The sequence below is a fragment of the Agrobacterium sp. CFBP2214 genome (assembly GCF_030209895.1).
In the GTDB taxonomy this organism is placed as follows: domain Bacteria; phylum Pseudomonadota; class Alphaproteobacteria; order Rhizobiales; family Rhizobiaceae; genus Agrobacterium; species Agrobacterium radiobacter.
Genome location: NZ_JARVRC010000004.1, coordinates 1 through 57,100 on the forward strand (window position 1 = coordinate 1; position 57,100 = coordinate 57,100).

Consider the following 57,100-nt stretch of genomic DNA (forward strand, 5'->3'; position numbering starts at 1 on the left):
CGTCAGGCTCATAACCTGAAGGCCGCAGGTTCAAATCCTGCCCCCGCAACCAAATTAGCCCGCTTCATGCGGGCTCTTTTGTTGTCAACGGAAGATTTACGCCACGCTATCCAACAATAGCCGAGGACTATCATCCGGCGCGCCGCAATAACACATTGGCGGTGGCTCCTCCGACTCGGAGGACTTCAGGCTTCGACAGGTTCGCTGACATCATCCAGGAGAAAGTGCACGATCACATAGCGCGTCGTGTATTTCTGACCGCTATCGGAGACGCTCTCGACGCTGCCGCCGTCGGAGGGATGCCATTTCTGATAGTGGGGGTTGTTGGTAATCAGCGTGATCGCCTTGCCCGAGAAGCTGCCATTCAGCCGATAGCGGGCCTCTGCCAGGCTCCAGATCTTCTCAAAATCCTCCTGGCTGATCCGGACTTTCAAGGCTTTTCTGGAGGTGGCTTTTCCAGGCGAGCCATCGTCGCTTGCCGCCGGTGGAACATGCAGGTCAACCTCTTCCGCACCATCAAGCAGAAAGGCAAATTCGTCTGGCCACATCCGTCTCACGTATCGCTCCTCCCAAAGCTTACCGCCCCACAGCACAATCATGATAGCGCGTCCGCCGCGAGAGGCAATGGCGGAAATGTACCTGCGTTTCGAATGCCCGGAACTTGAAATTGGCCGGGAGATCGTGCTTGTTCACGATCAGCAGGGCGTGTTTGCGTCCACCGTCAGTTGAGAACTGCATCGAGGAGTAAGGCATGAAGAAGCTCATCAACGATCCAGCCACCGTTGTGCGGGACATGCTTGAAGGGGTGGTGGCGCTTAGCCCTGCGACGGTCCTGCTAGCAGATGAGAATGTTGTGATCCGGTCTGGTCTTCCGGAAACGGAAAAGCGGAAGGTGGCGGTCCTGTCGGGTGGAGGCAGTGGACACGAGCCAGCCCATGCCGGCTATGTCGGTGCGGGCATGCTGACCGTGGCGGTGGCAGGCGATGTCTTCACTTCGCCCAGCACCGATGCGGTTCTTGCCGGTATCAAGGCTGCAGCCGGCCCCGCCGGCGCTCTGGTTATCGTCAAGAATTATACGGGCGACCGGCTGAATTTCGGATTGGCGGCCGAGCTGGCAAGGGCTGAAGGAATTCCGGTCGAGATCGTGGTCGTTGCCGATGACGTCGCGTTGAAGGACACGGTTCCGGCCGATCGCCGCCGGGGTATTGCAGGTACGGTACTGGTTCACAAGGTCGCAGGCGCTGCCGCGGAGCAGGGACTTCCCCTTCAGGCGGTGGCCCGGATCGCGCGGGAAGCCGCCGAAAAATTGTCCTCCATGGGAGTATCGCTGGGTTCCTGCACCCTCCCTGCTGTCGGCAGGCCGGGCTTCGTCCTTGGCGAAGCTGAAATCGAGGTCGGGCTCGGAATCCATGGCGAGCAGGGCGTGCGGCGGATGCCTGTCGCATCGGCGGACGAACTGGTGAAGCTGGTCCTCGAAACGATCGAAGCCGATGGCAGGCTGAAGAGCGGAGACCGGGTGACGCTTCTGGTCAACGGACTGGGATCAACGCCGCCGATGGAGCTTGCGATCGTGGCGCGATCAGCGGTCGCACGCCTGGAGGCGAAGGGCGTCGTGGTCGAGCGGGCCTGGGCAGGCACCTTCCTCTCCGCTCTCGACATGCCGGGCTTTTCCCTGTCCGTCATGCATGTGGACGATGCAACGCTGAGCCTCATGGATGCGCCAACCGATGCCGGTGCATGGCTGCGCGGCGGTGCGGTGAACCGCACGCGGGTCCTGCCTTCGGCAGGCGTCGAGAAGAGCGCGACTGCGGAAAACACGATAACGGCAGCCGGTGAGCGATTGCGTGCCGCCGCAGAATTGGTTGCCGGAGCCCTGATCGCCGCGGAGCCCAAGTTGACGCAGCTGGACAGTGTTACGGGCGACGGTGACCTCGGAACAAGCATGGTGCGGGGCGCCGAAGCAATCCTGGCGCTGCCCATGGAGAGCTTCGCAGATGTCTCCGGAGGATTGATGGCGATGGCAAACGCGATGCGCAAGGCAATCGGCGGAAGCTCTGGCCCCTTTTACGCCACGGGCCTGATGCGCGCCTCGCGCCATCTTGCCGGCATCGAAAAGCCGACGGCCCAGCAGATGGCGGAAGCATTCGTTGCAGCCGTTGCCGCGGTGTCTGAACTCGGTGGTGCGAGGCCGGGGGACCGCACGATGATAGATGCGCTTCATCCGGCGGCAGAAACCTTCCGGGATAAACTCGCAGGTGGAGCTTCGGCCGCGGAAGCCTGGCGATCCGCGGTGGCGGCAGGCGTTGCCGGCGCCGAGGCGACGGCCTCCATGAAGCCGAGGCTCGGGCGCGCGAGCTATCTTGGCGAGCGGGCTGTCGGACATCTCGATGCGGGAGCGGTCGCCGTCAGTATCTGGCTTGAAGCAATCAGGAACAATGAGCGCTGACGAGAGTGGGCCGGAACAGCCATGCCGTCGGCCGGACGCCCGTGAATATCTTGCGCCGGCTCCGCCGGCCTTGAAGCTCAGATACGCCGCGCCTTGATCGTGTTCATGACGAAGCTGGTCTCGATGGTGTCGACGCATTTCAGCTTTGCAATCTTGTCCTTGATGAAGCGCTCGTAATCCTCCAGCCCACCGCACATGACCTTGAGCATGTAATCCCTCGGACCCGTGACGAGATGACATTCGAGAACCTCGTCCCAGTCAAGAACGGCCGCCTCGAACATGCGGATTTCGTCATCGTGCTGACGGCTGAGGCGGATGGAGGCAAGGGCAGTCATCGTCCACCCCTCGATTGCCGGATCGATGATGGCGGAATATCCTTTGATCGCGCCTATCTCTTCCAGGCGTCGAAGCCGTCGCAGGCACGCCGATGCCGAAAGTCCGACTCGCTCGGCAAGTTCGTTGTTCGTGATCCGCGCATCGGCAGACAGTTCCTTGAGTATCCTGCTGTCGATCGGGTCTGCAATTTTCTGCGACATAAATGACCATTCTCCGCAATATATTGCTTAATGAGATAGTCCGACGCTTCAGAATGCAAGATATTTTGGTTTCACTGCGTGTAATCTGCAGGTAATTCAACGCCAGCTGAGGGATCATCGGAAATGACCGCGCCGCATCCATCCAAAACCCATATCGGCAACCACGCTCTCCATCCTGAAACCCAGATGCTCAATTATGGGTATGATCCAGAATTGTCGGAGGGCGCCGTAAAGCCTCCCGTGTTCCTGACATCGACCTTCGTCTTCAAATCGGCAGAAGACGGGCGCGACTTCTTCGACTACGTCTCCGGGCGCAAGGAGCCGCCGGAGGGCAGGGGCGCAGGCCTCGTCTATTCGCGTTTCAACCATCCGAACAGCGAGATTGTCGAGGATCGTCTTGCCGTTTACGAACGGACGGAGAGCTGCGCTCTCTTCTCCTCGGGCATGTCCGCCATTTCGACGACGCTTTTCGCCTTCGTCCGGCCGGGTGACACCGTGCTCCACTCCCAGCCCCTGTATGGCGGCACGGAGACGCTGCTGGCGAAGACCTTCCATAATTTCGGCGTCTCGGCAGTGGGTTTCGCCGACGGTGTCAGCGAGACCTCGGTGATATCAGCTGCAGAGGAGGCGATGGCGAAAGGCAGGGTGTCTGTCATCCTCATCGAGACCCCGGCCAATCCGACAAACAGCATTGTCGACGTCGCGATGATAGGCCGGGTTGCCGATGTTATCGGCGAAAAGCAGGGGCACAGGCCGATCATCGCCTGCGACAATACGCTTCTTGGGCCCGTATTCCAGCGACCCATCGAGCATGGCGCCGATATCTCGCTCTATTCACTAACGAAGTACGTTGGCGGGCATTCCGACCTCATAGCCGGGGCGGCGCTCGGCCGGAAGGATGTCATGAAGCAGGTGAAGGCGTTGCGTGGGGCAATCGGCACGCAGCTCGATCCGCATTCATGCTGGATGCTCGGACGCTCCCTTGAGACGCTGCAAATCCGGATGGAGCGGGCGAACAGCAACGCCAAGGTCGTGGCGGAATTCCTGAACGCGCATCCCAAGGTCGAAAAAATCCATTACCTGCCGTTCAGCGATCCGGCATCCGCGGTTGGCAAGGTGTTTGCCGCACAATGCTCCGGTGCGGGATCGACCTTCTCGTTCGACATCGTCGGCGGGCAGGCTGCCTCTTTCAAATTCCTGAATGCGCTCAACATATTCAAACTCGCGGTAAGTCTCGGCGGTACGGAGTCTCTTGCTTCTCACCCCGCGACGATGACGCATTCGGGAGTTCCTGCCGATGTCCGCCAGCGCATCGGTGTGCTGGATTCCACGATCCGGCTGTCAATCGGCATCGAACATCCCGATGATCTTGTCGCCGACCTGACCCTTGCCCTGGATCAGGCCTGACGACAGGTAGCCGACAATCTGTAACCGAGCGCGCCAGCGGCTATAAAGGTTGTCCTGTGCAGGTGGATCGATGTATCTGGGGGGAACTTCACTTGAACCTGCAGGCACATGGAAACGTCGCTTTATCTGCCCATCAAGGGCTTTCTCGAAAAGGCGGGCTACGCCGTCAAGGGCGAGGTTGGCGGTTGCGACCTCGTCGGCTTGAGCGATGACGATCCGCCTGTTGTCGTGATTTGCGAGCTGAAACTGAGCTTCAATCTGGAACTCATCTTGCAGGCTGTCGATCGCGCAGCCATTGCGGACGAGGTCTGGATCGCGGCTCGGGTTTCAGCCAGGGGCAAAGGCCGCGAGGCCGACAGACGTTACCGCGATCTTTGCCGCAGGCTCGGTATCGGTATGCTCGGCATTTCCGATACCGGTGAGGTCAGCGTGATCGTTGGTTCCATATCACCGATGCCGCGAACCAATCCGAAACGGCGGTCGCGGCTGATGCGCGAACACCAGAGGCGACGCGGCGATCCGACGGCAGGTGGCAGCACGCGCGCGCCGATCATGACCGCGTACCGCCAGCAGGCGCTCGGCTGTGCCCTGGCGCTGGCATCAGGGCCGATGCGGGTGCGTGAAGTCAGATCCAGCGTACCGGATGCCGGAAAGATCCTGCTTTCGAATGTTTACGGCTGGTTCGAACGGCAGGACCGAGGAGTCTATGGTTTGACCCAGCCCGGCCGTGAAGCACTACAGCGATGGCCGCAGCAGGATACGCCGGCAACTGACACTGTTACCGGCTGATTTTTTTCAGCAATGGAGGCTCGCGCCGCCACAAGATGCGGCCGGCCACACGGCCGGCTCCACATCACTGCTTTGCTGCGATTGCTTCCTTTACCGCCAGCTCCGCCATGGCCAGTGCAGCATCGCGGGTTCTGGCCGCTGCGACAAACCGGCCGTTATGGCAAAAGGTCGCGCCTTCGACGCCGCAAACCGCTTCGAGATCTTTGTCGGTCAGGCCGGCCCAAGCTGCCGGCAGGTCGGCACGCAGCTCAAAGCCCTCATCCGCGCGGCGGATACCGGTCAGACACCAGTCGTTGTTGCGCGGGTGAACGACAAAGAGCAGATGGTCGGCGCCTGCCTTCATGATGGCGGGTCGAAACGGCATTCCCACCGGCAGTTCCAGAATATGTCCCTCACCGGCATCCACGATAGCCCTGTTCACAAGCGCTTCGGCCCGCAATTTTGCAGCGCTGTTGGCAATCTTTGCCTCCACGAAGCTGTGGGCAACGGCCAGCGCCGCGTGGAAACTGCGATTATCCGCTTCGGGATCGGTCTCGTCGAAAACAGGTTTCAGAGTTTCCAGCAGGACGGGCAAAGTCAGCCCAGCGAGCTGCCCGGCGATAGAAGGGCTCAGTGCGCCATTGTCGACCAGATCGACCGGCAGCACGAAGCTGGTATCGAAAGAGGTGTGAATGGCTTCGATATGGTCTTCAGGAACGCCGGAGGCGGCAAGATAGTCGCGGCCGAAATGCTTCCAGATCAGGCCGAACGAGCTATAGGGTTGACCGTCGTCCCGTAGTGGTGCGCCGCGCTGGTGGTGATCAAATATTCCCGCCGTTGGGTCATAAGCACCTCCGACGTCGTAGATGATGCGGTTCGCGCCGGGCGTAATCCATTCGGACGCCCTGCTGCGGATGAGGCGGGCCTGCGGGAAAAGCCGGGTGAGCACGACGCTGGATAGGAGTTCGTCGGCGTGGAAGCCACCGGAATGGGTGACGAGGAAGTCCGGGATCATGTCAGGATGCGCCTTGTTGCTTGCGGAATATCCGCCTGAGATTGAGGCACCTGATATCCTTTGCCGGACGCTATCTCAACCCGCCATTCGTCACAGGGATCAAAAGCAATGCCATGCCGGACGACGTCGGTGGATCGAACCAGCCGACGTTGTCAGCGCTGTCAGTCTCTGTGAGGATATCCCGGGCGCATCGTCCAATTATTCTGCGGCGATTGTTACTCTTTCAAACCGTGCTTTAACAAGCAAAGCAGCTTCTGCGATTGCCTGATTTACCCGCGCGCTTATGGCAGGCGAAAGCTCGCCTTCTATGAAGTCCCGGCCGGAGGTGTAGATTGCGGTGGGTGCCACGAAGGCTTCGAAAAATGCAAATAGCGGTCTGAGCTGATGCTCCACCACAAGTGAATGCCGGTCTCCGCCGCCTGTCGCCGTCAGGATGATCGGCTTGCCTCTGAGGTCGGCGGGGTCGAGAAGATCGATGACGTGTTTAAAGAGGCCGGTATAGCTGCCCTTGTAGGTCGGTGAGCCGATCACCAGAGCTTCGGCATCGATGATCGTTTGAACAATCCGCCGCACATCACCATCGAGATCCGCCACGGATCGTGCCGAGCTCAATGATGCCCCGAGATCCTCGATGTCGAAAACCTGATGCTGCAGGCCCAGTTGTCCGGCCAGCGCTTCGCTGACATTTTCGACAAAGCGCTTCGTGCTGGATGGGCGCGATGTGTTGCCGGAGAAACCGACGATCAGATTGTTGCTCATTGACGTTCTTTCGAGTGATCTTGGGGAAGGGCGGTTTGCGCCAACGCGTCTTAAGCCGTCTTCAGGATTGAAAGGCCGGCCGGATGTGTCGATCGGTCATTCTCGCCTGTTTTCCAGCGCTCAAAGGCGGCACGTCCGAGAATGGCGACGGACGTATCTTCCTGGGGTGCATGGACGAGAACCGACTGGATATCGCGGAAATGCCGCTCCAGACCAAGATCGGCGTTGAGGCCGGGATTGCCGATGCCACGAACAGCCAGTTGCACAGCTTCGCGGATCTGCCTGCCGGCGAGGAGCCGGGCCCTTATCAGGTGTTCGGCATCGCCAATATGGCCTGTGAGCGCGCCGAAGATGATCTGCCGGGCGCCGGAGACCAGAAGGTCGATCTCACCCGAAAGCGTGACAAAACGTTCTGTCCGCGCAATGGGATGGCCCAGATTGGCGGGCACACGTTCGTGCGCGAAGCGGATGAAGGCTTCCTGAGCCGCTTCGGCTGCGCCGAGATAGATTGCGGTCAGCGCAAGCGTCATTGCCGCATGGCTGCGATTATCCTGCTGGGCAACGGAGGGATCAACGAGTTCCAGCACATTTTCTGCCGGGATTTCAACCTCGGTATATTCGACATCGTGCGAACCTGTCGCCCGCATTCCGAGGCTCTTCCAGTTCTCGATAATCCTGATGCCGGGCAGGCCGTTAGGCACGACAAACGTGCCGACCCGCGCCTGAGCCTCGTCGGTGTGCGCCCAGACGAGAAAATGGGTGAGGCCGTGCGCGCCCGTCACGAAGCGCTTGCGGCCCGTGATCGACCAGCCATTTGCCGTCCGGCGCGCACGCGTGGCCGGCAATCCGCCGCGCGCCGGCGAGCCCAGTTCCGGCTCCACACGGGCGGCGTTCAGCAGCAGTGGCCGATCTTTGGCTTTGGAAAGAAGGTCCCTGTAAAGACCGTCGGGCCAATGATCCTTCGTCGCCTGTCCCAGGTGGGTGAAGATCGTCATTGCGCTGATGAGCGCCACCGAGGGATCGCCGCGTCCAAGGGCCGCCAGAATATGGGCCGCGGTGCTCAAGGTTCCTCCCGGGCCGCCGTAACGCGTGGCCACGGTGCTCTCCAGAAGTCCGGCTTGATGAACGGCGCGAATGCCGGTCCAGGGAAACTGACCGGTCTGATCCGCCTCCGGTGCGGCTTCGGAAAGGGCGTACACAGCGGCGTCAAGTGCGGTGGGATCGTAAGACATGCGGATAACGGCTTTCTGGAAGGTCGAGAGGCGGGATCATCCGTTGCGGGCATGGATGATCCCGGTCTTGGAGGAAGAGGTGGGCAGGTCCGACGGCCTGGCCGGACTGCCGTGATCAGGCGGCTGCCTTCTTCTTTGCCTCTTCACGTTCGCGAATGCCCTCGCGGACGAGAGGCAGGATGTATCGTCCGTAGTCGACGGCATCATTGTAATTGTCATATCCACGGATCGAAATCAGATCGGCGCCGAGATCAATATAGTCGAGAATGGAGTCGGCGATTGTGCGCGGCGATCCGACCAGAGCGGTTGTTGCGCCGCTTGCATTGGTCGCGGTGACGGTCGGATACCAGAGCGCGCGGTCATGGACATCGCCGCGTTTGGCGATATCGAGCAGGCGCTGGGAGCCGATATTGGCGGGGGGTGTTGCGTTGACCGGCGCGCGCGAAAGGCCCCTCTGACGGTTCTCGTTCAGACGGTCGAGAACCCTGTGCGCCTTATCCCAGGCCAGTTCGTCTGTTTCAGCCACGATTGGCCGGAAGGTAACCCAGATGCGCGGGCGATCGGTTCGGCCTGCTTTTGCGGCTTCGGCATAGATGCGGTCAATCTGCTGCTTGGTTTCAGCCAGCGGCTCGCCCCAGAGCCCGAAAATGTCGCACAGCGAGCCACCGATACGATAGGCGGCATCCGACGAACCGCCGAGCGAAATCGGGATAAGACCGTTGGTGGGACGCACGGCGCTGCGAAACTGCTTGAACTGGTAATATTTGCCGTCGAAATCGAAGGGCTCGGTTGAACTCCAGGCAAGGCGGAGAATGCGGATATATTCTTCCTGGCGTTCGTAACGCTCTTCCTTGTTGAGGAAATCTCCTTCGCGCGCCTGCTCCTCGTCGCTTCCGCCTGCGATGAAGTGGACGACGACGCGACCGCCGCTCAATTGGTCGAGCGTGGCGAGGGACTTGGCCGCAACCGTCGGATAAACGGTGTTGGGCCGGAGCGCGACGATGATCTTGATGTTCTTCGTATGCGCAAGCACGGTGGCGCCCAGCGTGAAGGGATCGAACGAAGAGGAGGAATAGGGAATGAGCGTGTAGTTGAACCCGTAGTCGTCCAGTGCACGCGCATAACGTTCCAGGAACAGCGGATCAACCGGAGCATCAGGGATGGGGTTCAGATCATTGGACTCGTTGGGAAAGCTGACGCTGATGAATTCCGCAGCCATGGGAGCTCCTTGGTGTTTCTGAGTGTCGGGTAAAAGCTAAAGCCGGTGTGGCATATGAGGAAGACAGGTCTTTCTATTTCTATGGAATATGTAGAAAATATTGCCTGACTATCCTGATGGTCTAGAACCTTAGATTGCCGCCCGTTCCGGCCCTTCGTGATCGGGAGCAGGTTTCCACCCCAGAGATGGAGCAACCGTCGTCGCAAGATCGGTGAGCAGTCGTATGTTTTCGGACAGTCCGAAAGCGGGAGGCAGAAAAAGAACGAGCTCATCTGCGGCCGCCAGTCCTGGATCACCCAACACCGCCTCTATGACTTCTTCCGGTGTACCTTGAAAGACCGGGGAAATCTGCGCGCCAACAGGCGGGCCGGCAGGGGCCAGCGCACCCTTCGGGCGTGAGGCGGCAATTCCCACCGTGCGACGCTCAAGGTCGTAAGCCGCGTATTTCTCACGCAGCTCCGGGGTGGTGCCAACGAGAATGGAAGCGGCAACAGCGACCGGGGGTGGCGTCGTCTTCCAGATGCGGAGCCAGTGGGTGCGATAGGCATCAATGATCCGCGCCTGATATTGACCGAAAGTCTCGCCTTCTGCCTGATCGTGAAGGACGGTCCCGGAAATCAGGCCAATCCCAAGTTCGGCGGCCTGTATTGCTGAATCGAGGCTGGCGGAGCCTTGTCGGATACGGCTGCGCAAGGTTGGGCTATGAGGGGTCACCCGCAACTCGGCTCCCGGAGGTGCACCAATGTCCCGCTCGGTAACAGTGTGCAAAACATCACCGGCAATGGCGGCGAGGAAACGCGACTGGCGTCGCTTTGCCTCTGTGCGGGCATCGGTATCGACGGTTCCGAAAACGGCATCGAACGCGCCGTTGGTCCCGGTCGAAATGGCAAGTTCAAGCCGACCGTCGATCAAGAGGTCGGTTGTTCCCGCCGCCTCAGCCAGGAGGATGGGGTCCTGATAACGCATCGGGATGACGGCGGAGCCAAGCGTGATGTGCCGCGTATGCTGGCCGACTGCCGCAAAGAAGGGTAACGGGGAAGAAAGATAGTGGTCGAAGTGACGCTGATAGGCCCAGCCTGACTGATAACCCAGCCTTTCCGCCTGCCTGAACAGCTCTATGCCCTGTCGCAGCCCCTGTGCCGGACCGTCATCGTCGTTGAACGACACGCGCGTATTGAAACCCAGCCGCTGTTTCGGTCGAAACAACGCGGGAAGGTCGCGGGAAGCTGCTGCAATATTCATGCGAGTTGCTCCTTCCGCAGAGCGCGCTGGACAGCGGGAGCGCGAACCGTTCCGGCAATGCCCGACGGGATGGAGTTCAGCAGCGACGCGGTATATTCGTGTCTCGGATTGGCGAATATCTCGGTGACGGCTCCATGTTCGACAATGCGTCCCCGCTGCATCACCGAAACGCTGTGCGCAAGTTGCCGGACGAGGGCGAGGTCGTGCGAAACGAAAACATAGGTCAGGCCGAGCTTCGCCTGTAGCGACAGCAGAACCTCGACGATATCCGCCTGAACGCTGACATCGAGTGCGGATGTGGGTTCGTCCAGCACGATCACATCAGGCTTGAGGACCAGCGAACGGGCGATTGCCACACGCTGACGCTGCCCGCCGGACAGGGCCGACGGTTTACGCTCCAGGAGGTGCTCGCTCAAGCCGACATTCGCGAGAGCTTCCTGTACGCGTTCGGATCGCTCTTTCGGCGTCCCGATCTCGAAGCGGTCGAGTGGTTCACGAACAAGCTGCCCCACCTTCCACGTCGGGTCGAGGGACGTAAACGGGTTCTGGTAAACCAGTTGAAGATGCCGCCATACGGACCGCAGCGAAGCGCGGTTTTTGTTCGTGACGGTCTCGTCGGCAACCGTAATCGTGCCGCTTTCCGGCTCTTCGAGCCCCAGCAGCAGGCGGATCGTCGTCGTCTTGCCGGAGCCGGATTCGCCGACGAGGGCATGAGTCGTGCCCGCCGGAACCGTAAACGAAATATCGTCCACCGCAGTCAGGGTTTTGCCATCGACAATGAAGCGTTTGGTGACGCCGCTGACGGCGATCTTTGGCGACTTGTCGCCATCAAGGAGGCTGAACCCCGGATCGCGGAATTTGGCATAGCGCTCCGGGTTGAGCGCGGGGACGTCGCCATGGAGTTTTTTGGCATAGGGTGAGGAAGGGGAGGAAAAAACCGCGGACGTCCTGCCTTTCTCCTGCATGACGCCGTTCTTCAGCACGACGAGATTATCCGCCCTTTCGGCCGCTATTGCGAGATCGTGGGTAATAAGAAGGAGGCTGATGTTCAGCTCATCCCGAAGACGGGAGAGGAGATCGAGGATGCGCTTCTGGATCGTTACGTCGAGTGCCGAGGTCGGTTCGTCCGCCACCAGGAGTGCAGGGCGTGGCAATATTGCCAGAGCGATCAGCACGCGCTGCAGCATCCCTCCGGACAACTGGTGCGGATAGGAATCGTAAACCCGTTGCGGATTGTCGAGACCCACCTTGGCGAAGGTTTCGAGAATAAGTGTCCTGCGGATCGCTGGATTGGTCTGTTCCATCAGCGCTGCCGCTTCCAGCGCCTGGGAGCCGATTGTTCTCACAGGATTGAGAGAGTTGCCGGGATCCTGCGGCACGAAGCCGATTTCACGGCCGCGAAACGGCCTGAAGCGGCGTTCTGGCAATGCGAGAATGTTCTGCCTGTCGAAAATAACCTGCCCTGTGGCGTTTGCGCCGGTGGGGAGAAGCCTCAGCACGGCTTTCGCGATGGTCGATTTTCCAGAACCGGATTCTCCGATGAGGGCGAGGCTTTCGCCACGTCCGATTTCGAAGCCGACATTATGGACGACCTCCTGCCGTCCGTAGGACACGGCAAGATTTTCGACCTTGAGAAGGGGTATCGCGTGTTGTGGAGACGCAGCCACGAACTCGGGAAGGATTGGCGCTGTTTTCAGTGCGATTTGCGAAGCCATCGGCTGATCCTGTTGACAGAGAGGACGGTCACGATCGTAACGAACGCGGGCGCATAAACGAGCCAGGGCCATTTGAGGTAGTCCTTGCCGATTGAAATCAGCAGGCCCCAGTCGGAAGAAGGTGGAGGGTCGCCGTAGCCGAGGAAGGCGAGGCTGGCGATCACCAGAATGGACTCGCCGAATTGCAGCACGGCAAGCGGCAGCATTGAGCGGGACGCATTTGGAAGGACGTGTCTGAGAACGATGTAGCCGCGCGAACCACCCGAGAGAAAAGATGCTTCCACAAAGGTCGCCTGACGTGTCTTGATGACCTCAGAGCGCGCCACGCGGGCGAAGAAGGCAATGGCTGATATGCCTGTCGCAATCGCCGCATTGATCGTTTCGAAGCCGATGGCCGTGACGATGATGACCGCGAGCAGGAACTTCGGGATGGAGAGCAGCACGTCGACAAAACGCGCAAAGACGATATCCACCCAGCCGCCGAAAAATCCGGCGAGCAAACCGATCACACCACCGATGAAGACACCGATGACGACAGCGACCAAAGCGCTCGATACGGATGAGGCTGTGCCATAAACGACCCTTGTATAGAGATCACGCCCGAGATGATCGGTGCCGAACCAGTGCGCAAAACTGGGCGCAAGAAGCTTGTCGGCCGGGACACCGTTGATCGGGCTCTGGCTGGTGAACAGTTGCGGCGCAATCGACCAGGCGACGACGATTGCGATGACGAGGAGGGAAAGGGCAACCGTTGGAGTAAGGTTGAGAGCTCTCAGCTTCTCGAACGGATTGCTGCCGGAAACCGGGCTGGAGACAAGGCTCATGGTTTGGCCCCCGTTTCAAGGCCAAGTGACGTGTCGTCGATGGTCGCCAGGCGGCGTTTTCGGCCAACGATAATTTTCACCCGTGGATCGAGCAGCGGATAGAGAAGATCGGCGATGAGGTTGACGACGACGAACACCACGGCTCCAAGCGAGACGATGGCCTGCAGGACGGGCAGGTCCTGCGTGCTGACGGAGCGCTGGACGAGACTGCCGATACCGGTACGGCCGAACACGGTTTCCGTGATCAGCGAGTTGCCCAGAAGCTCGCCCACGGTAAGGGCGATAACGGTCACCACCGGTAGCGAAGCGGGCTTGAGCAGATGTGTAGTGAAAAGCCGTTTCGGCCCGATGCCGCGGCTGCGGGCAACCGCCGCGTAATCCTGTTCCGCTTCATGATCGAGATTGGCGATCAGCACTTCCGCGATCTGCGCGGAAAACGGTATGCCGATGGTGATCGCCGCAAACAGCGTCGCCCAGAAGCTGTCGGGCTCGATGACCCGGAACAGCCGGAGCTGAAACCCGAAAAGGTGGATCAGAAACAGGCCGATGACGAAATTGGGCGTCGACAGGAACAGCGAAGGGAATGCCCGCAGCAGCCCCTGCCCATATCGTTTCGGCACGACCTGTGTGCCATAGGCAACGGCGAAGGCGAGGATCAACGCAACCGTGAGCCCGGCGGAGGCCAGTACCAGCGTCGATGGCAGCACCTCGGCGATCAGGGTCGAGACGGGTCGATTGGAGCGCATGGAGATGCCGAGATCGCCCGTCAGGAATGCCGACAGGGAGTGCCAGAGCTGCACGATGATCGGCCTGTCCAGCCCCTGTGCAGCAATGATTTCGGCGATTTCCTGCTCGGTGAAACCGTTCTGCGGGTTGCGCAGAACGCTGGTGATCGGGTCGCCAGGCAGGACGCTGACGACCACGAACGTGAAGACATAGGCCAGAAGGATGACGACGATCGCCTGGCCGAGCCGCTTTGCGGCGTAGGTTAGGTAGGCATTGCTCATGCCGTCACCTCCTTGACGTTACTTGGTGGGCGCTGGCCTCATTCGGCAATGAACGCTGTGTAGTAGCTGGCGTAAGCGACGCCGTTATAGACTTCGCCCTTCAGCTTCGGCGATTGCACGTAAATGCGCTGGACGATTTGGGTGCGTGGTATGAAATAGCCCTGTTCCAGCACGTATTTTTGCAGGCCGTCCAGAAGAGGCTTTCGTTCCTCGACGGAACCCGCGCCGGCGATTTTGTCACGCAGGTCGTTGAGCTTTGCATCACGCTCATCCAGCGCAAACCAGTTCTCGCCATTGTTGGCGTTGGTCAGGATGCTGGCGACCGTGCCGGCATCGATGAAGCTGCGCGTGACTTCATATGCGGGAACTGCGGCGCCACCGAATTTGACCTTCTCGCCATAGGTCACGACATCATAAGCCCTGATGTTGACCTTCCATCCGAGCCTGCCAAGCTGCTGGGCAATCAGTTCATCGACGGATTTCGAAGTTGCCAGATAGGGATTGGAATGGATCGTCAATTCCAGCGGCTTGCCGTCTTTCACACGAACGCCGTCCGCGCCCTTGGCCCATCCGGCTTCGTCCAGAAGCTTCTCCGCCCTGTCCGGATTGTAGGCGAGGAGATCGCTATGATCGGTCGCGCCGGGGACGTTGCTCTGGATGAACGACGTCGCAAGCTTCCAGTCCTGCGTATAGACGGTGTCGATGATTTCCTGGCGATTGATGCCTGCCTGGAGTGCCTGACGCACCTTCGCATCATCATAGGGTTGAAGCTTGGTGTTGACCGCCCAGCCGTTGACGAAGCCGAGATAACGCGGCGTCGCGACGGTAAAGCCTTCTTCCTTTAGCGATTTCAGTTCCTGGGGCGAGGCGTTATAGGCGACGTCCGCCTGACCGGACTGAACCGAAGCGACGCGAAGGGATGGTTCCGACACCAGCTTGTAGGTGATGGTATCGAGATAGGCGGGTCCGGTATGGCCGACTGCGGCGGGCCCCCAATTATAGTCCTTGCGCTTGACGAGAGTGACATGGTCGCCCTCTTTCCAGGACTCCACCACATAAGGTCCGCTACCGGCGGTCTTGCTGAGGTCTGCCTGCTGGCTTGCAGGCTGGGCGATGCTTTTGGGAGAGATCAGGATGGAACCGTGATAGCCAAGGGTCGGAATGAAACCGAGCGTCGGCTTCTTGAAGAAAACCTTGACCGTCGTGGCATCGACCGCTTCCGCGTGATCATAGGTCTTGGGGAAAAGGCCGATCGGGTTGATCCCCTCGTTCTTGCGGCCGGCATACCAGATGTCGAGATTGGCGACGACGGCCTTCGCATCAAGCGGTTCGCCGTCGGAGAAAGTCACGCCGCTTTTGAGGTGCAGGGTGAATTCCGTTGCGGTGTCGTTCTGCTCCCAGCGTTCGGCAAGCCAGGGGCTGACCTTGCCTTCGGCATCGACGTAAAGCAGCTTATCCGTAACATGACCCCAGATGTGGCCCTGGAAACTGGAGATGGCGCTGTTGTTGGGGATCCACGTGTCGCCCAGTGAATCGATCAGAAACGTGATGTCACCGCCATCGCGCGGCGTATCTGCCGCCAGTGCGCTCAGAGGTGCCAATGTCGATAAAAACAGCGAGGCCGAGACCGCCAAGGAGGCTGTGAAAAGCAGCCGGCGACGCGACAGGGAGAATGAGAAAGAACGTTTTGTCATGGTATGATCCTGATAAATTCAAAGTTTTTTTCGTTGCAATTTCTGCATCTCCTGCGGACGGACTGCTGCTGCCATCGGCACAACGCACGTCAAACCGTTGCCGCACCGGCTTTTCAGCCGGGCGGGAGAATGCTGGAGTTCATTGATGATCGGGTTGGGCGTCGCGGGGTTAGCGAGCGGCTTCTGGAAGCCTGCTTGGCTGAGGAGCGCGCCCGCTTCTACATATTCCAGTCATGACGCGGTCCCTCGTTGCGGTGTTCATCTTGCCCATAACCTAGCAGTCAGGCGTGAGGGAGAAAGACTGGTTGTTCTTTTTCTATCGATTTAGTGAATTATTTTATCGCCATTTTGCCGACAGTTTGGATTGGTGTTTCAGACGCCCTTAAATTGCCGTCTCACGCCGGTGATTGAGGATGGCCCGGCGCCGAAGATGCCGTGTCACGCAGGGCAAATGTCATGGCTTCGAAAATCCTGACCGGCGGCAAATCACCGGTAAAAAGCTCAATCTCCACCCTGGCGATCTGGCCGGTCGAACCCTGAGACAGTTTCGAAGTGCCGATGTCGCGGGTCAGGATATTGGGGTTGCCATGGATGCAGATGGCATTGTCGTCAGCGGAATCCTGCGGCTCGAACCATGCGCCGGTGGCAAGCTGCATCACCCCCGGCATGACGTCCTCACTGACGATGGCGCCAGCGAGGCAGCTGCCGCGCGCATTAAAAAGCCTGACGACGTCGCCGTCAGATATTCCGCGGGCCGCGGCATCGGCCGGATGGATGCGGACAGGCTCCCGATCCCTGATCTTGGTCGAACGGCTGAAATCGCCATAGTCCAGCTGGCTGTGCAGACGTTGATATGGCTGATTGCAGACGAGGTACAGGGGATGCAGGCGGGCGTCATCGGGCGTCTCCATTCTTGGGGGATACCAGCGCGGATGACCTTTGCAGTCCTCATAACCGAAACCCTCGACCGTTTCGGAATAGATCTCGATTTTTCCTGAGGGTGTCGGCAGCGGCTTCGTCCCGGGACCCTCAAGGAAAGCGCGCGCCGGGCCACCATCGTCGGGTTTAACCGGAAGAAGCAGTTCCCCCCGCTCCCAGAAGGTTTCAAAATCGGGCGCGTCGCGGCCGCCCGCCGCAAGCGCCTGACGGGTCGTTTCGTACAGGAAGGCGAGCCATTCTCTGCTGTTGCGGTTTTCGGTAAAGGCATCGAACCTGCCAAGTTTCCGCGCAATCCCGGCGAATATCTCATAATCGTCGCGTGCTTCGCCGACAGGGGCGATCAGGCGCTTCATGGCGATCATCAGGGGATCGCGATCGGCGGCGCCGATGTCGTCACGCTCAAGCGTGGTCGTGGCGGGCAGCACGATATCGGCATGTCGCGCGGTCGAGGTCCAGGCGGACTCGTGGACGATGATCGTTTCGGGACGCCGGAAAGCGGCCCGCAACCGGTTGATATCCTGATGATGGTGAAACGGATTGCCACCCGCCCAATAGACAAGCCGGATATCAGGATAGCGGAGTGCGTTTCCATTGTAATGAAACTCGGTGCCGGGATTGAGCAGCATATCGGCGATGCGCGCACAGGGAATATAGTCCGGCACGGGATTTTTGAATTGCTGCAGCGTTGGCAAGGGAACGGCGAGCAGGCTCTTGCCGATATTGCCCAACGCGCCGATGGAATAGGAAAATCCGCCGCCATCCAGTCCGATCTGGCCGAGCATGGCGGCAAGGACAATGCCCATCCACACCGGCTGTTCGCCATAATCGGCCCGTTGCAGTGAATGGCTGACCGTGATCAGGGTTCTGGAACCGGCCATCTTCCGCGCCAGCTTGCGGATCGTCTCCGGGTCAATGTTGCAGATCGCGGCCGCCCATTCGGGGCTTTTATGCTGGCCGTCCTCCCTGCCAAGAAGATAGTTCTCGAACCGGTCATATCCAGCCGTATAACGCTCCAGAAACGCCCGGTCGTGCAGTCCTTCCGTGACGAGGACATGAGCAAGCCCGAGCATCATCGCCACGTCCGTACCGGGAATAATGGGAAGCCACTCGGCATTCAAATCACCCGGAAAATCGTCTGCCAACGGGCTGATGAATATGAAATGCGCACCGCGAGCGCTCGCGCCGGCCAGTTTCTGCCGTACGGAATGCGTGCTGATCCCTCCACCGTGGACATCGGCGTTCTTGATCGCCATTCCACCGAAGGCGAGCACCAGCTCGCTGCTGCGTTCGATCGCGTCCCAGGTCACGCTCTTGCGGTCGAAGCTGTCATACGGTCCAAGCACATGGGGGATTATGACCATGGCAGCGCCGGAACTATACGTGTTGACGGACCGGACATATCCGCCAAGGACGTTCAAAAAGCGGTGAATCTGGCTTTGTGCGTGATGAAACCGGCCGGCACTCGACCAGCCATAGGAGCCGCCGAACACTGCGCTCGGGCCATGACCGTCATAGACCCTTTTCAGCTCATCCGCGACCAGCTTCGTCGCTTCGGCCCAGCTGACCTCGACGTAATCGTCAGCGCCGCGTCGCTGCGCGTGGCCGGTCTCGCGTTCAAGCCAGCCCCGCCGGACGGCAGGCCGTTTGATGCGAACGGGGCTGTCGGCAATCGCTGGAAGATTGCCCAGAAGCGGTGATGGATGCGGGTCACCGGGGTGGGGCTCTATCTCCAGTCGCCCATTTGCAAAGCGTCCGGAGAATGCACCCCAGTGGGAACTGTGAGTCTTGAAGGAATTCATCGCGTGGCCTCACGATCATGGATTGCAACGTGGCAATTCTATTTCGGCAGGATTTTCCCCGGATTCATGATGCCGGCAGGGTCGACCGCATGTTTGATGAGCGCCATCAGATCAACCGCGTCGCCATGTTCCTCGCGCAGATAAGCGATTTTCCCGGTGCCGACGCCGTGTTCGCCGGTCGAGGTGCCGCCGATGGAGAGGGCATATTGCACCATCTTCTTGTTGATGGCCGCCACTTCGCCGAGCTCTTCCGCATTGTCGGGATCGACCGCAAAGACAACATGATAATTGCCGTCGCCGACATGGCCGAGGATAGCCGCCGGCACGCTGCAATCCTTCAGAAGTTCGCGGGTCTTTAATATGCAATTGCTGAGCTGTGAGACCGGGACACAGACATCCGATGACCAGCCTTTGGCGTTTGGCCTCTGCGATACGACGGCGTAAAACGCGTTATGTCTCGCTTTCCAGAGACGATTGCGTTCTTCGGGTGCATTGGCCCACTCGAAATCCTTGCCGCCATGTTCCTCCACGATGGCGGATACCATGTCGACCTGTTCCTGAACGCCGGCGGGTGAGCCATGAAACTCGAAAGCCAACGTGTCCTCGATCTTCAGGTCCAGCCCGGAATAGGCGTTGACGGCCCTGATCAGGCCACGGTCCATAAGCTCCATGCGGGCGACCGGGATGCCCAGCTGCACGACCTGAATGGCTGATGCCACCGCCTGTTCGACGCTCTCGAAAGAGCAGAGCGCCGCCGAGATGGTTTCCGGTATTCCGTAGAGACGAAGCGTTATTTCGGTGATGATCCCCAGCGTTCCTTCCGAGCCTACAAATAACCGCGTCAGATCATATCCGGCGGAAGATTTTCTGGCGCGACCGCCGGTTCTGATGATCTGACCGGTCGGCAGCACCACGGTCAGCCCGAGCACATTTTCCCGCATCGTTCCGTAGCGGACGGCATTGGTGCCCGAAGCGCGGGTTGCGGCCATGCCGCCAATCGAGGCGTTTGCGCCAGGGTCGATGGGAAAGAATAATCCCATGTCTCGCAGATATGTGTTCAACTGCTCCCGCGTGACGCCGGCCTCAACCGTGCAATCCAGATCTTCACTGCTGATACGGGTTATCGTCGACATGCGCGAAAGGTCGATCGAGACCCCGCCATTGACAGCCGTCAAATGCCCCTCGAGCGAAGTGCCGGCGCCGAAAGCGATGACGGGCACCCCTTCCGCTGCGCATAGCCGCACGATCTCGGATACTTCGGAGGTGGTTTCAGCGAAAGCGACCGCATCGGGAAACACGGCTGCATGATGCGCTTCACCGCGCCCATGCTGCTCGCGCAATGTCAGGGACGTTGAAAGACGCTCCCCGAGGAGGTCCCCCAGGGATTGGATGAGAGAAGAGGACAGGTCAGGCATAAGAAGATTCCGTGGGAGCCTGGCAGCGGAATGCCACGGCAGACTTACAAACGTTGAAGGCGAAGCGCGCGCCCGGCGGAACGCCAGACTGTCTCCGCCATCTGGCGGTGATATCAGGCGGCGAGCTTTTCGCCCCTGAGATGACACTCTAGGAATGGAAGGCTATCCTGCCCCCAGTAGAGTTCATCCTGATAGCGATAGGTTGGCACGCCGAACACGCCGGCTGTCCTGGCGGCTTCGAAGCTGGCCTTTTGCAATGCCGCAACCGCATCGCTTTGGCCGTGGTTGTCGAGCGCTGCAGCATCAAAGCCTGCGGCTGTCGCAATGGCCCCTCGGACATCTGCGTTGCCGATGTCTTCACCACGAACCCAGAAGGCCTCCTGAAGCGCAGCTGCCAGCTTGAGCCAGTCATCGCCTGTCTCGATCGCCGCCGCGACTATCAGGCCGGCGGGTGCGGGATCCGAGAGAGCGGCGCGATTGTCGAAATTGAGCACTTTTCCGCGCAATGCCGCCCAGCGCTTCAGATCCCTGATCCAGTAGGCGCGTCTGGCCTCCGGGCGGTTTCGTGAATAAATGCCGCCGTTCTCCTCGATCAGCGGAATGACATGAGGGCGGATCGTGGCACCCTGTTCTTTCGCCAGCACAGCAAACGGTTCAAGACCGATGAAGGCCCAGGGGGAGCCGATGCTGAAAAAATAATCGATCGTCTTTGTCATTGTCTGCTGCTTTCAGTTGGGTTGATTGGTGGAGGCGGCGGCCGTGTCGAAGACGGAGAGAGCACAGTCTCGCGCAATCAGCACTGCTTTGGGATCGCGTCTGACGGCGACGGTTGCCAGTGCCCCTTCGTAGAGAAGCGACAGATGGGCAGAGGCAATCTCCACCGTGCTGCCGGCTCTTGCCAGGACAGCGGCAAACACGTCCCTGACCTTCGCCTTATGGGCACGCGCAACGACCACGACGCGTTCGGACTCGCCATGTTCCGCAACCGCAAGAGCGAAGGCGCAGCCGCGAAAATCCGGGCTATCGGCCTTTTCGTGGAGTTGCTCGAAGATCAACCGGATTTGCTCCTTCGGAGTCATGTCGGCATCCAGCACTTTATGGAGCGAATGGATTACCCGCTCGTGACGCGCCTCCAGATAGGCTGCAACGAGATGATCCTTCGACGGGAAATGCCGATAGAGCGTCGCCTTCGCCACATTCGCTTCTTCGATGATACGATCTATGCCGACAGCCCGGATGCCCTCGCGATAGAAGAGTGTGCCAGCGGCGGTGAGGATATGGTCTGATATGGCTTCTCGCATTATCGTTTCACACTGTCGTTTCAAAAGTCGCGCTGATACGGATTGCCGGTCATGAAGTGACGGCAGGACTGGCATGCGCCGCCCGGTCCGGGGCGGCGATGAGAGACGTGATCGCATCGAGCGGCAGCGGCTTTGAAAACCCGCCCTGATGTGCCAGCTTTCCGGCAAGCGTTTGCACGGCTTCGTTATAGGGCGTCGGAACGCCGTGAATCCGGCCCAGCAGAACGATTTCGCCATTGAGGAAATCCACTTCGCTCGAGGCTCCGCGCCTGAAGCTCTGCCAGGTCGATTGCTGGCCCGGATGAATCCCGCTGTTCGGCGCAACCCGCCAGTTCGAGATGTCGAGGCTTCGCTCGGAGGGCGAGGCAAGGGTGTAGCCTGCCGCTTCCAGCACATGTCGCGCCTCATCCACCAGCGCCGCGCTGATCCTGTCGTTCAGATCGGCCGGACCGTCGAACAGTTCCAGGGCATTGCGAACGTTGTGAAGGAGCTTTGCTGCTTTCCATCGGCGGATATCGTCGCTTGGCTCGGCAAGATATCCCGCCCTGTTCAGGTCTGCCGTGACCTGCGCGGTCACGTCATCCTGTCCGAGCGGAAAGCGCCCGACTGTCACGATGCCCAATTGCGGCTCGCCGCCAACCACCACCTTGCCGGTTTCGGTGAACCGCGCCGGGGTCAGAATGCTTGCGCCATAGACCCTGGAAAATGTTCTCAGGGCATTTGCTTCGGTCGCCAGTCCATTTTGAAAAGTTACGATCGGAAGATTTGCCGCCGCCGGTGTCGTTGTGTTCGAGATGCTTTGCCAGGACCAGAAGGCGAGCGCGCTGACGGCATCCTGCGCTTTCACGGTGAGCAGGAGGACATCATCCGGCGTCAATTCCGGAATATCTGTCAGGTCGAAAACCCTCAAATCGATCTGCCGCGTCTCCGAGGGGCGCTGAAAGGTGAGGCCATGCTGCCTGATATGGCTGATCTGGGCGCCCCGTCCGAAAAGCGCATAGTCAATGCCTGAGAGTGCGAACTGCGCTGCAAGGCTCGCGCCCACCGCACCGGCGCCGATGATAACGTAACGTGGCATCTGTCGTTTCTCGTCTTGTCTTTTTCGCGCTCCGGATTTCCCGGAGAGCTTGGCTGCTGATAGGTTCGGCGCTCTGTGCGGATAGCAATTGAGGATCGCGGTAACACACGGTTCAAAAGCACTCTGGGACAGATCGTAAAGCCTGCGAGCAGTTTGAAGGAAGACCGGTCATTCTATATCTACTAATTTTGTAGAAAATCAGTTCCCGAAATCGGCGATTTCGGGAGAGATTGCGCTGCCCCTGGCAGGCGGTCCGTTATCGCCGAGCCAGGCGCGCGTCTGCGTTCGATGCGGGCAGCTGCAACACAGTTTATTTGATGCCGAAACCGAGACGGCGCAATGTCTGGCTCAGTTCCGCGCGGCCTTTGAGCGCGGCGGCGTTCTCGACACGCTGGGAAATGGGTGCTGTCCAGCCGTTTTGCGGCAGGCCCTGTTTTTCCTGAAACGTCTTCAAGACCGCGTCATAGGAATCAAGATCATCCCGTGCGGCCTCCGAATAGGTTTCATGAAACAAGATGGATGACTGGGGCAGGCGCGGTTTGACGTCGGTTTTCACGGCCGGGTCTGGATAACCCACGGTGAGGCCAAAGACGGCAATCGTTTCGGGAGGCAGGTTCAGTTCGCGGGATACGTCTTCCGGCCTGTTGCGAATGCCGCCAACGTAGCAGGAGCCGAGACCGAGTGAATCGATTGCGGCAACGGCGTTCTGCGCGGCCAGCGCCGCATCGATGGCGCCGATCAGGAAGCTTTCCAGATAATCCAGCCCTTCTCCGCTGTTGCCGTGGTTGGAAGCGACCGTTCGCAGCCGCTTCAGGTCGATAAGCCAGATGAGGAAAACAGGTGCATCCTTTATATGGGCGTTGCCGCCCGTGAAGCCCGCCAGACGTGCCTTGCGCTCCTTGTCCTGCACCGCCACCACGCTCCACGCCTGAAGATTGGAGGATGTGGGCGCAGATTGTGCGGCTGCGACCAGAAGTTCCAGGCTGCCCTCCGGCAGAGCTTTCGGCAGATAGGCGCGGGCGGTGCGATGGTTCAGCAAGGCGTCGATCGTGTCATTCCAGAAAGGCGGAGAAAAATCGGCCTGTGTTCCGTAGCGGGCCTCAACACGCTGCTGCGGGATTTCCAGTTTGGTGGTCGGACTGGAGAGGGTCATCGTGTGTAGCTCCGTAATGTTGGGAGTGGGGGCAGGCCCGGATGAAGGTCGGAAAGGTTGAGATGCCTTCCACTTGATATGCTTTGCCGGTGCCTGTGCCGAGCAATGTCTTACTCATTGGCGATTTTTCAGGGAAACAACATTTCCATAAGACGTCCGGGAGTCGTGCTGTCGAGATTTCCTTTTATCTCGCCATGTTGGGAAGAAACGCAACGGCGGTCCAAGGTAGCGCAATTATTCAGCACAAATTTTGGTGCCTGGCTGCATACGTATTGGAATAAAATTCTGCAAGAAATGTTTTCTTTGATGGTCGAGAAGAATTTTCTTCTTAAGAACATGCCACTTTGCCCCGATGCTTTCACTATCGAAACGACGTTTTCAAACGGGGATTTTCATGACGATAGGACGCCGCCAGTTCAACAAGATGCTTCTTCTGGCAACGGCAGGAACGGCCCTGCCGGGTTCGGTATTCGCCGCAAGTGACGATGCGAGCCGGCCCGTCTCCGGCGGCACGCTCAAGCTGCTCTATCGTGTCGATCCCGGCAACGCACTTTTCGCCATCAACACATCGTCAGGCACGGGGCAGGCGATCGGCCCGAAGATCGTTGAAGGTCTTCTGACATTCGATTTCGACCTCAATCCGCGGCCCTTGCTGGCAACGGAATGGTCCGTTTCGGATGATCACCTGCGCTATACGTTCAAACTCCGGCCGAATGTGAAATGGCATGACGGTGAGGATTTTACCTCGGAAGACGTTGCCTTTTCGATTTTCCGTCTGAAGGAAGCCCATCCGCGCGGCCGCATTACCTACCAGAACGTCGAGGCGGTGGAGACGCCGGATCCCCTGACCGCCATTATCGTGCTGTCCAAACCGGCGCCGTTTCTGATTGCCGCGCAATCGAGTTCGGAATCGCCGATCGTGCCGAAGCATATTTTCGAAAAGCTGAAACCGGCCGATGGTCAGACATTGCAGACCGCGATTGGCACCGGTCCTTTCAGGCTGACGGAGTGGACGCCGGGCAGTCATCTGATCTTCGATAGAAACCCCGACTATTGGGATGCCGGCAAACCTTATCTCGATCGCATCATTCTGCGCATCATCACCGACCCGGCCGCGCGGGCGGTGGCGCTGGAGACGGGGGAAGTCGATATTGGCGACAACCCGGTGCCGCTGGCAGACCTTGAGCGATTGAAGCAGAACCCTGATCTCGTCCTGGACACGAACACCTATGCTTATGCGGGGCCGCAGCAGCAGCTGTTCTTCAACTACGATAATGAAATCTTCCGCAAGAAAGATGTCCGCCTGGCCATTGCGAAGGCGATCAACCTCGATGAAATCGTCAATGTGGCGCTCTTCGGTTATGCGCAGATATCGCCGAGCCCCGTCAGCACCGCCCTGCCGAACTGGTATGACGCATCCGTCAAGGCCCATGCCTATGATCCCAGGGAAGCGGAAAAATTGCTCGATGCGGCGGGATATCCCCGCAAGGAAGACGGCAAACGTTTTCCCGTGCGGTTGACCTACAATTCCTATCTGACGCCCGGCTTTGCCGACGTCCTTCGCAGCCAGCTTGAAAAGATCGGCATTGCCGTCGAAATCCGCAAATACGACCTGCCGACCTATCTGAAGACGGTCTACACGGACCGCGCCTTTGATCTGGTTGTGGAATCCCTTTCCAACACGTTCGATCCGTCGCTCGGCATCCAGCGGGCCTATTGGAGCAAGAATTTCAAGATCGGACTACCCTTTTCCAACGCGGCCAACTACGCCAATCCGGAGGCGGATGCGCTTCTGGAGGCGGCGGCCATCGAGCCCGATGCGAAGAAGCGCTGGGTGACCTGGAGCAGGTTCCAGCATCTCATCCATGACGACGTCGCCTCCGTCGATCTTGTGGCGGCGGGAAGCCAGATCGTGGCGCACAGGCGCGTCAGGAACTACGTCACCGGCGCGCAGGGGCTGAACTGGAGTTTCGGCGACCTATGGCTCGATCCGACCGCTTGAAACCCGATGTGGAAACCAGAATTTGTCAGGAGAATATGCAATGTCCGTAAATGCTGTAACCAAAGACCGCCTCATCGAGTGGCTGACAGATGGCAAGGAACTTGCCGTTCTCGACATTCGCCCCACAGAAGAGGTGGGATATGCTTCCCCATTGTTTGCGACCAACCTTCCGGCTGAAAGGCTGGATGCGGAAATCGACCGTTTCATTCCGCGCCCTGTCGTGCGAACCGTTCTGGTGGATGATGGCAAGGGAAGCGCAGAGCAGGGGGCGGAGCGGCTTGCCGCCAGGGGCTGGAGCGATATTCACTTTCTGCGCGGCGGAATTCCGGCATGGATCGAGGGCGGCCTTGACGCCTTGCCGACATTCGATATTCCCGGCGTTCCTTTCGTCCAGAAGGTGAGAAGCGAAAAGAACACGCCAGTGGTTTTCGCCCGTGAACTGAAGGCGTGGCAGGAAGCCGGCGAGGATGTTGTCGTCATCGACACCCGCACAATAGCGGAATATGAAAAGGCGCATGTGCCGGGCGCCATCGGCGTACCCGGTGCCGAACTTCTGCTGCGTTTTTCCGACCTCGTGCCGTCACCCGACAAAAGGGTTGTCGTCTCCTGCGCGGGCCTTCCCCGCGCAATCCTCGGGGCGCAGACATTGATCGACGCCGGTGTTGAAAACGATGTCAGCTATTTGCACGATGGCACGCGCGGCTGGACGGATGACGGGTTTGAGCTGGAAACGGGGCGTTCGCAAACATATCCGCCCGCCAGCGATGATGCGAAAAATATCGCGAAGGCGCGTCTGGAGACCTTCTCCCGGCAAGACGACCTGCAGTTCATCGATCGCGCCACGGCCGAGACATGGCTGCGGGACACGGCGCGAACGACCTATTTTCTCGATGTGAGAACACCGGAAGAATTCGCAGCCTCCCACCTTAAAGGTTCGATTTCCTCGGAAGGCGGCCAGCTTCTCGGCGTTGCCTATCGCACCATTGCCGTGCGCGGAGCACGGGTCATTCTGGTGGATGATCTGCTGGGCGCCCGCGCGCGTGTTGTTGCCCATTGGCTGAAACGCCGGGGCTTTGAAATCTCCCTTCATCTGCACGACTTCGAACAGGGTGTCGAGGCGGCGGCCGCATAGGTTTCCCAGACGGTAGATGTCACTCGATTGCCGCCGCGCCTCTCCCGTTTCATGAGGAGCCGATTTGAGCCTTCGGCAGGCGCGGCGATGAGATTGCCAGGGGCAGCGCTGTCACAACGACAGGCATGATCAGTGCGGACCATGCCGCCCCATAGCCGAAATGATCGACCAGAAGACCGAATATGTAGGGGCCGATTGCCATGACCCCCAAACAGATGGTGGAAGCGAAGGCAATTGTCGATGCTATCGAACCTTTCGGCGCACTTTCGGCGATTTGCAGAAGGTAAAGCGGAAACCACCCGATCCCGAATATTCCGAGCACGGCGAGCACGAAGAGGACAATGGTTGGCGCAGTGCCGATGGGGAGAGCCGCGAGGATTGCGGCAGCGCCTGCGGCAATAACGGATACCAGGCCGAACGATTGGGTGCGCAGTCCGGGTCGGAAGCGGTCACTGAGCCATGGCAGCAGAATCCGGCCGGGAATGCCGGCAAGCTGTGTTGCGGCAAACATGGACGATGCGGCAAAGAGGCCAAGCCCCAGCCCATCCGCCATGAAGCCGATGATGTGTGCGGTGAGGGTGAATTGAAATGCCGACATGGCGATACCAAGCCGCAATACGGGCCAGAAGCTCGAATTCCGCCCGACCTCGTGGATAAGTTTTCCCAGGGGAAGCGGGCGCTCGGTTTTAGCGGCGACATCGCCTCCTTCGCGATAGAGGCCCCAGAAGAGTACGGCGCCCAGGACGGAAACACCGGCGCAGAGCCATGCCGCCGCGTGCCAGCCGTAACGGACCGCCATGAATGGCAGGAGGGCGGCTGCGATCATGGTTCCGAAAGGAACCGCGGCCTGCCGAAACCCTGTCGCTATGCCACGTTTGGCGGGGGGGAACCAGCGCATGATCGCCCGCGTGCCGCCCGGTTGGACCGCAGCATAGGTGCCGCCGAGAAATGCGATGCACAAAAGCAGCGCGGGCAGGCTGTTTGCGAATGCCGCCGCGCAAGCCATCGCGAGCGCCATGCCGAGCATGGCAATGCCGACGATGCGGCGCTCGCCGTGAATGTCGATGGCGCGGCCGAGCGTGAACATCGTCACGATCTGAACACCGTTCATGACGGTCACGGCCAGTGATGCGGATGCGAGCGAAATACCGAATGCTTCCCGCCAGAAGGGCACGAGAATGTAAATTCCCTGCGATACGAACGAGCCCGCGGTTTGCGTCGCGACTGCCACGGCAAGGACTGCCCAGATCCGGCTGTCGGTGGCGGGCGTGGGCGAGGAAATCTGTGACGACACGAAAAGCTCCTATCATGGGTTTTCGTGCAATAGCGCTCGCGACTATCAGATAGAATTAGGGGCTTGCACATTTCAGCGATAACAGCTTGTTATGCGAAACATGCGCTCATTGGATCCCGAGGCCGTCGAGGCTTTTCTTCTTGTTGCCGAACTGCAGTCGTTCACACGGGTTGCAGGGGTGATGAACACATCACAGGCCGCTATATCCCTGCGCCTGCGCCGGCTTGAGGACATGCTGGGGCATCGCCTCGTCGAACGGACGCCGCGCCGGGTGCGTTTGACGACGGCCGGCGAACGCTTTCTGGAACCCGCGCGTGCTTATGTCGCGGCCGGCCGCCGTGCGCTTGATGTCTTTGGGCAGGAGCCGACCCGTCTCGCGATCGGTTTCACGCATCATTTGATTGGAGCCGACCTGCCTCGGATACTCCGGGTGATCAGCGAGCGCGAGACGAGCGTTACGCTTCATCTGCGCACGGCCGGCACCCGGACCCTGCTTGAACTCTACGATGCCGGCGAGCTCGACGCGATCGTCGTGTTGCGGCATGATGATATCCGCCGGGATGGCGAGCTGCTGTTTCAGGAAAGCTTCGGCTGGTATTGCAGCGCGGATTTTGATCTGCCTTCGAACGCGCCGGTGCCGCTGGTGCTGCAACCCGAACCCTGCAATTTGCGGGCCATGGCCCTTCGGGCGCTGGAGGCGGCGGACATCGCATGGCGGGAGGTATTCGTTGGAACTGGGGCAACGGCGGTAGGGGCGGCTGCCGAAGCCGGGATCGGCGTCGCACTGCTGGCGCGAAGTGTTGCGCCTGCCGGTCTGCGTGAGGTGAGGGACGGCCTGCTCCCACAGCTCTCAAAGCTGAATGTGGTAATGATTTCCGCGGTCACGGGCGATCACGCGAACGCGGTGCTGCGACGGATCACGCGGGCATTTCAGTCGCCTCGAACCTGAAATGCTATTTTCGAATTTCGAACGAGACCACAATAAGGCGGCCTGAGATCACAGCGCCTGTATCCAATCGTGACCCGGGTGAAGGCGGTTAAGGCAGTCTTTGAGCCATTGTCGTTCCGAAAGAGGTAACCCTGGCTGGGCTCTTGCGAAGTCTTCCTCATCCTTGGTGCGTCTGTGCTTCGCCTTGAACAGAAGCACGGCGGAGGGATTAAGGTGAGGAATGCCGTCAGCGCTCAGCGACACCATTTCGATACGGGGCCGCGTCATTTCCGGATTTCTCTTGTAAACCCAGGTGTCATTCGTTCCCGGCTCGATCATCATATCGGCGCGCCAGCATCCGGCAGCGCGATCGAAGCACCAGATCTGGAAAATCTCGGGAGCCGGATCCCGATCCGCCGGTAACGGCTCGATAACGCCATCGTTGACGGTGTAGAACGCCATGTAACCCAGCTTCCGGCGAAAGATGCCCAAATCTTCACGCAGGACCGTGAACTCAAGATCATCATGCTCGCGTGTCTTGCTGCCCAGCCACAGGTCGAGAGCCCAACCGCCAACAACGCACCATGGCCTCGATACACCGTCCAGTCGCCGTGACAACTGGGCAGGGCTCCACGCGTTCCAGGCATCCTGGTCCGGTATAGGCGGGTGATCATTCATAATATACGGTCACTTTCATTCAAATCTCGTGCTGTTGCTTGTTTCCTGATGGCGTCAAGCCCCGCGTTTCAGTAGTCCGGCCAGAAGCTTCAGCGCTTCCGTGAGATCGTCGAAGGACGGGCCGCCGAGGCAAAGGCGAATGCCGCTCGCCTGATCATCGGGATTAACAAGCATGGCTTCCGGAGGGGTCAACTTGATGCGCATTGCCGCAGCGGCGAATGCGAAGCGATTGGCGGCGTCGTGTTCCATTGGCAGCCAGACGTTGTATGCATCGGGATGCGCGCCAAGCTGGTTCGTGCCGAGCAGGGAAACGGCCAGGCTGGAGCGCCGTTGGGCCTCGTGGCGCAAATCGCGCTGGATCGAAGAGATGATGCCGGAGGTCAGCCAGTCCTCAACCACCGCGCAGGAGAGCGCGGATGGGGCCATCGGCATGTCCTGCAGAAGGTCTTCGGCGGTTTCGTGCAGACCGGCTGGTAAAGCAAGGACGCCGATCTGCAAGCCGGGGCCAAGGGACTTGGAGAGCCCGTTCACATGAAACGAGATTTCAGGAGCCAATGACGTCAGCGGCGGCAAGGCTTCCGCGGATGCCGCATAAACACCGTCCTCGATGATCCATACCCCCGCCCGGCGGCAAATATCCGCAATGACCTGCCGCCGCGCCGCCCCCATGGTAACGGTTGTCGGATTATGCAGGGTCGGCGTCAGATAGATTGCTGTGCAGTCACTCGATGGGGTGCCATCCAGCGCCGCCGCCAACGCTTCCGGCACCATGCCTTCGGCATCGATTTCGACGCCCTGCATCCGGTAACCTTTCCGCCGGGCCAGCGCGATGGCGCCGGGATAGGTGATCCGTTCGGTCAGGAGCAGGCCCTTGGGGCCGCAGGCTAGATCGATGGCCAGGGCCAGCGCCTGACGGGCGCCGCTCGTCAGCACTAGATGTGAGGGATCGATGGTGAGACCCTGCGTTTCGAGCCAGCGGGTCAGAAGGCGGCGGTGTTCCAGATGCCCCGCGGGCGGGGCATAAAGATTGATATGATCCGCATCGATCCTGCGCGCGATCCCCGTCAGCGTCTTTGCGAGAATGCGGGCGTTGAGCGTGGCCGGCGGTGCGTTGGACGAGAGGTCAATCTGCCGGTCGTTATGCGCCTCCCGGATCGCCACGAATGTTCCCCGGCCCTTGACGCTGCGTGTCAGCCCGCGCCGTTCCAGAACGGAATAGGCTTTTGTCACCGTGCCAAGGCCCACCCCCAGTTTCCACGCGAGATCGCGATGGGCGGGCAGGCGGTCACCGCCCGCCAGCCGCCCCTCGATGATGTCATCGGCGAGGGCAAGCACCAGCCGTTCTGCGGCATTCGCCTCAATGTCTGCAAGACGGGGAGTCCAGGGGGATTGCAGCAGCACGTTCATACCTTCGATAAAAGTGTCACGTTACACTATTTCAATAAACAGCAAGTGTAACATAGGCTATGACGAGGCTGATTGATATCCACACTTTACGGCGGCCGGCCTGCCATCCTGCCGGCGCGCTTAGAGGATCAAATGTTCAGCCATGTAACCGTCGGAACGCGTGATCTTGAGCGGGCGGAACGCTTTTATGACGCCGTGCTTGCCCCGCTCGGTCTGAAGCGGCGAACCGTGACCCCTGATGGCGGGCCTGCGGCGCTTTGCTGGGTGAGGGCGCAATCCCCGTTGCCCCGTTTTTATGTCTATCAGCCCTTCAATGGCGAACCGGCAACGGTTGGCAACGGCGGCATGGTTGCCTTTCTGGCGCCGTCGACAGAGGCGGTGACTGTGGCCCATGCCGACGGCCTTGCGCATGGCGGCACGGACGAAGGAGGTCCGGGGCCGCGTCCGCATTATGGAGAGGGTTATTTCGGCGCCTATCTACGTGATCCTGACGGCAACAAGGTCCACATCGTGCATCGCGGAGATCTCCAGCAATAGTGCTTGGGGAGGCCTGTCCTGTTTCCGGAGAAAGTCAGAATGATCGCCAGCCAGATCGCCCTCGTTTACGGCACCTATATCGTCGCCACCGCCAGCCCGGGCCCGAGCAACATGGCGATCATGGGAACGGCGATGCGTGACGGCCGTCTGCCCGCCCTTGCTTTGACGGCTGGCGTCATCACCGGCTCGCTGTTCTGGGCGATCCTGGCGGCGACGGGCATGTCGGCCGCGCTGGCCGCCTATACCCAGGCGCTTTTCGTCATCAAGATATTCGGCGGCGTTTACCTGCTGTATCTGGCTTTTCGAGCGGGCAGGTCGGCCATGAAGCCGGTCTCCGACTTTGTGAGTGTGGATACCGGGCGCGCGACGCCGCGCTATCGGGCGCTCTACCGGCAGGGTCTTCTCATGCATATCGGAAACCCGAAGGCCATCATGGCCTGGATAGCGATCATGTCGCTGGGGTTTCGCGAGGACGCGCCTGCGGGCATGTTGCCGGCGATCATTGGCGGCTGCGCCATTCTCGGCGTTATCGTGTTCGGCAGCTATGCACTTCTCTTTTCCACCGCCTCGATGATTGCGCTCTATACCAGATTGCGGCGCTGGATCGAATCCGTGCTTTCCGTGGTATTTGCCGCCGCCGGGCTGAAACTGCTTCTCTGGCAGAACTGACAGTCCCACCATCCGCGTTGCCGATTAATCCCAACTGAAAGAGCCATGTCATGAGTTTTGCTATCCATATGATCGATGTATTCGGCTCCGGGCCGCTTTCCGGCAATCCGCTGGCGGTCGTCATCGGTGCTGATGCCTTATCGACGGATGAAATGCAGCTGATGACGCGGTGGTTCAACCTTTCCGAAACCACCTTCCTGCTACGGCCCACCCATCCGCAGGCTGATTACCGGGTCAGGATATTCTCGCTGGACAGGGAGTTGCCCTTTGCCGGGCATCCCACACTGGGCAGCTGCCATGCCTGGCTCTCCGCCAATGGCATGCCCGGGCAAGAAACGGCGATTGTTCAGGAATGCGGCGCCGGGCTGGTCACGATCCGGCGCTCGCATGGACGGCTTTCTTTTGCAGCTCCGCCGCTTATCCGTTCCGGCGCGCCGACGCCCGCCGAGCTGGAAGATGCGCGGCAGTTTTTGGGGATCGAGGCTTGCGACATCATCGATGCGGCATGGATCGACAATGGTCCGGGCTGGCTGGGGATCAGGCTGGCGTCGGCCGAAAAGGTGCTTGGCATCACCCCGGCCCGCAGCTGGACCCATCACATCGATATCGGTGTGGTTGGCCCTCATGCGAAAGGCGGCGAGACCGCTTTTGAGGTTCGCGCTTTCTTCAGCGATCATCTGGGCGCCATCGTTGAAGACCCCGTCACCGGAAGCCTCAACGCCTCATTGGCGCAATGGCTGTTCGCAACGGGCGTGGTTGGCGAAGACTATGTCGCGGCGCAGGGAACGCGCCTTGGCCGCCATGGCCGTATCTACCTTACCCGCGATGATGCCGGCCAGATATGGGTCGGCGGCGAAACGCGCACGCATGTCGAAGGCCGTTTACTCGGCCTTTGAAAGACAGATGAAAACGAGGTGACTTTGATGAATAGCAGTGTTTACCGCCCTATTTCCGAGCGCGTATTGGCCGATGATTGGGGGCGGCTGACCAAGTATGAATATGAACTCCAGCTGAGGGACGGAAGCTGGCAACGGCAGACCCGGGAGGCATATGATCGCGGCAACGGGGCGACATGCCTGTTGTACAATCCTGCCAGCGACAATGTCCTGCTGACCCGTCAGTTCCGGTTGCCGGTTCTCCTGAATGGCGGTCTGGAATCGCTGATCGAGACACCGGCGGGGTTGCTGGAAGGCGCAGACCCGGCGACGCGAATGCGTGCGGAGTTGATCGAGGAAACCGGTTATGAGGTTTCCGAACTTACGCATCTGTTCGATATCTATATGAGCCCCGGATCGGTCACGGAATATCTCGCCTTTTTCTATGGCGAATATGCCGAGAAACATAAGGTCGGGGCAGGCGGCGGTTCAGCGGACGAGGGCGAAGACATCGATGTGCTGGAAATCGCCTTGCCTGAGGCTATGCGCATGATCACCCGCGGCGATATTCGCGATGCCAAGACGATCATTCTGCTCCAGCATCTCGCTATCCGGCTTCTGCAGGAAAAGGCCACGGCACGCTGATCCTCGCCTCCGGATTTATCGATCCGGGACAGGTGCCGATCATCCTCTCATCGTTGGCCGGCAACAATGCTTCTGATCCGGCGCGACAGCGCCGGATCAACCCGATCATCGTTTTTGAAGTTCAAAAATACGAAGGAGTTTCAGCATGGATATTGCGCCGCTCAGCCCCGTTCACGCATCCACCGCATCGGCAATAGATACCTTGAAAATGCTGGTACGCTACAAAGCCTGGGCGAACGGGTTGACGTTCAGAAGCGTGATGGACCTGCCGGAAGGTGAAGCCCTTCGGCAGCGGCCGACGCGGTTCGGAAACATGGTGCATACGCTGAACCACGTTTATGTGGTGGACGATATTTTCAGGCATCATCTACAAGGAAAGAAACACAGCTACACCGCCCGCAACACCGACCATACGCCCGCAATTGGCGAATTATGGGAAGCCGTTCAGGAAATGGACCGCTGGTATGTCGATATGGTCGATACCTGGTCAGACGGGGATCTCGCGAAAGCCGTTCATTTCGAATTTGTCGGAGGAGGAGAAGGCGTCATGACCCGCGAGCAGATCGTGCTGCATATCGTCAATCATGGCACCTATCACCGCGGCTTTGTCGGCGACATGATGTATCAGGTGCCTTTTACGCCGCCGTCAAACGATCTTCCCGTCTTCATCAGGGATCACTATCGCGGCGCTTACTGAGCGCTTGCGCATCGTTTTATGCCCTTTGCCGTTGGTGCTATCACCGGGTGAAAAGATTGGCGGCCATATAGTCTACAAATGCTCTGACTTTTGGAGAAAGATATCGATTGGTCGGCCAGAGGACGCGGAAGGTCCCTGTGTCGGCCATATAGTCGTCCAGCAGCGATACCAGTTTCCCGTCAGCGACTTCGGACGTCACGGCGAATGACGGCAGGCATGTTATGCCGAATGAACGTTCCGCAAGGTAGATCAGGGGTTCCAGCGTGCTCGCAACGGTGGCGACCGGCAGATCGATCCTGATCTCGCGGCCTTCGCGAACCAGGGGCCACGGCTCAAGCTTTCCGGAATTGGCGAAGCGATGGTGAAGACAGCGGTGCCGGACAAGATCTTCCGGAATCTCCGGACGGCCATGCGCCTCCAGGTAGCCGGGCGCCGCCACGATGCTGTGCCTGAACGTGCCGAGCTTGCGGCTCATCAGCCGTGTGTCCCTGATCTCGCCGGTTCGGATGACGGCGTCGAATCCCTCTTCGATGACGTCAACCAGACGGTCTGTAAAATCAAGGTCGAGGCTGATTTCGGGATATGCCTCCATGAAGGCGGATATCGTCGGCATCAGCAACATGCCTGCCAGCGGAAGGCTGACACGCAGTTGCCCGCGCGGAACGGCCTGCGATCTCGATAATTGCGCCTGCACGGTCTCATATTCCGACTGGATGCGCCGGCAGGTATCGAGGAAGAAACTCCCGTCCTCCGTCAGTGCCATGCTGCGTGTCGAGCGATTGAACAGTCTTACGCCCAGCTCCTCCTCCAGACGTGCAATGGCTTTTCCGACGGCGGATCCGGAGATGCCGAGACGATGCCCGGCGGCCACGAAGCTTCCCGCTTCCGCCACCTGAATGAATATGCCGAGGGTTCCGAGCTTGTCCATGATGTCGTGATTAAGGAATTTTTGTCCGGTATGTTGAGAATAGCAGCTCGTTTATCCGCTATTTTCCTTCCGATATCCAGATGTCGTCGCGGCTGAAATGGCCCGAAGCTTCAAATGGAGATAATTCATGGAAACGAAACCTATCGCAGCTTTTGCGGACTCGCCCGCTCCCACGACCTTTGTTGTCAACGTCATTCATGCCCATCCGGGAAAGCAGGACGAAGCCTTCGCCATCATTCAGGATGTCGTTCACTATGTTGCCGAACGAAAGGAAGGGTTCCTCTGGAGCAGCCTTGCGAAAAGCACCGACGGAGAGACGGTCGTTAATGTCGAGGCCATTCAGGGAACCGGCAATGTCGACGAGTTCTTTTCCGATCCGCAATTCGTCGAAAAATTCCGGAAACTGGATACCGTCTCCAAAAGCGAGTTCCACACATATACGGTCGGCGATCTGGTCCTGCCAAAGCCCGTGGCCGTGTGACAGACGTACGGCTCTGAAAAATGTGCCGGTCAGGCAGCTGCCGGGGGGCTTCCCCCGGCATTGGAGAGGGACGCCGCCGCCGGGCCGTGATCGAAGCATTCGATCAGCATTTCAGTGAGAACCCGGATTTTTCTGACGGGATGTTGCCCCGGCGGTCTGACGACATATATCCCGGCCGGCGGCGGCGGATGACGTTTCATCACCTGCACAAGCTCGCCTGAGGCCAGATAATTTTTGACGAGATCGTAAGGCAGCACGGCGACCCCCAATCCGGCTGCTGCGGCGACGGCAAGAGCGACCCCGTTATCGGCCTTGAACCGTCCCTGCGGGCGAAGAGTTATCACCTTGTCGCCATCCATCACCTGCCAGGTTTCCGTTCCCTGCATGAGAGCCTGATGGGTCACGAGTTCCTCCGGTGTCTCCGGAGAGCCGTGGACCTCGATATAGTCCGGGCTGGCGACGAAAATGCCGTAGAGGGGGCCGACGCGTCTGGCGACGAGGTTGGAGTCTGGAAGGGTGCCGACCCGGATCGCACAATCGTATCCTTCTGCAATCAGGTCCACGAAACGATCGGTGTAACAGGTCTGTATCTGGAGTTGAGGATGACGGCGCGCCATCTGCGCAATCACCAGCGCGAAATGCGTTGGGCCGAAGGAAAGCGGCGCAGCAATCCGCAGGCGGCCACGGAGCTCACCAGCCGGAAGGATTGTCTCTCTGGCGACGTCGATTTCGGCTGAAATCCTCGCCGCATGGTCGCGGAAGGTTGCGCCCTCCTCCGTCAGGGAAGCACCGCGTGTGGATCGGGCCAGAAGCTGGACACCAAGCTCCGCTTCAAGCCGCACCAGCCGCCGGCTGACCATCGATTTGGAGATACCGAGCCGCAGCGCGGCCGCTGTGACGCCTCCCGCATCCGCAACTTCGACGAATGTCCTGATATCTTCGATATCCATTCAAGCGTTCCCCATTCTGCGACACAGCTTAGCACGGACAAGGACTACCGCATCAGAAACGGGAATGACAAGTTTCGTCCCGCGGCAACGCCCAAGGGGGTGCATGCCTTTTGCGCAAGCGCGCTTCAATAAACCACCAATATAGGATGAACCCATGACCTTTCGTAACGGCCTTGATTCGCTTCTCCGTCCTGAAGACTCGGTCCTCGTTCTGATCGATCACCAGCCCTATCAGTTAGCAAACCTGAACAGCCATGATCCGCAAGCTGTGGTCAACCTCACGACCGCGCTGGCAAAGCTGGCTAAAGCTTTCAATGTTCCGACCGTTCTCACCAGCGTGATCGCGGCGCGCGGTGGCCTTCTCTTCAAGCAGATCACCGACGTGTTCCCCGGCCAGGAGGTCATCGACCGCACCTGGGTGAACACCTGGCAGGACGAGAATGTGGTGAACGTCGTCAAGGCGACCGGCCGCAAGCAACTGATCATCGCGGGCCTTTGGACCGAGGTCTGCGTCGCAATGCCCGTCATCCAGGCGGCCGGCGAAGGCTGGGACGTGACCGTGATCACCGACGCGTCGGGCGGGATTTCGAAGGAGTCTCACGAAGTTGCCATCCAGCGAATGATCGCTGCCGGCGCGAACGTGATGACCGTGATGGCGCTTGCTGGCGAATGGCAGCGCGATTGGGCGCGCACCGAGCATGTCGAGGAACTGACCGAGATTCTCATTCAGCACTTCGGCGGCAGCGGCATCGCTTATCTCTGGGAGCAGCAGCTTCTCAACACGCCGGCGCCGACCACAAAGGGCGGACACTAGAACCGGCAGGGATGGCGGGCGTCTGTCGGCCCGCATCCCGTCCTCTCCGAATATGCGGATTGACCCCTTCTGAATTGAGCAAGGCGTGCGGCCGCGACGGTTCCACTGTTGCCTCGACGCGGAAGGGGCTCTCCATTCGCAGCTGCATGGCACCGCCGGCGCGACCCCAATGAGAAAGGGAGGCGCCGGCGTTGATCCCTTGCTTATCGGCGCGCGCATCGGACATACTGGCTCCTGAACCAAAAAGGCCAAGGGCAAGACGAAGCCAGAGACGCAGAGCTGGATCGCGGAGCCATGCGAGGAGATGGACCCCATGAACACGCGATTCCTCGAAACTTTCCTCTGGGCAGCACGATTGAGCAGCTTTTCGGCGGCTGCGGAACGTTTGCACACGACGCAGGCGTCGGTCTCCAACCGGATTGCCGCGCTGGAGCGTGAGCTCGGTGTCGTGCTGTTCACGCGCGATGTGCGCTGCGTCAACCTGACACCCGCCGGTCGTCTGGCGTTGCAGCATGCCGAAAAGATCGTCAACCTCACCGGCGAGTTCCGCCAGATCGTCAGTAACCGGGAGGCGTTGAGGGGCACCGTGCGCATCGGTGCTGCGGATACGATCGTGTACGCCTGGCTGCCGCTGCTTATCCGCCGGATGAACGAACAATATCCCGGTGTCAGCCTCGATCTGACCATCGATACCAGCCTGAAACTTTCCCAGCGCATCCAGAACGGCGAGGTGGATGTCGGTTTTATCATGGGGCCGATCATGGCGGCGGATATCTACAACTCACCGCTCTGTACCTTCGAATCCTGCTGGGTCGGCGCTGTCGAGCTGCCGCTGCCGGAAACGGGTGTCACGCTCGAAGATATCGCGCATTTTCCGCTGCTTACCTTCTCGACCGGGTCGCAGCCGCACCAGGCATTGCGCGCGCTCCTCGATTCCCATGGATTGTCCGACAGCCGCATCTATAATTCCAATTCTCTGTCGATCATGACCCGGCTGGTGGCGACCGCCGTTGGCGTGGGCGCGCTGCCGCGCGTGCTGGTGGACGGCATCATCAAATCGGGCGAAGCGCGTATTCTCGACATCACGCCGCCGGTGCCGCCCCTTACCTTTCACACGGTTTACCAGGAGCGCGGCGACAATGCGCTCGCCCGAGCCATCGCCGACATGGCGACGGAAATCGTTAGTGAAACCACCACGCAATGGATGATCGCTGCGGCTTAAATTTTATGCTGCGGCGCAAAATGATTAATCCATAAGCTTATCTTATGGGTTTCGATAGAGTTTTTCCGTTTGTCAGGAAAACAGTTCCCGTTCTTAATTCTCCTCGCAACATGAGAGGAGAGCAACGTGAAAGTCTCACTTGTTCAAATGAATACCCAGAATGACAAGGCAGAAAATCTTAAGGTTGCTGCCGATTTGATTGAGAAGGCGGTCAAGGCGGATAATCCAGACCTTGTTGTTCTTCCTGAGTACTTTGCATTTCTTGGAGATAATCCTCAGGAGATGCATGAAAGCGGCGAGGAATTTCCCGGTGGTGAAATCTATACGCTGCTTTCGGGGCTAGCAAAGAAGCACGCGATCACGCTGCACGCCGGCTCCATCGTCGAGAAGGAAGGCAACCGCTTCTATAATTCGACACTCGTTTTCGGTCCTGATGGCAAGCAGATTGCCCGGTACCGCAAGATTCACCTGTTCGACGTCGATACGCCGAACGGCATCAGCTATCGCGAATCCGATTCCGTGGCCCGTGGCGAAGAGGTCGTGACCTATAAGGTCGGTGACAAGACGGTTGGTTGCGGAATTTGCTACGATATCCGCTTCCCGGAACTGTTCCGCGCCCTGCGGGACAAGGGCGCCGATGTCATCGTTCTGCCAGCCGCCTTCACGCTGATGACAGGCAAGGACCATTGGGAGGTGCTGGCTCGTGCCCGCGCCGTCGAAACCCAGACTTATTTCCTCGCTGTCGGCCAGATAGGCGCTCACGCGGGTGGCAAGAAGGCCTGCTGGGGTCATTCCATGGTCATCGATCCCTGGGGCCATATCGTCGCCCAGTGCTCTGACACTGTCGGAACAGCGGGGGCTGCCCTCGATTTCGACTATTCGACCAAGGTGCGCGCCAACGTGCCGGTGGCAAACCACCATGTGCTCTGATCGGAGAAAGACCTGATGTTTATCGTCAACCCCATGCCGGAACAGATCAGCGGCGACATTATCGAGCTTCTTGAGAAGGTCGAAGTCGCAACGATTGGTCATGTGCTTCACTCCGGCTTTGTCGATCCTGAAATCCGGGCCGTTCTTCCGGGCAAGCGCGTGGCGGGCACCGCCGTCACCCTGCGTATCCCGAACGCGGATTCGACCATGCTCCACTACCTGACGCAACTCGTGCGTCCGGGCGATATCGTCCTCATCGACCGTTGCGGTGATACCCGCCACGCCTGCTGGGGCGGTGTCATCACCAACACGATGAAGATGGCTGGCGTCAAAGCCGGCGTCGTTGATGGCCCGGCGACTGACTTCTCTGAGTTCACCAAGGTCGACATGCCCATGTGGTGCCGCGGCCCGTCGCCGATCACCACCAAGATTCTTGGTCTGGAAGGTGCGATCAACATTCCGATCAGTGTCGGCGGCCAGGTGATCAATCCGGGCGATGCGATCCTGTGCGATGAAAGCGGCGTCGTCGCCCTTCATCCGAGCCAGGCGCGCGCCATGGCGGAGCGCGCCATCGGCATGCAGGAAGCTGAACTCGTGCTTCTGGAACGCCTGCGCAACGGCGAGAAGCTGCCTGATATTTCCGGGGCCAACAAATTCGTCCAGGCCAAGCTCAGCGCCTGACACAATCTTACGGGTGGCGGATCAGTTCGCCACTCCCAATAACAATAGAGGAGAACAGGACAATGAAGAAAACGATACTTCTGAGTGGGATTCTCATGCTTGGCGCGGCCGCCCTGCCGGCGCACGCCCAGCAGACCGTAACGTTCCTCGGTTATAGCGGCCTTTTCCAGGAGCGTTACACCAAGGCCGTCATCGAGCCTTTCATGGCCGCCAACCCTGACATCAAGGTCGATTATTTCCCGCAGCAGGGTTCTGCCGCCATGCTCGGCTCGCTGCGCGCCCAGAAGGCTGCGCCGCAGGCCGATATTGCGCTGATGGATGTTTCTGTCGCCAAGACCGGCACGGATGAAGGCCTGTTCGACAAGATCGATGAAAGCGTTACGAAGAATGTCGCCGACCTCTATCCGAACGCCCGCTTCGAGGGCGTCGCCGGCGTTGGCGTGACCTTCGACAACCTCGTTCTCATCTACAACACCGATGCGATCAAGACCGCACCGGACAGCTGGAATGCCCTGAAAGACAGCGCCTTCAAGGGCAAGGTCGCCATGCTCAGCGCCCCTGACATCGTCGGTATCGGCACGACCATCATCATGGACCACATGAATGGTGGCACCGATTTCATCAATAATATCGACGCCGGCATCAATGCCATGGCGGAAGTGGCGCCGAACATCCAGACATGGGAACCGAAGCCGGAAGTCTATCCGAATGTCGTCAATGGCCAGGTGTCGCTGGGCGTGGGCTGGAACGCCCGTAGCCAGGTGAATGCCGATGGTTCCAAGGGCAAGATGAAGGTGGTTCTGCCGAAAGAAGGCACGATCCTGCAGATCAACACGCTCAACCTCGTCAAGGGCGGCCCATCGTCCGAGGCGGCCCGCAAGTTCGTTGACTATGCGCTGAGCCCGGAAGCCCAGGCCGCCTTTACCGCCGCCATGTATTATGCGCCGACCAACGCCAAGGCCACGGTCGCTGCCGATGTGAGTGATCGCACGGTCGTCAAGGCGATGGACAAGGTTATCCCGGTTGACTGGATCGGCCTCTCGAAGGTTCGCGACCAGATCACGCAGGACTGGCGCCGCAAGGTCATCCCGCTCAGCCGCTAAGGCTTTCGCGCCCGGCGTGAAAAATGGCAAGACTTCCGCATCCCTCCGGGCTGGTGCGGAAACGGTATGGGCCTCGGCTCATTTCCTCCGTCGGTGTTGGGGTCGATGGAGGAGTGAGGTGGCTCGAGGGCCTGCGTTAGGGAAAGCACCGCGCACAGCGCAGGTGAATTTCCGCCGTGATTGCATAGATCAAGGGACAGGACATGTCCGAGACCCCGCCGGGGTGGGACATGTTCTGGAGAAAGGCAAAAAGCCAGAATGGGAACTTCAGACATCATGCAGCCAGGATTTCTCTCGATTCGTTCACTGACCAAGCGCTACGAGACTATGGTCGCCGTGGATAATCTCAACCTCGAGATACCCAAGGGCGAGCTGGTTGCCTTCCTCGGTCCGTCGGGTTGCGGCAAGTCGACGTCGCTGCGCATGATTGCCGGTCTTGCACCCGTGACGTCAGGTTCAATCCTGATCAACGGCAAGGACGTGACGCAGCTTGCACCCTATAAGCGCGACATTGGCCTTGTTTTCCAGAGCTATGCGCTCTTCCCGCATATGACGGTCCTCAGGAACGTCATGTTCGGACTTGAAATGCGCAAGGTGCCGGCCGCCGAAGCGGAACGGCGTGCCCGCGAGGCGATTGCCATGGTCCACCTGGAAGGGCGCGAGGACCGCCGTCCCGCCCAGCTTTCCGGTGGCCAGCAGCAGCGCGTCGCACTGGCGCGTGCGCTTGTCATCCAGCCCTCCATCCTTCTGTTCGATGAGCCTCTTTCCAATCTCGATGCCAAGTTGCGCGACGAGATGCGCTCGGAAATCCGCCGCATCCAGAAGCAGCTCGGCATTACCTCCATCTTCGTCACGCATGATCAGGTCGAGGCGCTCAGCATGTGCGACAAGGTCGCCGTCCTCAATGGCGGGCGTCTGGAACAGCTCGGCACCCCGCATGATCTTTACGAGCGTCCGGCAACGGCTTTCGTCGCCTCCTTCGTCGGCCGCACCAACAGACTGGTCGGAAACGCGGTCGGCGATCACATCACGGTCGGCGATGCGGTATTGCGGGCACCCGGTTCGCACAATGGCAAGATCGACCTTATGGTGCGGCCGCACCGCATGGTTATGACGGTTGCTGATGACGCCGTGCCAGATTTCGATGGCGCGCCGGTCAACCGCATCACCGGCGAGGTTCGTGACGTCTATTATGCCGGTGATATCCTCCACTACGAGATCTCAGCAGGCGGACAGACATTGTCGGTGGAGCGCGCCACCTCCGGCGGCGAAACGCCGGTTGCGGCCGGCAGTGCGGTCAGCCTCATCTGGCGCGTGGAGGACACGCTGGTCTTCGGAGCAGACCAATGACGGCGGCGGTCATGATCACGGCTCCCGGCAGCCGCACATCCTCCATGGTGTTTCTCGCAACGCTTCTTCTCGGGCCGATCATCGCGGTCAATGGCCTTGCCTTCGTGATGCCCGTCTTCAACCTGCTTTTGCTTTCCTTCCGTGAAAGCCTCGGCGGCGGCGGTCTCGGGGAAGCCCACACGCTCGACAACTGGTCGTCCACGCTGACCGATGGTTTTTATATCGAACTGATCGGCCAGAGCATCCTGACCAGTCTCCTGATCACCATTCTCACGCTCATCGCCTCCTATCCCATCGCCCTTTACCTTCACCGGGCGCAGGGCCGTTGGAAAACCCTGCTGCTGGTGCTGGTCATTTCGCCGCTTTTGACCTCGGCCGTGGTGCGCACCTATGGCTGGATCGCGATCCTTGCTGATGACGGCCTCATCAACAACATCCTCTTCGCACTCGGCGCCGAAAGCGGCGTGCGGTTGCTGTTCAACAAGGTTGGCGTCGTCATCGGCCTCACGGAAATCCTGATGCCCTATATGATCCTGGCGCTGCTTGCCGGTTTCGGCAGGCTTGATCCACGTGTCGAGGAAGCGGCCGAAACACTCGGCGCGTCGCCCTGGAAGGTGTTCTGGCGGATCATCGTGCCGCTCACCATGCCCGGCGTCGCGCTCGGTTGCCTGCTCTCCTTCGTTCTGGCGGTCAGTTCGTTCATCACCCCCAAGCTGCTCGGCGGTGGGCGCGTCTTCCTTCTGGCGACGGAAATCTACGATCAGGCCATCGTGACGCTCAACTGGCCACTCGCTGCGACGCTTTCGATGATCATCCTCGTGATCTTCGGTGCGGCGCTGGTGCTTTATTCCCGGCTTCTGCGGGCCATTCTTTAAAGGAGATCGAAGATGGAAGAACGTCCCGCTCCGCTGGCGCTGAAAATCGTCGCCTTCATCATGTTCCTTTTCCTGCTGGCGCCCGTGGTTCTCGTCGTGCCGATCTCGTTTTCGGCCGACAGCTACATGGCCTTTCCGCCCTCCGGCTGGAGCCTGCGCTGGTATGTGGAACTCATGCATAATTCCAAGATGATGGCGGCGCTCGGCACCAGCACCCTTCTCGCCGTCATCGTCACCGTGCTGTCCATGCTGATCGCGCTGCCTGCCTCCTATGCCATCGTGCGCATGCGGGTGATCGGCGCGGATGCGCTTCTCGCCTTCTTCACGGCTCCGCTGCTCCTGCCCACCATCGTGCTCGGCCTCGCGATCCTGATCGTCTTCGCTGGCGCCGGCCTGCTCGCCACCTTCACTGGTCTGGTGATCGCGCATCTCATCATCGTGCTGCCCTATGCGCTGCGCGTCCTCACCACCTCGCTTGCGGGCCTGCCGCTGATCTTCGAGGAGGCTGCTTCGACACTCGGGGCATCGCCGCTCACGGTCTTCCGACGCGTGACCATGCCGATGATCGCGCCGGGCGTCGTGGCGACGGCCGCACTTTCCTTTCTCGTGTCGTTCGATGAAGCGGTGATTTCGCTGTTCCTCACCGGCCCGCGCATCACCACGCTTCCCGTCGCCATGTATCAGCATGTGGAAACGCAAGCGGATCCGCTTGTTGCGGCCATTTCCGTTCTTTTGATCGTGCTCACCCTTGCCGTCGTTCTCATCGTCGACCGCACTGCGGGCCTGACCAAGACTTTCGTGAAGTAAAGTCGGCGGGGCCACCGGCTGGTGCTGGCTGCCCCTACTGGCACAGGCGCGAATTTCACTCTCGTTTATGAACGCCGCTGCTGCATCGGTGCGATCCGTCGCGCCTGTTGATTTCGCTTTGAAGGACGAAGGCAAAGGGAAGCCCATGGCTCAGACCCCCTCCACGGAATTCGACGTTGCCGTCATTGGCGCCGGTGTGGTCGGTTGCGCGGTCGCCCGCCGTTTCGCGCTGGCCGGTGCGAAGGTGGTGGTCATCGAAAAAGGCCCCGATATCCTCTCCGGCGCCTCCAAGGCCAACAGCGCCATCCTCCATACCGGCTTCGATGCGCCGGAAGGCAGTCTGGAACTGGAACTGGTGAAGGCAGGCCGGGCGGAATATCTTTCCATTCATGGGCAGATGGGCCTTAGCCTCGTTGAAACCGGCGCGCTCGTCTGCGCCTGGAACCCGGACGAGGCGGAAAAACTGCAGGCAATCGCCGATCAGGGGCGGCGCAACGGCATTGCCGGACTTGAGCTCGTCACGGCCGGACAGGCCCGTGAAACCATGCCGGGCCTGTCCGAGCGCCTTGTCGCCGCGCTCGACGTTCCGGGCGAACATATCATTGATCCGTGGTCCGCCCCGCTTGGCTATCTCACGCAGGCGGTGGCGCTGGGCGCGCGGCTGGTGCGAAACGCGGAGGTTCTGTCCGGTGTGTTCGACCGTGCGTGGCGGATCGAGACGATGGCGGGCGCTATCCTTGCCACGAGCGTCGTCAATACCGCCGGTCTGTTCGGCGATATCGTCGATGCGCGTCTGGGGCTTCCGCCCGAATTCACCATCAAGCCCCGCAAGGGGCAGTTCGTCGTGCTTGACAAGGCTGCCCGTCGGCATGTGCCGCGCATCGTTCTGCCTGTTCCCACCGAAATCACCAAGGGCATCGTGGTGTGCCCCACCGCCTTCGGCAATGTTCTCGTCGGGCCGACGGCGGAAGAGCAGGACGACCGCGAGCGTGCGACTGTCGAAACGGCGACGCTGGAAGCGTTGCTGGAGCGCGGCGCGGAGATCGTTCCGGCGCTGGCCTCTGTTTCTGTAACCGCCGTTTATGCCGGTCTGCGGCCGGCCTCCGAAAAGAAACATTACCGGATTTCCGCGCGGCCCGAGCGGCGCGCCATCACGCTCGGCGGGGTGCGTTCCACGGGTCTCAGCGCAGCACTCGGGCTGGCGCAGCATGCTTTGACGCTCCACGAGGGTTTCGGTAGGAGGTTTGCCCCGCCGCCATCAGTCCCCGAAGTGACGATGCCCAACCTGACCGAAACCTGTGAGCGGGACTGGCAGCGCGCCGATCACGGCGAAATCGTCTGTCATTGCGAACTCGTCACCCGCCGCGAGATCGAGGCGACATTTTTAAGCCCGGTGCCGCCCGGTGATTTCGGCGGGCTGCGGCGACGCACGCGGGCCGGCATGGGCCGCTGCCAGGGCTTTTATTGCAACGCCCGGCTGGCAGCGATGACGGGCGACCGTCTGGCAACCCCGCTTGCCGTTCGGGAGGGAGACGACCGATGAGCGCCGTGGAGTCCTTTCAACGAGAGCATCCAAACGCTGAGAATGCAGATGCAATCGTGGTTGGCGGCGGCCCGGCGGGCGTGGCTGCGGCGCTGGAACTGAAAGCGCGCGGTATCGCCCGTGTGATGATCCTCGACCGCGAGCCGGCCCTTGGCGGCGCGACCCGACATTGCCTGCATTCGCCCTTCGGCATGCGCGAATTCGGACGGGTCTATTTCGGCCCCGCCTATGCACAACACCTGCAGCGGCAAGCACAGGAGGCGGGTATCGATATCCGCACCGGTCATTCCGTGGTGGAACTCGGGCAGGATGGCGCGCTGCTGGTGACATCGGCGCGTGGCGTCGAGACGCTGAAGGCTAGACGCATCGTGCTGGCGACCGGCGCACGGGAAAAACCACGCTCCGTGCGGCTTCTGCCCGGCGACCGTCCGGTGGGCGTGGTCACTACTGGCACGCTGCAATCCTATGTCGCCTTTCACGGTATCATGCCCTTTCGCCGGCCGTTGATCATCGGTTCGGAGCTGGTTTCCTTTTCCGCACTCCTGACCTGCCTCACCCATCGCGCCCGACCGGTCGCGATGATCGAGCCGGAGCCTCATCCGCTGGCGCGGTCGCCTTTTCATTGGTTTCCGCGACTGGTCGGGGTGCCCTTTCATTGTGGTGCGACACTCACGGATATTCGCGGGCGTGACCGTGTCGAGGAGGCCGATATCCGTCTGGCGGATGGCCGCATCCTGACCGTTCAATGCGACGGTGTTCTGCTCACCGGGCGATTCACACCTGAGGCAGCGCTTCTCAATGCATCCCCCGTGGATGTTGCGGCAGGCAGTGCCGGGCCGCTGATCGATCAGGACGGACGGATGGCCAATCCGATTTTCTTCGCCAGCGGGAATGTCTTGCGAGCCGTGGAAACGGGCGGCTGGGCGTTTCGCGAAGGCCGCCGCGTTGGCGCGTCGGTGGCTGACGATCTCGCCCGGGAACCCTGCAACGCGCCGGGGGTTCCCGTTGCCTTCGCCGATCCGCTCAAACTGGCGGTTCCAGCCATGTTCCGGCCGGGTGGACTCGATAGACCGGCATTTCGCGATTTTCAGCTTCGTTTCACCAGACGCGTTCAAGGCCGGCTTTCGCTTCGTCTCGACGGAACGGAAGCGTGGAGCAAGACCGGCCGGTGGCGCCCTGAACGCCGTGTGCTGGTGCCCATTCCCGGCGCTGCGTTTGAAGCGAGCCAGATTGCCTTTCACTTTCGGGAGACCAATTGATGCGCATTGCGGCGATCGATCAGGGGACGACATCGACCCGGTGCCTTGTGGTGAGCGATAGCGGCACGGCGGAGGTCGTGGCCAGCCGGCGTCACGCGCAATTTTACCCGGCCGCCGGCCATGTGGAACATGATCCGGAAGAACTGCTGCGCAATATTCGCGCGGTGCTGGCTGCCGCCGGACCGGTGGAGGCCATCGCCGTCGCCAATCAGGGCGAGAGTTGTCTGGCGTGGGATGCCGTGAGCGGTGAGGCGTTGTCGCCGGTCATCGTCTGGCAAGATGCCCGGACCACCGAAGCGCTGGCCGCCCTGCCGCCCTCGGCGACAAATCGTTCGAAAGAGATTTGCGGGCTGCCGCTCGATCCCTATTTTTCGGCCAGCAAACTGGCCTGGCTGGTCAGGCACAATCCGGCAGTGGCGCAGGCAAGGGCCGCAGGGCGTTTGCGGCTGGGCACCACCGATGCGTTCTTTCTGGACCGGCTGACGGGCGCTTACCGCACGGACCTTGCGACGGCGTCGCGCACGGGGCTGCTCGATCTTTCAACCGGAGACTGGAGCCCTGAACTCTGCGCGCTTCACGGCGTGCCGATGGATTGCCTGCCCCTGATCGGTCCTGTCGATCGCGGTTTTGGCGCGGTTGAGGCAACGCCCATCCGCGTTTCCATTGTCGATCAGCAGGCCGCGCTTTATGGGCATGGCTGCCGCAAGGCCGGCGATTGCAAGATAACCTTCGGAACCGGGGCCTTTCTGCTGGCCGTTGCCGGTAACGTGCGTCCGTTGGCGGGCGAGCTTCTGCCGACCATCGGCTGGAAGATGCAGGGCGCGCGCACCGTCTTCGCCATCGAAGGCGGCGTCTACGATGCCGGCGCGGCACTTGAATGGGCAAAAAAGATCGGCCTATACGCGGATAGTGCCGAGCTCGATGGTTTCGAGGGACCGTCGGCCATTCGCCGCGGCCTTGTATTCGTGCCCGCCCTTTCCGGCCTTGCCGCGCCCTATTGGGACAGGCAGGCCGTGCCGCTTTTCATCGGCATGGACCACGCCACCGGACGAAGTGACATGGTGCGCGCCGTGCTGGAGGGCATTGCCCTGCTGACGGCTCGGCTGATCGAGGCGGCATCGGTTGTTGCTCCCATAGGCGATACGATCTCCATCGATGGTGGCTTGTCGAACAGTCGCTATTTCGCCCGTTTTCTGGCCGCAGCCAGCGGCCGAACCATCTGCGTTACTGCCATGCGCGAGCTGACGGCGCTCGGCTTGGCGGAACTGTGCGGTATCGATGTTGCCGCCATGCGAAACGATGCCGAGATATTCACGCCTGACGGATCGGTCGGGGCAGCTGACCACGCCCGCTTTGCGCGCGCCATAGACAATGCACGGGGCTGGCGGGGCGGGTGACGCCCCCCTGTTTGTCGCCTTCACGCCGAGCGCTTCCCTGACGAATGAAAGGGCGGCGTCGGTATAGGGGATCGAAGGAGGGCTTCTTCCGGTGTGACGAATACTCGTGTCGAATCAGCCTGTGAGCATTTCTTTCAGGCAGAGTGTAATAAGATTGTGGTCTTCAACGTCAGGCAGTCCGCTGACACCCACCGAGCCAATCAGTGTGCCGCCGCGGATAATAAGGGGGAATCCACCGCCGCTGGCAACGAAATCGCTGACCGGCAGGCCGAACTTTGCGTTGAAGTCGTATCCCTTCAGTTCGGCTTCGAGCCTGACCTGAAGCGAACTGCGGTGAAAACGATGAACGACCGCGCATTTGCGGCGTGTCCATCCAAAATTGTCGATAGTCGCACCCGGCAGCAGGCTGGCGAACACCACGTCGGCGCCGTGCCTTATCTCGATTGCGACGGGAAGCGCCTGTGCCGCTGCCCGCAGTCTTATCAGGCTGCCCAGCTTCCAGGCGAAGTCGTAGTTGAAGGTGTTGAGCTGAAGGGCTGCTAGCTCTGCCCGCAGAGCGTCAAGCGAAGGCGTTTCGGTGGTCATTCATTGCTCCGGAATAAGGGTTGATCGTTTACCGATCGTAGGCGTTGGCCGGTAAACTACGATCCATTAGGGCTGAAGGGCAAGCGTCGCTGTTCCGGCTTGGGCGGTACTGCCGACCTTCGCATTCGCCGACATTGCAAACCCGATCCACGTCGCTCCTGCTGAGAAGGAATGACAGCGTAATTTGGAACGTTCCATCTTTCAAGAGTGATTGAGCCAAAACTTCACAGAGTTTTTTGAAAATCATAAAACCGAAAAACAATCATAAGATCATTGAAATTAAAGCGTTATTGGAGATTCTAGGCGACGCCTTCCACAGTTTTCGCTCTTGTCATGGTGATGTCACTTGACAAAATTGGAACGTTCCAATTAATTATGCCTCGATCTTGATGAGCGGCATGGGAGGGTTCAATGACTGGCGGACGGGTGACCGTTATAGATATCGCGCAGGCCGCAGGCGTGTCGAAATCGACCGTCTCGCTGGTGCTGCGGGGGTCTCCGCTCGTCAATGAGGGGACGCGGGCCAAGGTTAATGCGGCGATGCGCGAACTTGGTTATGTCTATAACCGCGGCGCCGCGAACCTGCGCCAGACCAGCGCGAAATCGAAAATCATCGGTGTCGTCGTCAACGATCTGACGAACAGCTTCTTTGCGGAGCTAGCCGTCGGCGTTGATACGGTCGTGCAATCGGCCGGCTATGTCCAATTTCTTGCCAATACCAGCGAAAGCATCGACCGGCAGCGCGAGGTGATTGCCTCGATGCGGGAGCACGGCATCTCCGGGCTGATCGTATCGCCAGCCCGTGCGACCGATCCGCTCGACTTCAAGCCGCTGATTGCCGCCGGCATTCCCGTCGTGGTCGTTGTCCGCAGCCTGCCCGGTGCGAAAGTATCGTCCGTCGCATCGGACAATCAGTCCGGCATGGCGCAGGCGGTTGCCCATCTTGCCTCGCTCGGCCATGGCCGCATCGCATTCATGGGCGGTTTTCCCGATACGGCGGTGTTTCATGAGAGGGTCAGCGGCTTTCGGGACGCCTTGGCTGTCGCCGGTCTGCCTTTTCAGGAGACGGCCGTTGTTCCCTGCGCGCCTTCGCGTGCCGGCGGTGTCGAGGCGATCGGGCGCGTGCTCGAAGCAAGCGATCCGGTCACGGCCGCCGTCTGCTTCAACGATGCCGTGGCTTTTGGCGTTTGCGACGGGCTGCGCGCCCGGCAAATGGAGGCGGGGCGGGATTTCGCGGTCGTCGGCTTTGACGATGTCATCGAAGCCAAGACGACGGTGCCGGCTCTGACGACCATCGCCGTCGATCCCCAAGGGATTGGCAGGCGAGCGGCGCAACTGCTTCTCAAACAGATCAATTCGGAGAAAGCCGATGCGGAGGCCGTGACAACGGCGGTTCGGCTCGTTGTGCGGGAGAGTTGCGGAGCGCAACGAAATGAAGTCGGGAGGACATTGGCATGACGGTGCGTTGGGGATTGATCGGCGCAAGTACGATCGCGCGCGAATGGGTGATCGACGCGATCAGAAAAACCGGCGGTGAGGTTGTTTCCGTTTTGAGTTCCAACCCTGTTCGCGGGGCGGAATATGCGGCGGCAAACGGCATCCCGAACGTCGCGTCCGATCTGGCGTCGCTCCTTGCCGATCCGGCCATCGATGCGGTTTATATTTCAACGACGAATGATCTGCATTGCGAGCAGGCGCTTGCCGCTGCCCGGGCGGGAAAACACATTCTCTGCGAAAAGCCTCTGGCCCTGTCGCTTGAAGAGGCTCATGCGATGGCGAACGCGGCCCGCGAGGCAAGCGTCGTTCTGGCGACAAATCATCATCTCCGGAATGCGCCCACTCACCGTGCGATGCGCGATGCAATCGCCGCCGGCAGGATCGGAACGCCGCTGAGTGCGCGCGTCTTTCATGCGGTTTACCTGCCGCCGCATCTGCAGGGCTGGCGGCTGGACAAACCGTCTGCGGGCGGCGGTGTCATCCTCGACATTACCGTGCACGACGTCGACACACTCCGCTTTGTGCTCGGTGCCGATCCGGTCGAGGTCATCGCGTTTTCTCAGGCCGGCGGCATGAGCCGGGAGGGACTTGAAGACGCTGTCATGGGTGTCATCCGTTTTGAAAACGGTGTTATCGCGCAGTTCCACGATGGCTTCACGACCAGATATGCCGAGACCGGTTTTGAGGTTCATGGCACCGAAGGCTCCCTGATCGCCAGAAATGTGATGACCCAGAAGTCGGTCGGCACTGTCGTGCTGCGCACCGAGGCTGGCGAGGAAGACATCAAAACGGGCTCCGACAATCTTTATGAGGTCGCGCTTGAAGCCTTTCACGCGGCCATTTCAGGCGGCAAACCTTCCGCGACTGCTGAAGACGGCATCTGGTCGCTGGCGACCGGGCTTGCCGTCGTCGAAGCGTCGAAAAGCGGATCCGCTGTTCGGGTCAAAACAGGGATCGAGAGCCGGTCATGAAAAAACATATCACTCCAGCGCAGGCAGCGGATCTTATTCCAGACGGCGCGATCGTTTCCGTTTCGTCGTCCAGCGGTCTGGGCTGCCCCGATCTGATGTTGAAGGCGATCGGTGACCGCTTCGATGCAACCGGACATCCGAAGAACATCACGACGCTTCATCCGATTGCCGCCGGTGATATGAGCGGTATCAAGGGCGTCGATCACATTGCTAAGAAGGGCCTGCTGAAGCGGATCATCGGCGGTTCATATCCGTCCGGTCCATCCAGCGCCGAGCCGCCGCTGATCTGGCAGATGATCACCGCCGATGAAATTCCGGCCTATAATATCCCATCCGGCATCATGTTCGACATGCATCGCGAGGCGGCGGCAAAGCGTCCGGGTGTCCTTACGAAGATCGGCCTCGATACCTTTGTCGATCCGGCCCGCCAGGGCTGCGCGATGAATGCTTCGGCAGCGGCCGAGCCGGTCGTCAAGCGCGTCACTTTCGAGGGTGAGGACTGGCTCTATTTTCCGTCGATCATTCCGCAGGTGACGATCATTCGCGCGACGACTGCCGATGAGCGCGGCAATCTCTCCTACGAACATGAGGGCGCTTATCTCGGAGGCCTCGATCAGGCGCTGGCCGCCCGAAACAATGGCGGCATCATTATTGCGCAAGTGAAACGCATCACCAAGCAAGGCTCGCTCAAACCGCACGATGTGCGGGTGCCCGGCATGCTGGTGGATTACGTCGTGGTCGATCCCGATCAAAAGCAGACGACACAGACGGCCTATGATCCGGCGATTTCGGGAGAGGTCTTCCATCCGCTCGATTCATTCGAGGTGCCGGAATTCAATATCCAGAAAGTGATTGCCCGTCGCGTGGCTCAGGAGCTTGAGGCTGGCAGCTGCGTCAATCTCGGTTTCGGCATTTCCGCGAATGTGCCGAGAATTCTGCTGGAAGAAGGTCTGCATGGCTCGGTGACCTGGGTAATCGAGCAGGGGGCGGTCGGCGGCGTTCCCCTGCTGGATTTCGCATTCGGCTGCGCCTCGAACGCCGACGCCTATATGCCGTCGCCCTATCAGTTCACCTATTTTCAGGGCGCGGGCTTTGATGCATCGTTGTTGTCATTTCTCGAAATAGGCAAAGACGGTTCCGTCAACGTCTCGAAGCTTTCCTTCCGTCCGCATGTGACCGCCGGTGCTGGGGGCTTCGTCGATATCACGGCCCGGGCGAGGAAAATCGTCTTTTCCGGCATGTTCAATGCGGGGGCAAAGCTGTCGATCAATGACGGCAAGCTGGTTGTCGAAAAAGAAGGAAAGCTGAAGAAGCTCGTCAATGAGGTCGAGCACGTGACCTTCTCGGGCCGCAGGGCGATCGAACAGGGCCAGGACATCACCTATGTCACCGAGCGTTGTGTCATGAGGCTGACGCCGGAAGGCGTGGTGTTGAGCGAGATCGCGCCGGGCATCGATTTGCAGACGCAAATCCTGGATCAGTCCGAGTTCGAACTCATTGTTGCCGATGATCTCAAGGTGATGGACGCTTCGCTTTTTGCCGAAGCCAATATCGGCCTTGCGCTTCCGACAAAAAGCGCCCGCGTGCTGGAGGGAACCTTCCATGGCTAATGGCACGGTTCGCGTCGAGATCGACGGCCACATCGCGATCATGACGGTATCGCGGCCGGAAAAACGCAATGCTCTCGATCTTGATATGCTCGGCGCGCTGATGGCGTCCGCCGATGAGGTGGAGGCAAACAATGCGGTCCGTGTGGCGATTTTGACAGGCGAAGGGCAGGGCTTTTCGGCTGGCGGCGACATCAAGGCATGGGGCGGTATGCAGCCCCAGGAATTTGGCCACGGCTGGGTTCGTCACGGCCACCGGGTTTTCGAACGTCTTGCGACCTTGCGGGTGCCGTTGATTGCCGCGCTGAACGGCCATGCGCTTGGTGGCGGCCTTGAACTGGCGGGTATCGCCGACATTCGCATTGCCGAGGAGCAGATCAAGATCGGTCTGCCGGAAACCAGCCTCGGAATGGTGCCCGGCTGGTCGGGCACGCAGCGGCTGGTCAAGCGGTTCGGCGCCCAGCCCGTGCGCCGGATGGCGCTTGGGGGAGAGGTGTTCAGCGCGCAGGAGGCGCTGGCGCTTGGGATTGTGGATGCCGTCACCACAACTGGCAACGCTCTGATCGCTGCGAAGGACTATGCGGCGCGTGTTGCCGCGCGTGGCCCGGCCGCGTCCGAGATCGTCAAACTGATGATCGCCTCGGCAAGCGGTGAAGACAACGGCACGGCGGTTGAAGCATTGGGCTCCATCCTGGCTGCCAAGACCGGCGACCTGAAAGAAGGCGTGGCGGCATTTGGCGCAAAGCGCCCGGCAATATTTAACGGAGAATGGTGATGACGGTTCTGATCAATCCGAAAATGCTGAGTGACCGGACGGCCAGAGATTTCAAGATGCTCATTGACGGCCACTGGGTCGAAGGCAATGTCGATCCCATCGAGCGGATAGCACCCGGCCATGGCTCCGTCGTCAGTCGTTTTCAATCAGGAACCAAGGCCGATGCGGAACGGGCGATAGCTGCGGCACGCGCGGCTTTCGATACCGGACCATGGCCTCGCATGACCGCGTCCGAACGCTCGGCTATTCTGTTGAAGGCTGCGGACCTCATCGCCGCGCGATCCGAAGAACTTGCCTATCTGGACGCCGTCGAGGCCGGAAAGCCGATTACGCAGGTGCGCGGTGAAATCGCCGGTTCCGTCGATATCTGGCGTTATGCCGCCGCCCTCGCCAGAGATTTGCATGGCGAGAGCTACAACACACTCGGTGACGGCACGCTCGGCGTTGTCCTGCGCGAAGCGATCGGGGTCGTATCGATCATCACACCGTGGAATTTCCCTTTCCTGATCGTCGGTCAGAAACTGCCTTTTGCGCTGGCGGCGGGCTGCACCACGGTTGTCAAGCCCTCGGAACTCAGTTCCGGCTCGACGCTTGTTCTCGGTGAAATCCTGCAGGAAGCGGGTGTCCCGAAGGGTGTCGTCAACATCGTGACGGGAACCGGGGCGGAGGTGGGTTCGATCATGACCTCGCATCCCTCAGTTGATATGGTTTCTTTCACCGGCTCCACGGGCGTCGGCAAGCTAACCATGGTCAATGCCGCGCAGACGCTGAAGAAGGTCTCGCTCGAACTGGGTGGCAAGAACCCACAGATCGTATTTCCGGACGCCGATCTCGATGCATTCATCGACGCGGCTGTCTTCGGGGCCTATTTTAATGCCGGCGAGTGCTGCAATGCCGGTTCACGTCTCATTCTTCACAAAAGCATCGCGGCGGATGTGGTCAAACGCGTCGGCGAACTTGCCAGAAATGTCAAGGTGGGCGATCCTCTGGATCCGACGACACAGGTCGGCGCGATCATTACGCCTCAGCATCTTGAAAAAATCTCCGGTTACGTTTCAGATGCGAAAAACAGCGGCGCACAGATCGCTCATGGGGGAGAAAAACTGGACTTGGGAATGGGGCAGTTCATGTCGCCTACCATTCTTTCCGACGTCACGCCTGGAATGGCGGTTGCGCGTGAAGAGGTTTTCGGACCGGTCCTTTCGGTTCTGACCTTTGAGACAACCGCAGAAGCCATCGAGATTGCCAACTCTGTCGATTACGGCCTGTCCGCAGGCGTCTGGAGCTGCGATTTCGATACGTGCCTGACGATCGGACGCCGCGTGCGGGCCGGTACGGTGTGGATGAACACTTTCATGGATGGCGCGAGCGAGTTGCCGTTCGGAGGTTACAAGCAGTCCGGCCTCGGCCGGGAACTCGGCCGCCATGCGGTCGAGGACTATACGGAAACAAAGACCCTGAACATGCATATCGGCGGCCGAACCAGCTGGTGGATGCCGCGGACTGAAAAACCGGCGTAGATCATAGAATTAGAGCGGGATTTCAGGCGAAAACCGCACACACTTTTCGCCATCCCGCTCTAGCCGGTTAGACTGACTGCGTCCGAGGAGGACGGGTGACGGGGCGGGGTATTCCTCGCTTTAATTTGCGACAATGGGAGGAACATATGCGCAAATTTCTGACAGGCACTGCATTGGCAGTGTCCATGATGGCCGGCGCCGCACAGGCGGCGGAGAGTGTTGAAGTCCTGCATTGGTGGACGTCCGGCGGCGAGGCTGCCGCGCTCGACGTCCTCAAGAAGGACCTAGAGGCGAAGAATATTTCCTGGACCGATATGCCTGTCGCCGGCGGCGGCGGCACCGAAGCGATGACGGTGCTGCGCGCCCGCGTTACCGCCGGCAACGCGCCGACCGCAGTCCAGATGCTGGGTTTCGACATTCAGGACTGGGCGAAAGAAGGCGCTCTCGGCAATCTCGATGAACTGGCGGCCAAGGATGGCTGGGACAAGGTCATTCCGAAAGCCCTGCAGCGCTTCTCGAAATACGACGGCCACTGGATTGCCGCACCCGTGAATGTGCATTCGACCAACTGGATGTGGATCAACAAGGCGGCGCTCGACAAGGCCGGCGGCAAGGAGCCCAAGAACTGGGACGAACTGATCGCCATGCTCGACAACTTCAAGGCGCAGGGCATCACGCCTATCGCCGCCGGTGGACAGCCATGGCAGGACGCAACGATCTTCGACGCGGTCGTGCTGTCGCTCGGCACGGATTTCTACAAGCAGGCGTTCATCGACCTCGACCCGGCAGCACTTGGCGGCGAGAAGATGAAGACCGCTTTCGAGCGCATGACGAAGCTTCGCTCCTACGTGGATGACAACTTCTCCGGTCGCGACTGGAACCTTGCTTCCGCCATGGTCATCGAAGGCAAGGCCGGCGTTCAGTTCATGGGCGACTGGGCGAAGGGTGAATTCGTCAAGGCGAAGAAGGTGCCGGGCACGGACTTTGTCTGCGTCCGTTATCCTGAAACGCAGGGTGCGGTGACCTTCAACTCCGACCAGTTCGCCATGTTCAAGGTCGCTGCCGACAAGGTGCCAGCGCAGATGGAAATGGCGGCGGCAATCGAAAGCCCGACCTTCCAGTCGGCATTCAATGTCGTCAAGGGTTCGGCTCCGGCCCGGTCCGACGTGTCGAATGAGGCCTTTGACGCCTGCGGCAAGAAGGCGATTGCCGACCTTGCCGAGGCTGACAAGAGCGGCAAGCTCTTCGGCTCGATGGCCCACGGTCACGCCAACCCGGCCGCCGTCAAGAACGCGATCTATGACGTCGTTACCCGTGAGTTCAACGGCGAACTGACGCCGGATGAAGCAATCGTCGAACTGCCGGCTGCCGTCGCAGCCGCAAAGTAAACGT

General features: G+C 60.0%; 52 protein-coding genes. 29 read left to right on the plus strand and 23 right to left on the minus strand.

Annotated elements, in window-relative coordinates:
* Positions 1-185 precede the first annotated feature (185 nt).
* The gene (locus QRN60_RS12580) at positions 186-548 is read right to left on the minus strand and encodes a hypothetical protein (RefSeq protein ID WP_060724383.1); all 363 of its coding nucleotides are present in this window, start codon (positions 546-548) and stop codon (positions 186-188) included.
* 203 nt (positions 549-751) lie between these two features.
* Between QRN60_RS12580 and QRN60_RS12585 the strand changes: the two genes are divergently transcribed.
* Complete coding sequence (locus QRN60_RS12585; RefSeq protein ID WP_111834968.1) at positions 752-2,446, plus strand: dihydroxyacetone kinase family protein; 1,695 nt, start codon at positions 752-754, stop codon at positions 2,444-2,446.
* Positions 2,447-2,523: 77 nt separating this feature from the next.
* On the opposite strand, the gene QRN60_RS12590 is transcribed toward QRN60_RS12585, so the two are convergent.
* Positions 2,524-2,982, minus strand: a complete 459-nt coding sequence (locus QRN60_RS12590; RefSeq protein ID WP_003504223.1) for an Lrp/AsnC family transcriptional regulator — start codon at positions 2,980-2,982, stop codon at positions 2,524-2,526.
* Between the two features lie 123 nt (positions 2,983-3,105).
* Here QRN60_RS12590 and QRN60_RS12595 point away from each other — a divergent pair, with 123 nt between their 5' ends.
* On the plus strand, positions 3,106-4,389 hold the full coding sequence (locus QRN60_RS12595; protein ID WP_003504226.1) for a cystathionine gamma-synthase family protein: 1,284 nt from the start codon (positions 3,106-3,108) through the stop codon (positions 4,387-4,389).
* 108 nt (positions 4,390-4,497) lie between these two features.
* A complete protein-coding gene (locus QRN60_RS12600) occupies positions 4,498-5,178 on the plus strand; it encodes a DUF2161 domain-containing phosphodiesterase (protein ID WP_060726777.1) in 681 nt (226 codons plus the stop codon).
* 64 nt (positions 5,179-5,242) lie between these two features.
* Here the strand turns inward: QRN60_RS12600 and QRN60_RS12605 are convergent, their stop codons facing one another.
* The 15 genes from QRN60_RS12605 to QRN60_RS12675 all read right to left on the minus strand — a co-directional run bounded on the left by QRN60_RS12605 (position 5,243) and on the right by QRN60_RS12675 (position 23,549).
* Positions 5,243-6,172 (minus strand): MYG1 family protein, encoded by a 930-nt coding sequence (locus tag QRN60_RS12605; protein ID WP_111834967.1) that lies wholly within the window; start codon positions 6,170-6,172, stop codon positions 5,243-5,245.
* 198 nt (positions 6,173-6,370) lie between these two features.
* Positions 6,371-6,931 carry an NAD(P)H-dependent oxidoreductase gene (locus QRN60_RS12610; RefSeq protein ID WP_060726779.1) on the minus strand — a complete coding sequence of 187 codons (561 nt, stop codon included), beginning with the start codon at positions 6,929-6,931 and terminating at the stop codon, positions 6,371-6,373.
* Positions 6,932-6,981: 50 nt separating this feature from the next.
* A complete protein-coding gene (locus QRN60_RS12615; RefSeq protein ID WP_060726780.1) occupies positions 6,982-8,163 on the minus strand; it encodes an acyl-CoA dehydrogenase family protein in 1,182 nt (393 codons plus the stop codon).
* Between the two features lie 115 nt (positions 8,164-8,278).
* Complete coding sequence (locus tag QRN60_RS12620; protein ID WP_003504237.1) at positions 8,279-9,382, minus strand: LLM class flavin-dependent oxidoreductase; 1,104 nt, start codon at positions 9,380-9,382, stop codon at positions 8,279-8,281.
* Between the two features lie 129 nt (positions 9,383-9,511).
* Positions 9,512-10,624 carry an LLM class flavin-dependent oxidoreductase gene (locus tag QRN60_RS12625; RefSeq protein ID WP_060726781.1) on the minus strand — a complete coding sequence of 371 codons (1,113 nt, stop codon included), beginning with the start codon at positions 10,622-10,624 and terminating at the stop codon, positions 9,512-9,514.
* Positions 10,621-12,339 (minus strand): dipeptide ABC transporter ATP-binding protein, encoded by a 1,719-nt coding sequence (locus QRN60_RS12630; RefSeq protein WP_112592382.1) that lies wholly within the window; start codon positions 12,337-12,339, stop codon positions 10,621-10,623. The genes QRN60_RS12625 and QRN60_RS12630 overlap by 4 nt, the downstream gene beginning before the upstream one ends.
* Positions 12,318-13,163 (minus strand): ABC transporter permease, encoded by an 846-nt coding sequence (locus QRN60_RS12635; protein WP_060726783.1) that lies wholly within the window; start codon positions 13,161-13,163, stop codon positions 12,318-12,320. The genes QRN60_RS12630 and QRN60_RS12635 overlap by 22 nt, the downstream gene beginning before the upstream one ends.
* Entirely contained in the window at positions 13,160-14,170 is a 1,011-nt protein-coding gene (locus tag QRN60_RS12640; RefSeq protein WP_020813058.1) for an ABC transporter permease, read from the minus strand. The genes QRN60_RS12635 and QRN60_RS12640 overlap by 4 nt, the downstream gene beginning before the upstream one ends.
* A 38-nt stretch (positions 14,171-14,208) precedes the next feature.
* A complete protein-coding gene (locus QRN60_RS12645; RefSeq protein ID WP_020813057.1) occupies positions 14,209-15,864 on the minus strand; it encodes an ABC transporter substrate-binding protein in 1,656 nt (551 codons plus the stop codon).
* A 395-nt stretch (positions 15,865-16,259) separates the two neighbouring features.
* Positions 16,260-18,602, minus strand: coding sequence for a molybdopterin guanine dinucleotide-containing S/N-oxide reductase (locus QRN60_RS12650; RefSeq protein WP_129567332.1), 2,343 nt, complete (start codon positions 18,600-18,602; stop codon positions 16,260-16,262).
* Between the two features lie 38 nt (positions 18,603-18,640).
* Positions 18,641-20,017: an FAD-binding oxidoreductase gene (locus QRN60_RS12655; protein ID WP_080864581.1), complete on the minus strand. Its 1,377-nt coding sequence runs from the start codon at positions 20,015-20,017 to the stop codon at positions 18,641-18,643.
* A 113-nt stretch (positions 20,018-20,130) separates the two neighbouring features.
* Positions 20,131-20,733, minus strand: coding sequence for a 2-hydroxychromene-2-carboxylate isomerase (locus tag QRN60_RS12660; protein WP_111792876.1), 603 nt, complete (start codon positions 20,731-20,733; stop codon positions 20,131-20,133).
* A gap of 12 nt (positions 20,734-20,745) precedes the next feature.
* Positions 20,746-21,318, minus strand: coding sequence for a TetR/AcrR family transcriptional regulator (locus QRN60_RS12665; RefSeq protein WP_020813052.1), 573 nt, complete (start codon positions 21,316-21,318; stop codon positions 20,746-20,748).
* A gap of 49 nt (positions 21,319-21,367) precedes the next feature.
* Positions 21,368-22,396, minus strand: coding sequence for a ketopantoate reductase family protein (locus QRN60_RS12670; RefSeq protein ID WP_003504255.1), 1,029 nt, complete (start codon positions 22,394-22,396; stop codon positions 21,368-21,370).
* Positions 22,397-22,706: 310 nt separating this feature from the next.
* On the minus strand, positions 22,707-23,549 hold the full coding sequence (locus QRN60_RS12675; RefSeq protein ID WP_284765577.1) for an NADPH-dependent oxidoreductase: 843 nt from the start codon (positions 23,547-23,549) through the stop codon (positions 22,707-22,709).
* A gap of 394 nt (positions 23,550-23,943) precedes the next feature.
* Between QRN60_RS12675 and QRN60_RS12680 the strand changes: the two genes are divergently transcribed.
* Both QRN60_RS12680 and QRN60_RS12685 read left to right on the plus strand, forming a co-directional pair.
* Positions 23,944-25,551, plus strand: a complete 1,608-nt coding sequence (locus QRN60_RS12680) for an ABC transporter substrate-binding protein (protein WP_111792877.1) — start codon at positions 23,944-23,946, stop codon at positions 25,549-25,551.
* A 40-nt stretch (positions 25,552-25,591) separates the two neighbouring features.
* Positions 25,592-26,683, plus strand: a complete 1,092-nt coding sequence (locus QRN60_RS12685; RefSeq protein ID WP_020813050.1) for a rhodanese-like domain-containing protein — start codon at positions 25,592-25,594, stop codon at positions 26,681-26,683.
* A gap of 49 nt (positions 26,684-26,732) precedes the next feature.
* Here the strand turns inward: QRN60_RS12685 and QRN60_RS12690 are convergent, their stop codons facing one another.
* Complete coding sequence (locus tag QRN60_RS12690) at positions 26,733-27,977, minus strand: MFS transporter (protein WP_020813049.1); 1,245 nt, start codon at positions 27,975-27,977, stop codon at positions 26,733-26,735.
* Positions 27,978-28,068: 91 nt separating this feature from the next.
* Between QRN60_RS12690 and QRN60_RS12695 the strand changes: the two genes are divergently transcribed.
* The gene (locus tag QRN60_RS12695; RefSeq protein WP_031234483.1) at positions 28,069-28,926 is read left to right on the plus strand and encodes a LysR family transcriptional regulator; all 858 of its coding nucleotides are present in this window, start codon (positions 28,069-28,071) and stop codon (positions 28,924-28,926) included.
* 48 nt (positions 28,927-28,974) lie between these two features.
* Here the strand turns inward: QRN60_RS12695 and QRN60_RS12700 are convergent, their stop codons facing one another.
* Both QRN60_RS12700 and QRN60_RS12705 read right to left on the minus strand, forming a co-directional pair.
* On the minus strand, positions 28,975-29,583 hold the full coding sequence (locus QRN60_RS12700) for a nucleotidyltransferase domain-containing protein (RefSeq protein WP_003504267.1): 609 nt from the start codon (positions 29,581-29,583) through the stop codon (positions 28,975-28,977).
* Between the two features lie 54 nt (positions 29,584-29,637).
* The gene (locus tag QRN60_RS12705) at positions 29,638-30,990 is read right to left on the minus strand and encodes an aminotransferase-like domain-containing protein (protein WP_162690429.1); all 1,353 of its coding nucleotides are present in this window, start codon (positions 30,988-30,990) and stop codon (positions 29,638-29,640) included.
* 132 nt (positions 30,991-31,122) lie between these two features.
* On the opposite strand from QRN60_RS12705, the gene QRN60_RS12710 reads away from it, so the two are divergent.
* The 5 genes from QRN60_RS12710 (at position 31,123) to QRN60_RS12730 (ending at position 34,413) form a co-directional block, all read left to right on the plus strand.
* The gene (locus QRN60_RS12710) at positions 31,123-31,527 is read left to right on the plus strand and encodes a VOC family protein (protein WP_031234481.1); all 405 of its coding nucleotides are present in this window, start codon (positions 31,123-31,125) and stop codon (positions 31,525-31,527) included.
* A gap of 39 nt (positions 31,528-31,566) precedes the next feature.
* Positions 31,567-32,196, plus strand: a complete 630-nt coding sequence (locus tag QRN60_RS12715) for a LysE family translocator (RefSeq protein WP_020813045.1) — start codon at positions 31,567-31,569, stop codon at positions 32,194-32,196.
* Positions 32,197-32,246: 50 nt separating this feature from the next.
* Entirely contained in the window at positions 32,247-33,092 is an 846-nt protein-coding gene (locus tag QRN60_RS12720; RefSeq protein WP_020813044.1) for a PhzF family phenazine biosynthesis protein, read from the plus strand.
* 27 nt (positions 33,093-33,119) lie between these two features.
* Positions 33,120-33,716, plus strand: a complete 597-nt coding sequence (locus tag QRN60_RS12725; protein WP_020813043.1) for an NUDIX domain-containing protein — start codon at positions 33,120-33,122, stop codon at positions 33,714-33,716.
* 145 nt (positions 33,717-33,861) lie between these two features.
* Complete coding sequence (locus QRN60_RS12730) at positions 33,862-34,413, plus strand: DinB family protein (RefSeq protein WP_003504276.1); 552 nt, start codon at positions 33,862-33,864, stop codon at positions 34,411-34,413.
* A gap of 40 nt (positions 34,414-34,453) precedes the next feature.
* Here QRN60_RS12730 and QRN60_RS12735 read toward each other — a convergent pair whose 3' ends face one another.
* Entirely contained in the window at positions 34,454-35,341 is an 888-nt protein-coding gene (locus QRN60_RS12735) for a LysR family transcriptional regulator (RefSeq protein ID WP_003504277.1), read from the minus strand.
* A gap of 127 nt (positions 35,342-35,468) precedes the next feature.
* On the opposite strand from QRN60_RS12735, the gene QRN60_RS12740 reads away from it, so the two are divergent.
* Positions 35,469-35,822 (plus strand): antibiotic biosynthesis monooxygenase, encoded by a 354-nt coding sequence (locus tag QRN60_RS12740; RefSeq protein WP_020813042.1) that lies wholly within the window; start codon positions 35,469-35,471, stop codon positions 35,820-35,822.
* Positions 35,823-35,851: 29 nt separating this feature from the next.
* On the opposite strand, the gene QRN60_RS12745 is transcribed toward QRN60_RS12740, so the two are convergent.
* Entirely contained in the window at positions 35,852-36,772 is a 921-nt protein-coding gene (locus QRN60_RS12745) for a LysR family transcriptional regulator (protein WP_129565314.1), read from the minus strand.
* Between the two features lie 154 nt (positions 36,773-36,926).
* Here QRN60_RS12745 and QRN60_RS12750 point away from each other — a divergent pair, with 154 nt between their 5' ends.
* The 11 genes from QRN60_RS12750 (at position 36,927) to QRN60_RS12800 (ending at position 48,753) form a co-directional block, all read left to right on the plus strand.
* Complete coding sequence (locus QRN60_RS12750) at positions 36,927-37,586, plus strand: hydrolase (protein WP_020813041.1); 660 nt, start codon at positions 36,927-36,929, stop codon at positions 37,584-37,586.
* Positions 37,587-37,899: 313 nt separating this feature from the next.
* The gene (locus QRN60_RS12755; protein WP_020813040.1) at positions 37,900-38,808 is read left to right on the plus strand and encodes a LysR family transcriptional regulator; all 909 of its coding nucleotides are present in this window, start codon (positions 37,900-37,902) and stop codon (positions 38,806-38,808) included.
* Positions 38,809-38,934: 126 nt separating this feature from the next.
* The gene (locus QRN60_RS12760; RefSeq protein WP_020813039.1) at positions 38,935-39,738 is read left to right on the plus strand and encodes a carbon-nitrogen hydrolase family protein; all 804 of its coding nucleotides are present in this window, start codon (positions 38,935-38,937) and stop codon (positions 39,736-39,738) included.
* A gap of 15 nt (positions 39,739-39,753) precedes the next feature.
* A complete protein-coding gene (locus QRN60_RS12765) occupies positions 39,754-40,419 on the plus strand; it encodes an RraA family protein (RefSeq protein ID WP_003504292.1) in 666 nt (221 codons plus the stop codon).
* Positions 40,420-40,481: 62 nt separating this feature from the next.
* Complete coding sequence (locus QRN60_RS12770) at positions 40,482-41,522, plus strand: ABC transporter substrate-binding protein (protein ID WP_111834965.1); 1,041 nt, start codon at positions 40,482-40,484, stop codon at positions 41,520-41,522.
* Positions 41,523-41,798: 276 nt separating this feature from the next.
* Entirely contained in the window at positions 41,799-42,872 is a 1,074-nt protein-coding gene (locus QRN60_RS12775) for an ABC transporter ATP-binding protein (protein ID WP_020813037.1), read from the plus strand.
* Complete coding sequence (locus QRN60_RS12780) at positions 42,869-43,747, plus strand: ABC transporter permease (RefSeq protein ID WP_020010153.1); 879 nt, start codon at positions 42,869-42,871, stop codon at positions 43,745-43,747. Before QRN60_RS12775 ends, QRN60_RS12780 begins: the two co-directional genes overlap by 4 nt.
* Before the next feature lie 12 nt (positions 43,748-43,759).
* Positions 43,760-44,554, plus strand: a complete 795-nt coding sequence (locus QRN60_RS12785; RefSeq protein WP_020010154.1) for an ABC transporter permease — start codon at positions 43,760-43,762, stop codon at positions 44,552-44,554.
* 145 nt (positions 44,555-44,699) lie between these two features.
* Positions 44,700-46,097: an NAD(P)/FAD-dependent oxidoreductase gene (locus QRN60_RS12790; RefSeq protein ID WP_031234479.1), complete on the plus strand. Its 1,398-nt coding sequence runs from the start codon at positions 44,700-44,702 to the stop codon at positions 46,095-46,097.
* Positions 46,094-47,356, plus strand: a complete 1,263-nt coding sequence (locus tag QRN60_RS12795) for an NAD(P)/FAD-dependent oxidoreductase (protein ID WP_129567331.1) — start codon at positions 46,094-46,096, stop codon at positions 47,354-47,356. Before QRN60_RS12790 ends, QRN60_RS12795 begins: the two co-directional genes overlap by 4 nt.
* The gene (locus QRN60_RS12800; RefSeq protein WP_020813035.1) at positions 47,356-48,753 is read left to right on the plus strand and encodes an FGGY family carbohydrate kinase; all 1,398 of its coding nucleotides are present in this window, start codon (positions 47,356-47,358) and stop codon (positions 48,751-48,753) included. Before QRN60_RS12795 ends, QRN60_RS12800 begins: the two co-directional genes overlap by 1 nt.
* 114 nt (positions 48,754-48,867) lie before the next feature.
* On the opposite strand, the gene QRN60_RS12805 is transcribed toward QRN60_RS12800, so the two are convergent.
* Positions 48,868-49,338 carry a heme-degrading domain-containing protein gene (locus QRN60_RS12805; RefSeq protein ID WP_020813034.1) on the minus strand — a complete coding sequence of 157 codons (471 nt, stop codon included), beginning with the start codon at positions 49,336-49,338 and terminating at the stop codon, positions 48,868-48,870.
* Positions 49,339-49,749: 411 nt separating this feature from the next.
* On the opposite strand from QRN60_RS12805, the gene QRN60_RS12810 reads away from it, so the two are divergent.
* The 6 genes from QRN60_RS12810 (at position 49,750) to QRN60_RS12835 (ending at position 57,096) form a co-directional block, all read left to right on the plus strand.
* A complete protein-coding gene (locus tag QRN60_RS12810; RefSeq protein WP_020813033.1) occupies positions 49,750-50,796 on the plus strand; it encodes a LacI family DNA-binding transcriptional regulator in 1,047 nt (348 codons plus the stop codon).
* Entirely contained in the window at positions 50,793-51,806 is a 1,014-nt protein-coding gene (locus QRN60_RS12815) for a Gfo/Idh/MocA family protein (RefSeq protein WP_020813032.1), read from the plus strand. The genes QRN60_RS12810 and QRN60_RS12815 overlap by 4 nt, the downstream gene beginning before the upstream one ends.
* A complete protein-coding gene (locus QRN60_RS12820) occupies positions 51,803-53,416 on the plus strand; it encodes an acyl CoA:acetate/3-ketoacid CoA transferase (RefSeq protein ID WP_020813031.1) in 1,614 nt (537 codons plus the stop codon). The genes QRN60_RS12815 and QRN60_RS12820 overlap by 4 nt, the downstream gene beginning before the upstream one ends.
* Entirely contained in the window at positions 53,409-54,188 is a 780-nt protein-coding gene (locus QRN60_RS12825) for an enoyl-CoA hydratase/isomerase family protein (protein WP_020813030.1), read from the plus strand. The genes QRN60_RS12820 and QRN60_RS12825 overlap by 8 nt, the downstream gene beginning before the upstream one ends.
* Positions 54,188-55,708, plus strand: coding sequence for an aldehyde dehydrogenase family protein (locus QRN60_RS12830; RefSeq protein WP_183230233.1), 1,521 nt, complete (start codon positions 54,188-54,190; stop codon positions 55,706-55,708). Before QRN60_RS12825 ends, QRN60_RS12830 begins: the two co-directional genes overlap by 1 nt.
* Positions 55,709-55,854: 146 nt before the next feature.
* Entirely contained in the window at positions 55,855-57,096 is a 1,242-nt protein-coding gene (locus QRN60_RS12835; protein WP_020813028.1) for an ABC transporter substrate-binding protein, read from the plus strand.
* The last annotated feature ends 4 nt before the right edge of the window (positions 57,097-57,100 follow it).

Bases quoted from the DNA above. Each gene is read 5' to 3' on its own strand.
- QRN60_RS12580 (WP_060724383.1), bottom strand. From the start codon at position 548: ATGTGGCCAGACGAATTTGCCTTTCTGCTTGATGGTGCGGAAGAGGTT.
- QRN60_RS12585 (WP_111834968.1), top strand. From the start codon at position 752: ATGAAGAAGCTCATCAACGATCCAGCCACCGTTGTGCGGGACATGCTT.
- QRN60_RS12590 (WP_003504223.1), bottom strand. From the start codon at position 2,982: ATGTCGCAGAAAATTGCAGACCCGATCGACAGCAGGATACTCAAGGAA.
- QRN60_RS12595 (WP_003504226.1), top strand. From the start codon at position 3,106: ATGACCGCGCCGCATCCATCCAAAACCCATATCGGCAACCACGCTCTC.
- QRN60_RS12600 (WP_060726777.1), top strand. From the start codon at position 4,498: ATGGAAACGTCGCTTTATCTGCCCATCAAGGGCTTTCTCGAAAAGGCG.
- QRN60_RS12605 (WP_111834967.1), bottom strand. From the start codon at position 6,172: ATGATCCCGGACTTCCTCGTCACCCATTCCGGTGGCTTCCACGCCGAC.
- QRN60_RS12610 (WP_060726779.1), bottom strand. From the start codon at position 6,931: ATGAGCAACAATCTGATCGTCGGTTTCTCCGGCAACACATCGCGCCCA.
- QRN60_RS12615 (WP_060726780.1), bottom strand. From the start codon at position 8,163: ATGTCTTACGATCCCACCGCACTTGACGCCGCTGTGTACGCCCTTTCC.
- QRN60_RS12620 (WP_003504237.1), bottom strand. From the start codon at position 9,382: ATGGCTGCGGAATTCATCAGCGTCAGCTTTCCCAACGAGTCCAATGAT.
- QRN60_RS12625 (WP_060726781.1), bottom strand. From the start codon at position 10,624: ATGAATATTGCAGCAGCTTCCCGCGACCTTCCCGCGTTGTTTCGACCG.
- QRN60_RS12630 (WP_112592382.1), bottom strand. From the start codon at position 12,339: ATGGCTTCGCAAATCGCACTGAAAACAGCGCCAATCCTTCCCGAGTTC.
- QRN60_RS12635 (WP_060726783.1), bottom strand. From the start codon at position 13,163: ATGAGCCTTGTCTCCAGCCCGGTTTCCGGCAGCAATCCGTTCGAGAAG.
- QRN60_RS12640 (WP_020813058.1), bottom strand. From the start codon at position 14,170: ATGAGCAATGCCTACCTAACCTACGCCGCAAAGCGGCTCGGCCAGGCG.
- QRN60_RS12645 (WP_020813057.1), bottom strand. From the start codon at position 15,864: ATGACAAAACGTTCTTTCTCATTCTCCCTGTCGCGTCGCCGGCTGCTT.
- QRN60_RS12650 (WP_129567332.1), bottom strand. From the start codon at position 18,602: ATGAATTCCTTCAAGACTCACAGTTCCCACTGGGGTGCATTCTCCGGA.
- QRN60_RS12655 (WP_080864581.1), bottom strand. From the start codon at position 20,017: ATGCCTGACCTGTCCTCTTCTCTCATCCAATCCCTGGGGGACCTCCTC.
- QRN60_RS12660 (WP_111792876.1), bottom strand. From the start codon at position 20,733: ATGACAAAGACGATCGATTATTTTTTCAGCATCGGCTCCCCCTGGGCC.
- QRN60_RS12665 (WP_020813052.1), bottom strand. From the start codon at position 21,318: ATGCGAGAAGCCATATCAGACCATATCCTCACCGCCGCTGGCACACTC.
- QRN60_RS12670 (WP_003504255.1), bottom strand. From the start codon at position 22,396: ATGCCACGTTACGTTATCATCGGCGCCGGTGCGGTGGGCGCGAGCCTT.
- QRN60_RS12675 (WP_284765577.1), bottom strand. From the start codon at position 23,549: ATGACCCTCTCCAGTCCGACCACCAAACTGGAAATCCCGCAGCAGCGT.
- QRN60_RS12680 (WP_111792877.1), top strand. From the start codon at position 23,944: ATGACGATAGGACGCCGCCAGTTCAACAAGATGCTTCTTCTGGCAACG.
- QRN60_RS12685 (WP_020813050.1), top strand. From the start codon at position 25,592: ATGTCCGTAAATGCTGTAACCAAAGACCGCCTCATCGAGTGGCTGACA.
- QRN60_RS12695 (WP_031234483.1), top strand. From the start codon at position 28,069: ATGCGAAACATGCGCTCATTGGATCCCGAGGCCGTCGAGGCTTTTCTT.
- QRN60_RS12700 (WP_003504267.1), bottom strand. From the start codon at position 29,583: ATGAATGATCACCCGCCTATACCGGACCAGGATGCCTGGAACGCGTGG.
- QRN60_RS12705 (WP_162690429.1), bottom strand. From the start codon at position 30,990: ATGAACGTGCTGCTGCAATCCCCCTGGACTCCCCGTCTTGCAGACATT.
- QRN60_RS12710 (WP_031234481.1), top strand. From the start codon at position 31,123: ATGTTCAGCCATGTAACCGTCGGAACGCGTGATCTTGAGCGGGCGGAA.
- QRN60_RS12715 (WP_020813045.1), top strand. From the start codon at position 31,567: ATGATCGCCAGCCAGATCGCCCTCGTTTACGGCACCTATATCGTCGCC.
- QRN60_RS12720 (WP_020813044.1), top strand. From the start codon at position 32,247: ATGAGTTTTGCTATCCATATGATCGATGTATTCGGCTCCGGGCCGCTT.
- QRN60_RS12725 (WP_020813043.1), top strand. From the start codon at position 33,120: ATGAATAGCAGTGTTTACCGCCCTATTTCCGAGCGCGTATTGGCCGAT.
- QRN60_RS12730 (WP_003504276.1), top strand. From the start codon at position 33,862: ATGGATATTGCGCCGCTCAGCCCCGTTCACGCATCCACCGCATCGGCA.
- QRN60_RS12735 (WP_003504277.1), bottom strand. From the start codon at position 35,341: ATGGACAAGCTCGGAACCCTCGGCATATTCATTCAGGTGGCGGAAGCG.
- QRN60_RS12740 (WP_020813042.1), top strand. From the start codon at position 35,469: ATGGAAACGAAACCTATCGCAGCTTTTGCGGACTCGCCCGCTCCCACG.
- QRN60_RS12745 (WP_129565314.1), bottom strand. From the start codon at position 36,772: ATGGATATCGAAGATATCAGGACATTCGTCGAAGTTGCGGATGCGGGA.
- QRN60_RS12750 (WP_020813041.1), top strand. From the start codon at position 36,927: ATGACCTTTCGTAACGGCCTTGATTCGCTTCTCCGTCCTGAAGACTCG.
- QRN60_RS12755 (WP_020813040.1), top strand. From the start codon at position 37,900: ATGAACACGCGATTCCTCGAAACTTTCCTCTGGGCAGCACGATTGAGC.
- QRN60_RS12765 (WP_003504292.1), top strand. From the start codon at position 39,754: ATGTTTATCGTCAACCCCATGCCGGAACAGATCAGCGGCGACATTATC.
- QRN60_RS12770 (WP_111834965.1), top strand. From the start codon at position 40,482: ATGAAGAAAACGATACTTCTGAGTGGGATTCTCATGCTTGGCGCGGCC.
- QRN60_RS12775 (WP_020813037.1), top strand. From the start codon at position 41,799: ATGCAGCCAGGATTTCTCTCGATTCGTTCACTGACCAAGCGCTACGAG.
- QRN60_RS12780 (WP_020010153.1), top strand. From the start codon at position 42,869: ATGACGGCGGCGGTCATGATCACGGCTCCCGGCAGCCGCACATCCTCC.
- QRN60_RS12785 (WP_020010154.1), top strand. From the start codon at position 43,760: ATGGAAGAACGTCCCGCTCCGCTGGCGCTGAAAATCGTCGCCTTCATC.
- QRN60_RS12790 (WP_031234479.1), top strand. From the start codon at position 44,700: ATGGCTCAGACCCCCTCCACGGAATTCGACGTTGCCGTCATTGGCGCC.
- QRN60_RS12795 (WP_129567331.1), top strand. From the start codon at position 46,094: ATGAGCGCCGTGGAGTCCTTTCAACGAGAGCATCCAAACGCTGAGAAT.
- QRN60_RS12800 (WP_020813035.1), top strand. From the start codon at position 47,356: ATGCGCATTGCGGCGATCGATCAGGGGACGACATCGACCCGGTGCCTT.
- QRN60_RS12805 (WP_020813034.1), bottom strand. From the start codon at position 49,338: ATGACCACCGAAACGCCTTCGCTTGACGCTCTGCGGGCAGAGCTAGCA.
- QRN60_RS12810 (WP_020813033.1), top strand. From the start codon at position 49,750: ATGACTGGCGGACGGGTGACCGTTATAGATATCGCGCAGGCCGCAGGC.
- QRN60_RS12815 (WP_020813032.1), top strand. From the start codon at position 50,793: ATGACGGTGCGTTGGGGATTGATCGGCGCAAGTACGATCGCGCGCGAA.
- QRN60_RS12820 (WP_020813031.1), top strand. From the start codon at position 51,803: ATGAAAAAACATATCACTCCAGCGCAGGCAGCGGATCTTATTCCAGAC.
- QRN60_RS12825 (WP_020813030.1), top strand. From the start codon at position 53,409: ATGGCTAATGGCACGGTTCGCGTCGAGATCGACGGCCACATCGCGATC.
- QRN60_RS12830 (WP_183230233.1), top strand. From the start codon at position 54,188: ATGACGGTTCTGATCAATCCGAAAATGCTGAGTGACCGGACGGCCAGA.
- QRN60_RS12835 (WP_020813028.1), top strand. From the start codon at position 55,855: ATGCGCAAATTTCTGACAGGCACTGCATTGGCAGTGTCCATGATGGCC.